The sequence below is a fragment of the Exiguobacterium sp. SH3S3 genome (genome assembly GCF_004337115.1).
Lineage (GTDB): Bacteria > Bacillota > Bacilli > Exiguobacteriales > Exiguobacteriaceae > Exiguobacterium > Exiguobacterium aurantiacum_A.
Genome location: NZ_SJUU01000015.1, coordinates 1 through 43,617, shown reverse-complemented (window position 1 = coordinate 43,617; position 43,617 = coordinate 1). Strand labels below are relative to the sequence as shown.

The window sequence follows — 43,617 nt, the reverse complement described above, 5'->3', positions numbered from 1 at the left end:
ACCCTCTCAAAAGAAAAAACAGGATAAGGGCAAGGAAAAAGAGCGATTGTCCCGACTTGAGTCGGTCCAATCGCCCTTTTTTCTGTTCACGCTCGGATAGAGCGGAGGTTTTTCAGTGCCCTCCGTTTAAGTGGGAGGGGATTTTTTTGTTCCTCAATTTTGAACTGGACGATTGAACCCGCTTCTGTCATTAAAACGTAGGTCGAAAGAATCAGGTTTTTCGCGTTCAAATAGTGGAACGAAAGAACGGGTTGTCCGATAATATAGGTGGGAACTATCAAAAAGGAGATAAATGGATGAAAGTTTACGTTGCGCGTCAACCGATCTTTGACCAGAAACTACGTGTCTGCGGCTACGAACTGTTGTATCGCCGCAGCGAGAAAAATATGTTCGAACACGTCGACGATGCGCTTGCGACCGCCGACGTGATCCATAACGCCTACCTCGTCTTTAATTTTCGGGAATTGACCGAAGGGACGCGGGCGTTCATCAACTTTCCACAGAACTTGATCGAAGGAGAAGTGCCTTCATTATTGCCGCGGCAATCACTCGTCATCGAAGTGCTTGAACACGTCGAACCGACCGAGAAAGTACTTGCCGCCCTGCGATCACTTCGTCGGAAAGGTTATACAATCGCATTAGATGATTTTGTCTTCGAAGAGAAATACCGCCCGTTGATCGGGCTTGCGGATATTATTAAAATCGATTATCAGGCGACACCGGTCGATCAACAGAAACGCTTGATCGATGCGCTCGGGCACCGGATTGAATTTCTTGCGGAAAAGATAGAGACGAAGCTTGAATATGATATTGCCAAAGATCTTGGCTATAAAATGTTCCAAGGTTATTTCTTCAGTCGCCCGACAGTCATTCACGGGGCGGAAGTCCATCCGCTCCGTAATACGCTCGTCGAGGTGCTGAAGGAGCTCGATAAACCAGAACCGAACTTCCGCCGCATCGCCGGGCAAATCGAACGAAGTGTCGATCTGTCCTACAAGATGCTCCGGTCGGTGAATACGGTCTATCAAAAGGGCCGCACGACGATTCAATCGATCGAACAAGCCGTTGCTCGCATCGGACTTAATGAGATGCGGCGTTGGTCGTATTTGATGTTGCTTCGGGAGATGCAGACGTCTGAATCGAAAGAGTTGATCAAGCAAAGCGTCATCCGTGGGAAGATGATGGAGTTGATTGCCGATGAGACAATTCCGGGAGTAGCTCCGTTTGATGCGTTCATCACCGGTATTTTCTCGTCACTCGACGTCATTTTGGACGAGACGATGCATTCATTGATCGCCGAGCTCCCCGTCGAACCGGTTGTCAAAGAGGCACTTCTCGGTAAGCCGAACAAGTTGCATGAACTGCTCGAATCGGTAAAAGCGTATGAGCAGTTAACTGTGCCAGTCGACGAGACGGCTCTAGATTGGTCTCGTTACTATATCGAAGCGATCCGCTGGGCGCTCGCACAGGACGGAAACAAGGAATAATGTTTGAAAATTTGGTGGGACGTTAATTACTGTAGTAAAGGCTATGCGCCGATGACGTCCTTTTTGTATGCGATTCATTTAAAGAGAGTGAGCTGATAGGATGAGACGATTCGATTGATCATCATCATGCTAAGTCTTTTTTTCTCTGTCGCAACGTGCTATGATTAAAAATGGTACAAAATTTCGAAAAAAGGGGAATTGAAGATGTTAAACACCGTTTTATCGCTCGTCATCTATGTCGTAGCGATTTACGTCGCTTGGTGGGCACTCATGCCAGTTAAATGGGAGAGTGTGCTCAACCAAGTGAGAAGTCCGCAAGCCGCTGTCTTGCGTGTCCTCGTGGCCGTCGTCTTCGGTTCTCTAATTGCCCAGTTCTTCTTGGAGTATATCCGATTAGCTCAGGCGCTCGTACCGTTACAGTCGATTTTCCAAATCATTAACAAACTGTAATCCTGTTGTAACGACTCCTATATGTATATCATGTAGGATAAACTCGTCTGACATGACGACCAATCATCAGGACAGATTATGATTTTATTTTTATTTTTTTCTGATGAGGCGTCACGTTAAAAAAAACATCGTAGTAATCGACATAACCACATCCGGAAACGGATATCGACGCATAAAATAAAAAAACAACGAAGCTGGAGGACAAAGAGAGATATGAAGGATTTGATTGTAGTCCGTGGAGGACGTAAATTGTCAGGTATTGTGCGTGTTGAAGGAGCTAAAAACGCCGTACTGAAAACATTGGTTGCCACTCTTTTAGCAGGCGAAGGAAAATCGGTACTTCAAAACGTGCCACGTCTTGCTGATGTTTACACGATTAATAAAGTACTTCGCCATCTCGGTGCAGAGGTCGCGTTCGATGAAGCAAACAACGAAGTCACTGTCGATGCCTCGGGCACAATCAAAGACGAGGCGCCGCTTGAGTACGTTCGCAAAATGCGTGCCTCAATCCTTGTCATGGGTCCTCTCCTTGCTCGTCTTGGGCATGCGCGTGTCGCAATGCCAGGTGGATGTTCGATTGGATCACGTCCGATCGACCTCCACTTAAAAGGGTTTGAAGCAATGGGCGCGAAGACAGTGATCGGCAACGGTTTCGTCGAAGCATCGGTTGAAGGTCGCTTGAAAGGTGCGAAGATTTATCTTGACTTCCCATCGGTCGGTGCGACAGAAAACATCATGATGGCGGCGGTTCTCGCTGAAGGAACGACTGTTATCGAGAACGTTGCGAAAGAACCGGAAATCGTCGACCTCGCGAACTTCTTGAACGGTATGGGCGCTCACGTCCGCGGTGCTGGAACGGAAACGATCCGCATCGAAGGCGTAGACAAGTTGCATGGTGCTGAGCATTCGATCATCCCGGACCGTATCGAAGCCGGCACGTTCCTCGTCGCTGCTGCGATCACAGCCAGCGACATTGAAGTCATCGGAGCTGAGCGCGAACACCTACGTCCACTCATCTCGAAGATGGAAGAGATGGGCGTCAAGTTCGAAGAGACGACGGAAGGTATGCGTGTCATTGGACCAGAAGTGTTGAAGCCAATCGACTTGAAGACGATGCCACACCCTGGTTTCCCGACAGATATGCAAGCGCAAATGATGGCCCTCGTCTTAAAAGCGGGCGGCACGTCAGTCATTACGGAGACTGTGTTTGAAAACCGCTTCATGCATGTCGAAGAATTCCGCCGCATGAACGCAGATATTAAGATTGAAGGTCGTTCAGCAATCATTAAAGGTGGCGTCCGCCTCCAAGGTGCCGAAGTCGTTTCGACAGACCTTCGTGCCGGGGCAGCGCTCGTCCTCGCAGGACTCATCGCCGACGAGGAGACTCGTGTCGGTGACTTATACCATATCGATCGCGGATACGTCGATTTCCACAAGAAACTTCAAGCACTCGGTGCCGACATCGAGCGAATCGAAGGAACTGTCGAAGTCGCTGAAGAAATGGTCAACAACTAATTAATAGACTCATAGGAGCGAGGAGATTCTTCTCGCTCTTTTCAATGAAGTAACGAACGGAGGAACCTACACACCATGTTTTCAAAAGATATCGGGATTGATTTAGGAACAGCAAACGTCGTCATCCACGTGAAAGGCCGAGGTATCGTTCTCGACGAGCCTTCAGTCGTGGCCATCAAGCGTTCGACAGGGAAAGTACTCGCCGTTGGTTCGGAAGCGTATCAGATGGTCGGGCGTACGCCTGGCGACATCGTTGCCATCCGTCCACTCCGTGACGGGGTCATCGCCGACTTCGCAACGACAGAAGCGATGCTTCGCCACTTTGTCGAGAAGATTCAAGTCCGTGGCTTCTTCGGTGGGATCCGGATGCTGATCTGTACACCGGCCAACGTGACACCGGTTGAGGCGAAAGCCATTCGTGAGGCCGCTGAGAAAGCTGGCGCCAAAGAAGTCTTCCTCGCCGTGGAACCGAAAGCGGCGGCTGTCGGCTCGGGCATGGACATCTGGAAACCGGTTGGACATATGATCGTCGATATCGGGGGCGGGACGACCGACGTCGCCATCCTCTCGATGGGCGACATCGTCTGCGGTGAAACGATCAAGATTGCCGGAGACCGGTTCGATACGGATATTCTCCGTGCCATCAAAGACAAGCACAAGCTCATCATCGGTGAGCGTACGGCCGAGCAGATCAAAAAAGAGATCGCGACCGTATTCCCGGGTGGACGCAACGAGACGATGGATATCCGAGGCCGAGACATGGTGCGTGGACTTCCGCGTACAGTAACGATCACGTCAGAAGAACTCCGTGAAGCGATGGCCGAGTCGGCGAACGAGATCGTCGAAGCGACGAAGCGCGTCCTCGAACAGACGCCGCCAGAACTCGCAGCTGACATCATCGACCGCGGCATCATCATGACAGGTGGCGGATCGCTCCTTCACGGCATCGACCAGCTCGTTGCTGAACGAGTCGGTTTGCCAGTCATGATCGCCGACGAGCCGACGCTTAGCGTCGCGCACGGTACGGGCATCATGCTTGAGAACTTAGATCGATTGAAATAAGAGGGAAACTCGGTACACGGTGTCTACACTTCCTAGAGAAGACGGGACGCTTGGGCCGAGTTTTTTGGTTCGTCCTTTTATTGACTAGCCTTACCTAGTTTTTTGCTCCACTAAACATCGGACGATAAAAAAACTTCTTCCCCAACCGGGAAGAAGTTTTTTTAGTGCCACTTGTAATCTTTGTCGACGAACAGGCGAGTGTTTGCTTCCGTCTGACCAGTGTTCAACCAGTCGTGGTAGTCACATGAACAAACGTCGTCTAAATGAAGCGAGTAGCCATTGTTGATCGTTTGGACCGTGATGTTCAAGTCGAAATCAGCGAGTGTCTTCTTTAAGCGATAGATGAGGTTATAGACGTTATGGAGTGCCCGTTGCGGATCATCGATATCGGGATAGAGCATCTCGGCGATGAGCCATTTATTGACGACCTTGTCGCGATGGTAAATCAAGTAGGCGAACAGTTCTTCGGTCTTTTGGGTCGGCCATTTGACGAGGTCGCCTTCGTGCGTCTTGACGGAGAAATTGTTGAAACATTGGATCGTACACGTCCGATGATGCTTGGGCTGAAGCGTCTCTGTATACCGTTTCGAGACGCGCGGGACGAGGTCGTGAATCATTTCTTCGGTGATCGGTTTGAGGAGATAGTGGGTCGCCTGTAACCCGAACGCCTCGACCGCGTATTGGCTATGTGCCGTCGTGAAAACGACTTGTGTCGTCTCAGGCAGGCGCTTGGCGAGGTCGATTCCGTTCATCTTTGGCATTTCGACGTCGAGAAAGACGAGATCGACTTCTTGCGTCGTTAAAAATTCGAGTGCTTGGACGGGGTCGTGGAACGAGCCTAGCCATTTCAAATTCGGTTCTGCTTGGATGAATCGTTCCATCATCCTCAAAATATGGGGCTCGTCTTCAATCAGGATCGTCCTCATGTGTTACTGTCATCCTCTCTCGTTTCGGAAGCCGAATGTGCACGTTCGTGCCGACCCCGTGTTCAGAATTCAATTTAAACGTGGCATCAGGAAGATAACCGATTCGGCTCTTGACGTTCGGGATACCGATACCGCTCACTTCGTGAAGCACCGTCTTCGGGTTAAAGCCGACTCCGTTATCCGCGATACGGATATCGATCATATCGCCGGCGTCTTGGACGGATAGCATGAGACGTTTGACGCCGTCTTGTTTCATCAACCCATGCTGAACCGCGTTCTCAACGAGCGGTTGGATCAAGAGTGGGGGAATGAGGGCGTCGAGAACGGTCTCGTCAATATCTTTGATGATGGTGAAGGCGCCGTCGAACCGCGTTTGCTCGATCATCAAATAAGAATCGATTACCGCGAGTTCTTGCCGGAGTGAAATATCTGTCTCTGTGCGTCCGTTCTCGAAAATGAAGCGGACGTACGTGCTCAAGTGACCAAGGAGGCGTGCGGCTTCATTCGGTGCCGTGTAGCAGAGTGCGATCACGTTCCCGAACGTGTTATACAAAAAGTGCGGTTTGATTTGAGAGTTGAAGAATGAGATCTCGCTTTGTGTGGCGAACGTCTGCACTTCCCGCTTCTGTTTTTTGTCGGTCGATAAATGAACCGGTAGCAACATGAACATGAGTAAAAAGTAGATGAGCGACAGGACGTTCGAATACAACACTTGGTTCGGATGCGTGATGAACACGTTGATGAGTTGGCCGATATAGCCGATGACCAACGCGAGCGTAAAAATTAGAAATTCAAACGGATACCCATCGTCTTTTCGTTCGAACAGCCAATGGATATTGAGTCCTGTCCAAAACAAGGCGATTACGAGTACATAAACCCAGGCAACATAATCAAACGTCGCGTGTACACTGTACGGAATGATGAGTGCGATCAAGCTGAACGCGTAAAGTGGGTAAGATGCGATGGAGAGGAAACGGCTGAACGGGACTTGCTCGAGCCGGAGTGCGAATCCGATCAGCATGGTCAGGCTAAGGAGTCCTGTGATCAAGCTGAACTTATGGGCAACGACGTAGGTCATGGCCGGGATGAATTCGAATATGATCATTTGATCACGTGTCAACAACGACAAGCCGATCAAGAAGAAGAAGGCGGCACCGTATAGATAGAGTGATTCTTTCTGGTGGAACATAAAGACGATCGCATAGAATGAAAAAATTAAAAACGAAATCAAAATAATGATAAAATCGTAGCTAAAAAATTTATTTTGGAGGGTTATGATACTGCTCGTCGGACCGATGAGCAGACTGTCTTGGATACCGGTTGTGCGTTCATCCGAACTGGTCACTTGCATCGTCAAGCGAAAATCGGGCGTGTGTGTATCGAGTAAGACGAGATAGGCATGCCGTGAATCGGGTGTCGACGAGTAGACCGGAGATACCGCTTCACCATCGATTGCGAGACGGATATGCGGGTGGTTTCTCGGGACGCGTAACGCGTACTGGCCAGGCGGGAGAGAGACGTCGACTTCGTACGTCGCCACTTGATGTGGGGTCACGTACGGGACGTTGCGATACGTCTGACGGTCGACTTGGTCGAGCAGGCTCGATTGAAAACGCCAAGTCCCGTCAAGACGTACGATTGTGTCAGTCACTTCGGAAGCGCTCAAGTCGGCAGTTCCTTGGGTGACGGTAGCTGTACTGTCAATCGACTGCCCGCGTGTGAACGTGAGCCCACCTGTCAATGCCAGGAGGAGAATCAACAGCGTCAGCCCGATATATTTAGGGGTCATTAGCATATTCCCTTCGCTATTTGTGAGTTTCTTGTGAGAAGTCATCTCTATACTGTTACTAAGTCAGGAAAAAAGCTACATTTTTTAGAAAAATAATGACTAACACTTAATTATAGTACACGTATCTGCTTTGTTTGAATAGCGAACATAATTAAATGAAATATAACTGATACGGAAAGAAGGCCATGTATGAAACACTGGATCGAACAACGGATTAGCCGGCAAGTCCTAACGGTGTTCTACGCTCTCATCGTTTTAATTTCCGTTCCCTCGCTCGGGACTTATTTTTATACGCAACAGGCGATCGATGAGACGATGGTTGAACTCGAGCGAATCAGTGAACAACGCGCGCGCGCGACCGACTTGTTCGAGACGTGGCAATCGATGCAGTATGAGATGCGCGGGCATGTCCTGCTCGGTGAGGCGTCACTGCTAGATGAAGTACGAACGGCACAAGGCCGGATCGACGAACAGACGACGTGGTTCGAACAAAGCGCCGCGAGCGCAGAAGAAGTGACGTTCGCGACTGAAGCCCGTCTCCTCTTTACAGTCTATACGTCCCGGGTCATGCCCGGGCTCGAGCGTTACGTGATTGCCAAGGCGAACGGAGAAGTCGATGAGCCGTTCCTGCAGATGGCGACCGTCGGACAGCTTCTGACGCAAAATGCGAATTCGAACCAGACACGATTCAACTTCAAGTCGACTAGCGCGGCCGATATGAGCGCGAGCATCGTCGACATGGAATCGATATTCACCGATTATCGGTCCGAACTTGACTTCCGAGAGATCGGACTGCGTGCATCGTTATCTGAACAGCTCGCCAAAGCCCAATGGAGTTGTCTCATCATCTTGCTCGGCGCCCTGTTTACGCTCTTTATCAGTCTGCAACCGTATATCGTCCGGTTGACGAACCAGCTCCAGGCACTCATCACGAACAGCGAACGGTTGGCAGTCGACCCGCACGCATTGCTCGTCCCGGTCGATCCGCTTCAAAATGAGGTGGGGCAGCTTTCGAGATCGTTCAACGCGATGTCGAGTTCGCTCATCAAGCAGCATGATGAATTGGAGCGGGAACGAGAGAAGACGGCACGAATTGTTCATACGATGCGAGACGCGATCGTATTTGTTAAGACGGACACAGGGCAAAGGTATGCCAATGCGGCGTTGTTTGATCTGTACGAACAACCAATCCCATTTAATGATCGCCAAAGTCTCTATCCGATTGAAGCGTTTTACCGACTGTTCATGGATCAAATCGACGATCAGGAAGGTCTCAACCGGTTCACAAATCGAGCGAAGCATGAAGGAATATTTGATGAGACGTTTACGTACTCGATGCAAGGGGGAAGACGTATCATACGGATGTATGCCGAACCGATCGAACTGCAGGACGAACGTGTTGGTGTTATCTTTGTGTTGCGCGACGTCACGAAAGAGATTGAGGTCGATCGGTTGAAAACTGAATTGGTCGCAACCGTATCTCACGAACTGCGGACGCCTTTGACATCCATCCTCGGCTTCACGGAGCTCCTCGAGCACCGTCACGTCGATGAACTGAAACGAAAGCGTTACCTAGGGATGATCAACAGCGAGACGAGACGGCTTGAACGGCTCGTCAGTGATCTGCTCGACGTTCAAAAGATGGAAGCGGGAAAAGTCGAGCAAGACTTTAAAGTCGAGAGTCTGTTCGAGCTCCTCTCGGACGTCCTTGAGGTTCATGCGGGGTCGACCGAGCTGCATGCGTTCCATTTCGAGTGTGACGAGGAGATTCGCGTCTCAGGGGACCTGGCCCAACTGCGCCAAGTGTTCTCGAACATCTTGAACAACGCCATCAAATATTCACCTGACGGCGGGAATATCGCCGTCAACGTATCGCGTGAAGAGGACGTCTTCCGCGTCGCCATCGAAGACGAGGGTATCGGGGTGACAGCAGAAGATGCCAAACGGTTATTTGAAAAGTTTTACCGTGTACAGAATGAACAGAGCCGTAATATTGGAGGCACCGGCCTTGGGCTCGCCATCTGTAAAGAGATCATCGAATCACACGGCGGGACGATTTCAGTCCGCTCTAAATCAGAACATGGGACGACGATCATCGTCGAACTGCCGATTGTTGAATGATTGCATAGACAAAGCCCACTTCAGTCAAACTGAAGTGGGCTTTGTCTCGTATTGACGACTAAGGAGTTTTTTATGCATTTTTTCGAAAAAGGGTGAATGATTCCTTCCTTTGGTACGATATAAAGAGTAGAAACTTTAAGGATGAAGGGAAGACGAATATGTTACGTGGACTTTATACGGCGGCGGGTGCGATGAACGCGCTTCAGCGGCAACAAGAGATATTGAGCAACAACCTTGGAAACGTTCGGACTCCGGGCTTCAAGGCATCAAATGGTGTCGTCCGGTCGTTCCCTGAACTATTGCTCGCCGAGGTGAGCCATCCTGGTAACGACCGTTCGCGTGTCCAAGGCGAGGTCGGCACGCTCTCGACCGGCGTGTATTTACAGGAAACGATGCCACGCTTCTCTGCTGGCAGCGTCACGGCGACGGATAGCCCGACCGACGTATATTTGAAAGTTCCGGCTGACTTTACAGGCGCCGCCATGTTCGCGGTCGAACAGAACGGGGAGGCGCTCTATACGACGAACGGCCGCTTCTCGGTCGACGATGAGCGGTTCCTCCGCTCGGCGGATGGTGGGTACATCTTGTCGGATACGGGTGAACGCATCCAGTTGCCGTCTAGTGACTTCGAATTGTCAGGCGACGGTCAAATCACGTCGCTCGGTCAGGACGTAGCGACGCTCGGGGCGGTTCAAATCGATGATTTGGCCACGCTCGAACAAGTCGGGAACGACTATCGCGTCAACGGGGGAGCAAATCCCGCTGTGAACGTCCAGTTCCAACAAGGCTATATCGAAGAAGCAAACGTTGACCTCGACCGGACGATGGCTGACCTCATGGTGACGTACCGTCAGTTCGAGGCAAACCAAAAAGTCGTCCAGGCGTATGACAAGAGTGCCGAGCGGGCCATCGAAATCGCTCGGATTCGATAAGGAGGAAACCCATGCAGTCCATTTATAACTCGGTCTCGTCACTAGCCCAGCTTCAACGCCAGCTCGATGTGACCGGCCACAACATCGCGAACGTCGACACGGTCGGCTTTAAACGCCAGCAAGGTCACTTCGCCTCGCTCCTTTCGCAAGCGTATGACAATCAACCTCGGGCCGAACTTGAAGTCGGCCGCGATACACCGAACGGGATCCGCATCGGTGTCGGCGGTCACGTCGGGGACATCTCCCAACAGTTCAACATCGGCCAAATCAAGAAGACGGACCGAGGTCTTGACGTCTTCTTGCAGGCGAGCCGCCAGTTTTTCGTCGTCGAGACGGAAGACGGGATCGGTGTGACCCGGAGCGGCAACATGCAGCTCTCGGTCGGCAATGACGGGACGACACTTTCTGACGTGAACGGCAACGCACTTCTCGGTGCAGATGGCAACCGTATCGTCACGCCGAACGAAGCGACGAATCATCGCGTCCGCCAAGACGGTGTCGTCGTCGCCAGCGTGAACGGTGTCGAAGAAGAGTTCGGACGCCTCGACATCGTCGAGGTGCGCAACACGTCAGAACTTCGTCCGCTTGGGAACAACATCTATTCGGCTGACCTCGATATCGAAGTCGACCGTCCAGTCGGGAATCTCTTATTAGAAGGGACGCTCGAATCATCGAACGTCGACTTGATGAAAGAGATGACCGATATGACGATCACCCAGCGTGCCTACCAGATGAACTCCCGGGCGCTGTCGATGAGCGACCAGATGATGGGGCTCGTGACGTCACTTCGCCCATAACATTGACCGCTTCTCTTCGGAGGAGCGGTTTTTATTTTATAATGAGGTGAAGGAGGGAACGGTATGAGAATTGTTGTGGCGATGGATTCATTCAAAGGCTCGCTGACGAGTCAGGAAGCAAATCGGGCGGTACGACGGGCGCTTGCGGGACATGACGTCGTAGAGATTCCTGTGTCGGACGGGGGCGAAGGGTTTCTCGACGCCTGGCTGGCGACACATCCGGAAGCGAATGCGGTCGAACAGGAAGTGACCGCGCTCGACGGACAAGTCCGTCAGGCGCGCTACGGATGGCATGAAGCAACACGAGAAGCGGTCGTCGAAGTGGCGGAAGCGTCCGGACTGACGCTCGTTGACCAGCTTGATCCGTGGCGGTACAGTTCTTACGGTACGGGGATGCAACTCAGACAAGCGATCGAACGCGGAGCGAGACGCATCACGATCGGTCTCGGCGGCAGTGCGACCGTCGATGGTGGCAAGGGCGTGCTCGAAGCGCTAGGCGTCCGTTTCCTCGATGCGTCCGGACGAGTGCTCGGACCGTTCCCGCACGGACTCGAGCGCGTGAAGCGCGTCGACTGGTCCGGTCTGATGCCGGAGGCGAAGCACGTCACGTGGCGAATCGCCTCGGACGTGACGAACCCGCTCCTCGGACATGCGGGCGCGGCGGCCGTGTTCGGTCCACAAAAAGGTCTGGCACCAAGTGACGTCGCCCGCTATGACGACTTGATGAGCGCTTACGCTGCTTGTTTCGATCGCGCCGATACGGCGGTCGCCGGGGCGGGAGCTGCTGGTGGCATCGGTTTTGCAATGTACCAACTCGGGGCGACGTACGTGAATGGCATCGAGGAAGTGATGCGTTGGTCATCGTTTGACGAGCAGCTGCATGGGGCCGATTGGCTAATCACGGGGGAAGGCAAGTTCGATGAACAGACACTGCACGGGAAAGCGCCATACGGTCTGGCCCGCCTCGCACGAACACATCACGTACCGACGCTCATCTTCACCGGCCAGACCGACATGACGGCACTCCCGGAAGTCGGGATTGAAGCCATTTTCCCGATCATTTCCCGGGTCATGCCGCTTGAGACGGCGATGATGGAAGCGGCAACGCTCTTGACGAATGCGGTCAGCCGGGCGTTTCGACTAATTGAAAAAACGTCTAAACCGTGACGGTTTAGACGAATGACTCATAGCGGACGGTTTTTAAGCAGATCGCGAATCTCGGAGAGCAACTGTTCTTCGCGCGACAACTCTGGCTCTGGCGTCTCTTCGACCGCTTTCTCGCGCTTCAGGCGATTGATCACTTTGACCATCATGAACAAGGCGAAAGCGATGAGGAAGAACTTGACGATCTCTTGCAGAAAGTTGCCGTATGTGACGCTGACGCCGAGCACGGTGACTGCGAGCGTCGAGAAATCGATGCCGCCGATCAAGATGCCGAGGAACGGCATGAAGATATCGTTGACGAGCGACGTAACGATCGCCGTGAAGGCGGCCCCGAGGATGAAGGCGACAGCGAGGTCGATCACATTACCTTTGATCGCAAAGTCTTTGAACTCTTTCCACATGAAATGAATCCTCCTTTTACAATGAATACCCTCACGTTAGCATATTCTTTGAGGCAAGCCGTATCTTTTTTCGCACAGATGCTCGACTGCCAGAGGACGGGGCGCTTGTTCGACATTTCTAGATACGTTACACTTATAAAGAACTTATGAAACAATTTTAATACCTGGTACTAATATGTTATAATCAGATCAGCTGAAAGGATGAATGGACGTGACGAACGAAGAACAGAAGGGCTCGGAAGAAAAAGAGCCTAAAGAGCGGACGGAGCGAAAGCGCTTGTCGAACAACCGCCGTTTCCCGATCTTGTTACGCATCATCGTTGTCTTGATCTTGGCCGCCGCGATGCTCGCGATCGGTGCCATTATCGGGTACAGCGTGATTGGCGGAGGCGAGTGGAGAGACGTGTTCAACATCGACACGTGGCGCCATATCACCGATTTCTGGCTAACATCATAAGGGTGGTGGAACCATGTACACGATTGAACAGATTAAAGAAGTGATCCCGCATCGGTACCCGTTCTTGCTCATCGACCGGATTCTCGAGGTCGAAGAAGGCGAACGGGCCGTCGGTTTAAAAAATGTGACGGCGAACGAAGAATTCTTCAACGGACATTTCCCAGACTATAACGTCATGCCGGGCGTTTTGATCATCGAAGCACTCGCCCAAGTCGGTGCGTTCGCGATGCTCAAACAAGAGTCGAACCGAGGTAAGCTCGCGTTCTTCGCCGGCATCGACAACTGTCGCTTCAAACGTCAAGTCGTCCCGGGCGACCAGTTGCGCCTCGAGGTCGAGATCTTGAAGGTGCGTGGTCCGATCGGTAAAGGACGTGCCGTAGCGACGGTCGACGGAGAAGTGGCGTGTGTTGCAGAACTGACTTTCGCCCTGAAGTGAGGGGAAACGAGATGCGTGTATTAGTGATTGCCTTGATGCTTGGATTAGCGACGATCGTCGGATGCCAACAGATGCAGACAGAAGAAGCGACAGAAGAGAACGTCGTCTTCGAACAGACGGCGGGCGATGCGATGATCGACAAGCGGGCCGGACAGTCTGAGTCGATCGCCGTGTCGCTCGAGCGGACGAACAGCTCGACGATGCTGTTCACGATCCGGGTGCTCGAAGACCGTCGGCTCGACCCGACGACGGTGATCAGCTACGAAGTCGATGGCACGCGCGTACCGATCCCATTCGGTGAACTCGTCGCCGAGCGGGAAGGTGACGTGCGGACGTACGTCTATCAAGCCGACATGAACCCAGAATTGTTCGTGCCGACGACACTCCCATTGTTCCACATCGGAGAAGAAGGTGAGGCGGAAGTCTCGATGCCGCTCGAAGCCGTTAATTCGACAAATGAATAAAAAAACGGATGATTTTGTCGAAAATCATCCGTTTTTTGTTTACTCTTTTTAGATTTCCTCCGATATAGAACATAAGGAACTAGGAGGGGAATTTATGAAACGAAATAAACCACAGTCACTGCAAAACCGTATCCTTGCGGCGATGCTCGCATTCGTCGCACTGCTCATCGTTACGTTCGGGGTCATCCAGTACGTCAGCACGAAACATACGGTGCTCAGCTCGATGCAGGCCGTCTTGCTAGAAGACGCTGCCCGAATCAGCGAGGCGATGGACGCGGACGCGTATGCGGCGTTTTTACAAAATCCGGAGAAGAATGAGCGATTCGAGCAGTTTCGGGAACAGCTCGATACGTATCGTACACAAATCGGGGCGATGTACGTCTACACGCTCGCATTAGACGGTGAGGAGCTACAAATCATTGTAGATGGAATGAGTGCTACGGACGCGGTCGAGATTGGGACACCGGTGACTGCAACTTCATTCGAAGACGCGCAACCGGCGTTTGAAGGCGGAACCGGCACGACGCCGATCGTCGAAGACCCGGAGTTTGGGACCTATATGACGGTGCTCGTCCCGATCAAGCAAGGGGATGAAGTCATCGGTGTCATGGGCATCGACAAAAGCGCAGACGATGTCAAAGCGGTGACGACTGGCGTATTACGCGAAAGTCTGCTTCCGGTACTCATCGGCCTCGTCATCTTGCTCGGTCTCGCCTCGGTCATCATTTGGCGTTACCTCGGTTGGAAATTGCGGCCGCTCCGTGACCTTGAACGCGTCGCAACGCATATCGCCGGTGGCGACTTGGCGACGGCGTCGGTTGAGATGGACAAGATTCAACTGCGCGCGAATGATGAGATCAAGCGTCTGACTGCGTCGATGGACCAAATGACGAAGATGTTGAAAGGGTTGATCTCAAACCTACAGACGTCAGCACAGACGGTCCGTGACGAGAGCGGTAACGTCGCGAGCATCTCGGAAGAAGTGAACGACGCGTCGCGACAGATTGCGTTCACAATGGAAGAAATCGCCGGCGGGGTCGAGAATCAGAGCGTGCTCACGATGAAGCTGTATGGACACATGAACGAGTTCTCGGGACTCGTCGAACAGACGGCGACGGACGGGCACGGCGTGAGCACTCAAGCGGAAGTCGTCAGTCGGGCGACAGCAGAAGGGCTGCAGCTCATGGAAGACGCGGTCGGGAAGATGACGAACATCCACGCGCAAGTGAATGAGTCGCAAGGCCAAGTGAAAGACTTTGAGCAACAGGCGGACGAAGTGACCGCGCTCGTCACGATCATCCGACAGATCTCGCAACAGACGAATTTGCTCGCCTTGAACGCGGCCATCGAGGCGGCCCGTGCCGGGGAACACGGGAAAGGGTTCGCCGTCGTCGCCTCCGAGATTCGGGGTCTGTCGAACAGCGTCGCCCAGTCGGTCAGTGAGATCTCAGAGATCGTCGGCAGCGTCAAACGAAACTCGATTGCGCTCGGCGAGACGTTCACCGACAGTATGCACGCCGCCGAAGACGGCAGACGGACGCTCGAAGCGACGAAGCAGGCGTTCAACGAGATCGAGGCGAGTGTCCGTGAGATGCAACGGTTGACCGGGTCGATGCAAGGACAGCTCGGTCGCGTCAAGACGAACCAAGAAGACATCAAGCGCGGTCTTTCAGACATTGCGTCGATCTCCGAAGAGAGCACGGCCGGTAACGAGGAAGTGGCCGCCTCGACCGAACAGATGTCGGCGACGAGCGAGACGATGAACCGTCTCGTCAAAGACTTGTCGCTCACTGCGGAAGACATGCAACAGATGAGCCGTCAGTTCAAGCTATGAACAGCTTCAAGTCAGACATCCCTCCTGTGCGTCCGCTATAATGGGCGCAAGGGAGGTTTTTTCATGCAACGTGTCTCAAGCGAACTTACACAATTCCGCGGCAGTCATTATGACTTTGGCCGCTTTCAAGGTGAATATATCAAGCGCAGCAAGCTGCTCGAGAACCGGACCGATCAGTGGAAGCTGCGCGTCCCCCGGTTTGAGATCGACGAGCGCGAGGCGAAACAAGCGTTCGCCCGGTTCGCCCCGAGGATTTGGGAAGAACTACTCGGCCTGCAGGACGAGCTCGAACTGACGCTCGGCGATACGCTCCTTCACTTCGGTCATTTCCGGGTCAATAACCCGATCAGCGGCTGCTCGATTTTGACAGGGGACAACTTCCTCGTCCGCAACTACGACTATCATCCGATGACGTATGACGGGCGCTACAACGTGTTCCAACCGGACGAGGGCTACGCCGTCATCGGACCCGTCTCGCGCGTCACCGGGCGGATGGACGGAATGAACGAGCGCGGACTCGCCATGGGCTATAACTTCATCAACCGCCGCCGCCCCGGCGACGGCTTCGTCTGCCAGATGATCGGACGGATGATTCTCGAGACGTGCGCGACGGTCGAAGAAGCGGTCGATCTGTTGAAAGACATCCCGCACCGCGGCTCGTTCACGTATGTCGTCCATGACAAGTCGTCAAATACACGTGTCATCGAAGCGACCCCGCGCGACATCCGTGTCCGCGAATCGAACATTTGCACGAACCACTTCGAGCTGTTGCAGCACGAGAACCGTTACCATCTCGACGACTCGACGCGGCGGATGATGGAGATCAAGATGTATCAACATATCGTCCAAGACGCCGAGAGCGCGTTCCGGCTCATGAACGACTCGGATAAAGGTGTCTTTTCGGAGCTGTATAAAAGTTGGGCCGGGACGATCCATACGGCCGCCTATTTCCCGGAGACGCTCGAGACGTGGTTCGCCCTCGGCGGCGACCGCGACCCGGTCATCTTTGATTTTCAGACGTGGCTCGACGGGGAGGATTTCGACTTGCACGCCCTCGACGGTGAGATCGCGACCGATATCGAGTTCGCCAACACGGTCCAACTTTGGCGCTGACTTCGGTCAGTGCTTTTTTTATGGAAACGGGGAATAGGAATACGAGGAGGGATTTATATGAAACGAATCGGTTTATTGGCCATCATGCTCGGGATGGTTGTCGTCCTCGGCGGCTGCGTGCCGGGTGACGGCTCCTATACGACGGACCCGGCCGGCTTCTTTTGGGGTGTCTGGCACGGCTGGATCGCACCGGTGTCACTGATTTTAGGGTTGTTCAATGATACGTATCGCGTCTATGAAGTGAACAACACCGGTTGGTTTTATGATTTAGGATTCTATATCGCGATCATCAGCGGTTTCGGTGGGGTCGCTGTGACGCGGAAGAACCGGGGCTAGACACAATTGTCTGGCTCTTTTTTATTGACCTATTTCCTGAAAATGTCGACTAGTTTATTGAAAATCGTGCTATATTTTTTATTGTTTAATCAGATATTACCAAAAGGAGATAGGGAAGATGGTTGCACATATAAAGAAGAGTTTCATATTATTCATGTTAATGATGTTGGTCGGGACGATGGTTACGCCACATCAAACATCAGCAGCGACATTAACAAAAACCGATACGAGTCAGAACGTGGTGACAGGAACCACAGATCAACCAAACCAGGAGGTCACAATTATAGCGAATGAACAGGTCTTCCGTACAAAGAGTGACGCCTCTAAAAATTATACATACACGTTCGATAAGGCACTGACTGGACAAATTGCGGTGTATCAACGTGACACGTATGGATTTGATCAATTGATTGACGTGACGGAGCGCCAGGCGCCCCAGACGTCGGCGGTTCCAGTGAAGCCACAAGACGCGACATTCATCGGGATGATGAACGACGAGTTCGTCTTCTTCACTCATCCGAACCATACGATTCACGCGACGTATGAAGGCCGAGTGAGAGAAGGAATTAGCGAGTTGCGCATCCAAAAAAATAAGGCGGATACCGTGAGCGTGTACGTCAGTAGTCCGGAGAAGGCGTCGACGCCAATCCGCACGTACACGGCGACGACCGTGACGGCGGATATCATTCAATTGGATGCATCACCGCACGAGACGTTGCGCGTCTCCGGGAAGACGTTGCCTTACGTCTCTGTGAACGTGAAAGTCGGACATGAGGTAAAGATGGGGCAAGCCGATGCGACTGGTACATTTGATTTTCCGTTCACGGGCTGGGAACCGCGCGCTTATCAGAATCAGACGTATACTGTGCAGGCTGCTCATTTGAATCAGACGAATGAAGGAATTCAGAAGTTCACAATGCCTGCCTTCAAAGCGACGCTCGACAACCCGTTGCTCGTGATTGAGGAGTCACTCACACAGTTTCGTGGGGTGACGATTCCGGACGCCGTCGTCTCACTCGATGGGGAAGCGTGTGCGGTCAGTGACGAGAGCGGTTATTTCGGCTGTTACTATGCACAGAACGATCAATCGAAGCGTACGTTCACGATTCAAAAAGAGAAAGAAACGATTTTTACAAAACAAGTGACTGTAAAACGAGACGTTCGGACCATCATGTTCGAAACGAAAGCGTTTGATCTTGAAGAGGGCCGATTGATTGGGAAGGCGACCCCGAATCAAACGTTTATCGTAACGTATGAAGATCGTCGAGCCGGTTACAGACAACTTCGTTTCCGGGCGAATAGTGACGCCAATGGTGACATCATTTTCCCGTTGCCGAAACTGTATGGTGTGAACTTTACCGTCTCTTATTTAGATGAGTACAATTACAGAAACCAGTTCTGGTCGGCCCGAGCCGAGGACAATCGTTTGGCACCGACACCGATCCTGAAGATGCAGAGCGACCGGGTTGCTATCAGCATCCCGCCGTTCTATTATCCGAACCAATCGATTTCGTTTGAGGCGAAAGTCGAGAAAGCGGATGGCCGATCTGTGTTGGAGAAGGCCGACATGAACAATCCGCATATTTCTCTCGAGGTGAACGACACGTTCATGATTCGGACTGTCCTACAAGATGGTCGTGTGTCGGAGTGGGTAAAAGGCACGTTCGATGCGATTCAAAAGCCACTCATCCCTGACTTGACGAACGACACGACGTTATTGAAAGGGACGACAGAACCGAACGCGACACTCAAGTTCACGAGCGGTCTCGTCAAAGAAGTAAAGGCAGATGCCCAAGGAAAATTTGAATTCGCCGTCGACTTGAAAAAAGTGAACGCTTTTACTTTGGCAGTCAGTGTCCAAGGAAAAGCCAATCAAACGTTCAAATACGAAGTGAAGGATACGATTCGTCCGACGCTGCGAATTCATGAACTAATACCTCAAGAAACAGAGACACTCATATTTGATGCGAATGAGTATGTCGGTAATTTTGAAATTGAATACTACAAAAGTAATTCGTTAATCCGAAAAGAAAAAGTCACACCAATCAGACCGTATAAACCTCACAGTTCTGGTTTTTTAATCTCAGGAGAACTGCTGGTTTCACGCTTGAAAACAGATGGTATCACCCATCTAATGATTCGTTCCGAGGACTTAGCAGGTAATCCTTCTGAGGGAAATAAGATTACAGTGAAAGACATGGTTGCTCCGCGAGTCATTCTACAAAAATTTGTGTTAAACGGAGAGCATTTGATTTACGGGAAGACCGAACCGGGATCGACCGTGACGTTCACGTATCGAAGCGATAAAGACAAACGTGTCGCTGTCTCGAGCACCGGGATGTACACGATCAAGACGACAGATCCAATTGTCGCGCAAAAATATGGACAAGTTAAAATCACGGCGACGGATAAAGCGGGAAACAAAGGGTATGGCTATATCTCTCCAAACGGAGAGAAGATTCAAGACATCCGTCTAGATGGCGGTCAGAAAGTTTGGTTCTATATGCAAAATGAGTATATGAACCAAAACCATTATGAGTTCACCATCAACGGACAAACCCAAAAGTATACTCAATTTGGATCCGTGATTACGTGGTCGAATGACATCTCGTTACCAGCGACTGTGACAGTTAAGCTCATCAACCCTGACAAAACTGTCAAGTACGAGATGACGAAAGTGATCACAAAACCGTATGTGAATAAGAACATCTCGAACGTGAAATTCCAGCAAGGCGTCCGTCGAATCACAGGAAACGGTGATCCATACGCAATCCTTGAAGTGTGGAGTGGCACGACACGCCTAGGATACACATCGATGGATGGTTTAGGAAAGTTCGATTTCAATCTAGTCCGGGCCTATAAAGAAGGCGAACAACTTCGTTTTGTTACGACTCCCCGTATCGGGAAGCAAGTGACGACAACGATGAAAGCAAAAGACAACACGGCTCCGACGAAGCCGACCGTCAACGAAGTTTCGGCAGTGGCGACAAAAATCACGGGGAAAGCCGAAAAAGGAGCGACAGTTCTCATTACGTATAACGGGCGCACCTATTCGACTAAGGCAAACAACTCAGGTGTATATGCTTATGCCATTAAGAAATGGACGCCAGGAAAAACGGTCTCCGTCCGAGCGAAAGATGCATCAGGGAATTTGTCAGCAACTTCTACACAAATCATTAAATACGTGTTCAAACAGTTCAGTGTGAACACTGTTCGGACGAGTCACATCTACGTGACCGGCAAAGGGCATCCTGGCGCGACGGTACAGGTGTTTAATGGTGCGGCAAAAGTAGGGAAGGCTGTTAAAGTCGATTCAAAAGGCAACTTCAAAGCGTATGTAAACAAGCAACGTCAAAGTAATATGTTGACTGTTGAAATGACACGATCAAGTTATGTGACGAAGCGTGTCAATGTCATCGTCTCTAAATAAAAAATCTCTCAGGATGTCATGTCCTGGGAGATTTTTTTGCAGAACGGGTAAAAAAGAAGTGATTCATGGGTTCACCTTTTTGTAGCCAATCAAGGCAATGGTATGATAATCGCGGGAATCAGGTCCGCGCTGATCTGAGACGTCTGTCATACCGAGCGGCTGGGCAGCAGGGAAGAACTGTTCGCGGACGAGCGTCGTGATCCCGTCCCAGGTCACGTCGCCTTTCCCGTCACAGTAAGTGATGACGAACGACCCGCCTGGCGTTAAGACGCGTTCAATCTCGGCAAGTACCGTGGACATGTCGTCCCAGAAGTAGAGCGTATGGATGCTGAAGACGTGATTGAAACTCCCTTCCGGAAACGGGAGTGTCTCGAGGTCGCCTTCGACGACCTCGGCTCGCCCTGCTTGCAAGGCCGCTCGATTTCGTTTTGAGGCCGAGCGGACGATGGTCGGGGAACGGTCGAGCCCGGTCACGTGCACCTCATCAAAGCTACGAAGCATTTGCGCGATCGCATCACCGGCTCCACAACCGAGGTCGAGGATGCGGTCGCCCGGCTGAACCGCCAACTGTTCAATCGTCCAGTCGACTTCTACCCGGTGTTGACGGACCATCTTCTCGCCGATATACGTCCCGACGATGCCGCGCGGGTTCTCGTATTGGCTGTCGATCCATGTTTGCAGACGCTTCGGGCGCATCGAACCATTCCTTTCTAAATGAAGCAGATGTAAATTTAGTGTAGCACAATCAAAAAATCAGAGAGGGGATGAATCCGTGCGCTCATTTTGGATTTTCGGCAATCAGTTATCACACGACCTCGAGATGCTCGACCACGTCCAAGCCGATGACGTCATCGTCATGATCGAGGCGACGTCACGGGCGATGTGGCGGAAGTATCATAAACAAAAACTCGTCCTCATCTTCTCGGCGATGCGACATTTCGCCGAGGAGTTACGCGAGCGCGGCTTCACCGTCGACTACCACGAGGCCGACTCGTTCCAAGACGCGTGGGACGATCACTTCAGCCGCTTCAATCCCGATGCGATTCACTACACGGCCGTCACCGATGAGCCGATGGAGCGGAAGCTGAAGCAGTTCGGAGACCAGCACGAGCTCATCGAACATACGGACGTGCCGCTCTTCTATTTAACGAAGCAAGAGGCCGTCGACACGCTCGGCAGCGAACCGTGGCGGATGGACCGGTTCTACCGTCATATGCGCAAGCGGTTTGACGTGTTGCTCGAAGACGGGAAGGCAAAAGGCGGCAAGTGGTCGTTCGACGCGGACAATCGCCAGCCGCCAAAGTCCGGGCTCACGTTCCCACCGGCCATCCACTTCCGACCTGACGCCATCACGACAGACGTCATCCGAAAAGTCGAGACGACGTTTTCCGACCACCCTGGACAAATCGAACCGTTCGCTTGGCCGGTAACGCGGGACGAGGCAAGGCGAGCACTCAAGCGTTTCGTCGACGAGCGGCTCGAGACGTTCGGTCCGTATCAGGACGCGATGTTGACCGAAAACCCGGAGATGTCACACAGTCTGTTGTCGGCGGCAATCAATGTCGGACTGCTGACCCCGCATGAGGTCGTCAAAGCGGCATGCGCGACCGACGCGCCCCTTGCTTCAGTCGAAGGGTTCGTCCGCCAAATCCTCGGTTGGCGGGAATACATGCGCGCCGTCTATGTGGCGTTGATGCCCGACTATCGAGACGTGAACACGTTCAACCACGAGCGCGACTTACCTGGCTTGTTTTGGGACGCGGAGACGGACCTGAACTGTATGCACGAGAGTCTGAAGCCGGTCGTCGAGCGGGCGCACAACCATCACATCCAGCGGCTGATGGTGCTCGGTAACTATGCGACGCTGTTCGAGATCTCACCACAACAGACGAGCGACTGGTTCAACGAGATGTATATCGATGCCTACGACTGGGTCGTGTTGCCGAACGTGCTCGGGATGGCACTCCATGCCGACGGGGGACGTCTTGCGACGAAGCCGTACATCGCCTCGGGCAAATACATCGACCGGATGAGCGACTACTGTAAAGGCTGCAAATATAACCCGAAACACACGACCGAGGCTGACGCCTGTCCGTTCAACGCCCTCTATTGGAACTTCATCGACAAGCACGAGGAGCGGTTCTCGAACAACCAGCGCATGAAGATGATGGTCCGCAACTGGCAAGGGCGTGACGACGACGTCAAAGCCGACATCTTGGCGAAAGCGCGACAAACATTGACCGATTCCCCGTGAATCGGTTTTTTTACGTCGTCTTTATAAAATTTTGCACGGGCTTCACGGATGCTTTACATTCATCCGTTACGATAGGACTTGTGAGACCCCTCAACCCAAAGTGAATAGCATTCGGTAGAACATTCGAGAGACCAGCAGAAGCCCACACGTCCGTGACGTCATGTTTCTGGTGGTCCTTTTTTAGAAAGGAATGATTCAGATGAATAGCAATACGCACGCAGTAGAACTTGAAACAAAACAAGGTGATCCTTGTTCGAGTCAACCTAACTCTCAAACGTGGGATGCTATCCCTTCCATCTCTCTTCCGATCGTGACATACAACGTGGTGTCCCGACCTATCACCGTCTACCATGGACAGTTTGATGCGTCTGCCGTTCGATTGGACGTGACACTTCAGACGAGCAGCAATCAGAGTTCAGTATGAAATCGCTCCAGCTACAACATGTTAGAAAAAAGTATGGGGACCGTGAAGTCATAAACGAGCTTGATATGATGGTCGAGGCGGGCGAATGTTTTGCGATTGTCGGCCCGTCAGGCTGCGGAAAAAGTTTGCTCCTTCGCATGATTGCCGGCATGGAGTCGCCGACGAGCGGGACGATCCGCATTGACGGGGTCGCGACGAATCGGTTGAAACCGAAGGAACGAGAGGTGGCGTATTTGTCTCAGCAGGACACGCTCTATCGCTTCTTGACCGTTGAGCAAAACATGGAGTGGTCCTTGCGCGGAAGAGGCTTGACACGTTCAGCGCGACAAGACCGATGCCGTCAGATGGTCAATCTGTTTGAACTGTCCGACCTCATGAAACGAAAACCATACGAACTCTCAGGGGGGGGACGACAACGGATTGCTTTGGCTCAAGCGCTCAGCACGGAATCGCAAATCTACTTGCTCGATGAACCGTTCTCGAACCTTGATGTCAAACTTCGAACGGAACTTCGCGCGAAGCTTCGGCAATGGCAACAACATTTTGGTCTGACGTTTCTGTACGTGACCCAAGACCAGAGCGAGGCGATGTTGATGGCGGACCGGATGATGATCATGAATAACGGTCGCGCTCAGCAAATCGGTAAACCGCTCGACTTGTACAATAAACCGGCGAATACGTTCGTCGCGTCGTTCCTTGGTACACACCCGATGAACTTGACGCCTGTGACGCGAAGTGACAAGGGATGGTCTGTCAACGACGGTCGTCTGTTCCGTCCCTTATTGGTCACGGGAATAGAGCAGGCGATACTTGGAGTCCGACCCGAGCACATCCTGCCGGCGGGAGCAGATGTGACCTTTTATGCCGAGTTGAAAAGGATTAAAGTACTCGGTGCGGAAACCATGCTCACGTTTCATTTAGGGAATGCCGAGTGGATTGCCAAATGGGAAGGTCAATGGCCGCTCGCGATCGGCGAAAAAGTGGCATGTTACATTGCGCCGCGGCATATGACGTTGTTCGACGAGAACGGAGGGCTCCTTGAGACTCGTCCACCGAAGCTGTTTGAGACACTCGAAATCAGACGATGAACGAGAAGCAAGAAGCGGGGACAGCACTGTAGATTCATAGGAAAGAGGCCACCGGGAGCAATTGATGCGCTCCTGACGGCCTCTTGTCATTGTTTCAATATTATCAACAGTTGATTCGACTTCGGAAACATAATCCTGCGCTCATATACGGGGAGTTCACTCAACGTATAAAAAAATGGAACCTTCACTCGAAGGCTCCATTTTTTAAGGTGAATCATTAGTTGGTTACGAGTGAAAGTTCACTGACATTCGTTAGAATCACTTGGTTTCGTCCCGAGCGTTTCGCTTGATATAATGCGTTGTCCGCTGCTTCGGTCATCTTCTGAACCGGCTCCGATTTACCGTGGGCAATCCCGATTGAAGCGGTGATATGAATCGGAGGAAAGTCCTTCAATACGAAAACTTCATCCTCAATCCGCTTACGAATACGTTCAGCGACTTTTTCCACCTTTTCAGGAGTAAGATCATACATTAAAATGACGAACTCTTCACCACCGACACGTGCGACCACATCATGCAATCTCGTTTCAGCCAAAAGCAGTTCAGCAAAGCGTTGTAAAACGAGGTCCCCGTTTGCATGACCATATGTATCGTTGACGCGTTTGAAATGGTCGATGTCTAACGCCAGTACGTTAGACGGCCGATTTTCATTCTCTAGTTCAGACGTATAACGATCCCAGACACGACGGTTGAATAAACCGGTCAAAGGGTCACGCTCGGCGGATTGTTTATAATCTTTCGCTCGTCGTTTCGCCTGCTCAAGGTCAATCGTCAGTACGCTCGAGAGCAACCCGACCAATAGTCCAACCGTCCAAATCGTGGCGATAAGTGTGATATAAGACATGCTCCAGCCGAGATTGATTAATACGGCGATTGATATAACAAATAGCGCCCAGACGTTTAATAGCATACTTTGAAAGAACAGTCGTTCAGACAGACGGCGATGAATCCATATCATACCGAGGCTAACGAACCACGTCGCGATAAAGGCGACGACGGCTTGATCAGTGAATCCAAACAAGAACCGAGTGCTTGCGATAAAGCCGGTCGCGATGAACAATGGCAAACGTGCACCATAAAAAGCGAGCAATACGAGCGGCAAGTGGCGCAAGTCGACACGGACATCCTCGTTCACCTCGACACCGTTAAACATAAGGAACAAGCCGAGCATCCCCGCGAGCATACCGATTAGGACGCCACGACTTCTTGATGAGAAGAATAGTTGTGAGTGAAACACTTTGGAAATCAAATAAAAGCCGGTAAAAGCGACACAAGCATTAACGAATAGAGAGATAATTGGCATAAAATCACGACCTTAGTCACAGAGTATACTTTAACCGTAACAGACTGCAAAAACTTGTCAAATCCGAAAATATTTTTTGAAGAAAACTGTAAAAATAAGATGGTTCAATGTATTCAAACTACTGATTTACTAGTGGTTCACATGACTGAAAGCATTAAAAATAAGAGGAACACCCAAATCAATGGTTGATCCTCTCACTTCAATGCAGCATAGTATTTCCCTATTAAAATTTCGGCGAATTAGAATACATAGTTCAACATCACGCCTTTTTCTTCGTTCCTTTAAAAGCGAAGAACATCGCGATGCCGATCCCAATCCCGAGCCACCAGTTGTCGAACAACAGTCCGAAGATGAGAATAAAGGCGACGGCGACCGGGAGTGCTAAATATCCACGTTGTCGTTTCATTTGATTCATCCTTTCCCTACGTCTCTCTTTGACTGTTCCCGGAAGCGGAATGATTCATTCGAAAAGAAACCGTTTTCATAAAAATGGCTCAACATCAACGTTTGTCTAAAAGATGAACATTGTTATTTTCATGTGAAATAGTGAGCAATTACATCTATCCATCCGTAGAAAAGCCTGTTATATTTTAATTGTGATAAACTTCACAATAAGAAATCATACATGGGTCATATTATAGGAGGAAGAGAAGATGATTACATTTTTTATTGCACTAGGATTATTATTGGTCGGGTACCTCGTCTACGGCCGTTACGTCGAGAAGACGTTCGGCATCAAGGAGGAACGGACGACGCCCGCCTATGCGTCTCAAGACGGTGTCGACTATGTACCGATGGGGAAAAAACGTAACTCGATGATCCAACTGTTGAACATCGCCGGTGTCGGTCCGATCTTCGGTCCGATCATGGGAGCACTCTACGGTCCGGTCGCATTCCTTTGGATCGTGGTCGGGTCAATCTTTGCCGGGGCGGTGCACGACTACTTGACCGGGATGATCTCGCTCCGTAACAACGGCGCACACTTGCCGCAGCTCGCTGAGAAGTTCCTCGGTCGCTCGCTCCGTCACGTCGTCAACGGGTTCGCGCTCTTGTTGCTACTGCTTGTCGGGACGGTGTTCGTCACGTCACCGGCCAATATGATCAACAACTTGTTCGACGGTAATGCGTCAACGCTCGCCTGGGTGCTCCTCGCCATCTTCGGCTACTACATTTTGGCGACGCTCTTACCTGTCGATAAGATCATCGGGCGCATCTACCCGTTCTTCGGGGCACTCTTGTTGATCAGCGCCGTCGGCATCGCCGTCAGCCTGTTCGCCCAAGGCTATCAGGTCCCTGAGATGACGTTCACGAACATGCACCCGGACGGCTTGCCGATCTGGCCGCTCTTGTTCTTCACGATCTCGTGCGGCGCGCTCTCAGGATTCCACGCGACGCAGTCGCCGATCATCTCGCGGACGACGATGAAAGAGAGTAATGGCCGCAGCATCTTCTACGGCATGATGATCGTCGAGGCTGTCATCGCCATGATCTGGGCAGCGGCCGCGATGGCGATCTTCGAACCGGGTCAACTGCTCGCGATGATCAACGCCGGCACACCGGCGCTCGTCGTCCAAGAAGTGGCGACGCTCATGCTCGGCAGCATCGGCGGCACGCTCGCCATCCTCGGCGTCATCGTCTTGCCGATCACGTCAGGTGACACGGCGTTCCGTAGCGCCCGGATGATCATCGCCGACTACATGAAGATCGCGCAGAAGAAGTTCGCATCGCGCCTTTGGATCGCACTCCCGTTGTTCGCCATCTCGTTCATCTTGACGAAAGTCGACTTCCGTCTCCTCTGGCAATATTTCAACTGGGCCAACCAGACGACGGCGGTCATCGCCTTGTTCGTCGGGGCGACGTACTTGTACATTAAAGGACGCAACTACTGGATTGCGCTCGTCCCGGGGACGTTCATGTTGTATGCGGTCTGGTTCTATATCTTGACGGCACCGATCGGCTTCAAGATGGACGGAATCATTCCGTACGTCATCGCGACGGTCGGGACGGTGACATTGTTCGGCTTGTTCTTCAAGCACGCCAAAGCGATGCGCGCCCAAGATCTCGAGTGCGACGCACCGGTTCGAAAAGCCGCATAACAAACAGGGGCCTGGCATACATTGCCGGGCCCCTTTGTTGATCAGTCATATAAGTAAATCGAGAACGTCGTCCCTTCTCCGTACACGGAGTCGGCGTGGATGCCCCAGCCGTGCGCCTCGGCGATCCGTTTGCAGATGCGCAGGCCGAGCCCGGTCCCTTTGATCGGACGGTGGGAGTCGGAGTCGACCCGGTAGTACTCGTCAAAGATGTACGGGATGGACTCAGGAGGGATACCGATGCCTGGGTCACGGACGGATAAGACGAGCGTCGTATCGTCCATCGAGCCCGTGATTCGGATCGTCCCGCCTTTCGGTGAATACTTGATGGCGTTGCCGATCAAGTTGTGAAGCAGTTGCAACAACTTCTCCTGGTCGGCCTCGATCGTCGCGTCGCAAGTGGACAAGACGACCTGGTGATTGGGGGATGTCGTCTCATAATGGGCGACAATGCCTTCAAGAACCGGTTTGAGTGCGAACGTCGACAGCGTCAGCAAGTCCGCGGAGTAGTTGACGCGTTGATAGTCGAGGAAGTTATCGACGAGCCGTTCGAGTCGCTCCGCTTCTCGCTTCACGAGCGTCAGCATGCCGTGCGTCTTTTCGTTATCGGTATGTTGGTACATGAGCAGTTCGGTGTAGCCGCTGATGGCGGTGAGCGGTGAGCGGAACTCGTGCGACAGCTCGGCTAAAAATGAGTCTTTCTGCTCCTCGAACCGGCGCGCTTCGGTCTCGTCGCGCCAGAGGATGAACACGCCGCGCGGGGTATAGGTGAAGTTCAAGATGAGTTGCAGCGTCCGGTCGCCGAGCTGGAAATAGTGGGGTTTCATACTCGGACAGCAGCCGAAGCGATTGTCGAGCAATTCTTCCCAAAAAGACGTCACGGCAACCGGGTCGGCCCCGTTCCGTTCGAACACATCATGGAAGAAGCGGCTCAAGGTCTTGAAATCGCTGAAGCGCCGTGTCGTCAGCGACGGACAGAAGGCACGGAGCGGTTGGTTCGTATACAGGTGGTTGCGGGTAAAATCGATATAACAGACGGCATCCTGCACTTCCTCGATGAGTGAAGCGATGGGAGAGTGCGGCAAGCGTCGTGTTGAATAGTTCGGGATGGCTCGTTTTGGACGTGTTCGGCCGTGCCTTGCGGATGAACGATAAAATCGGTTTCGGTCCATGCGTCGGCCTCCTCTCTACGATGTCGATTGATCTGTCTCTATTATACGACATTGTGCAGTATTTCCCTATATAGTCCATGGACCTACCTAAAAATGAGAGGAAATCGGGACGGTCGGCACAAATTGTTCAAACACAAACAGACGAAGCTGTACGACAATGAGAAGAGGAGGCGATATGATGAAGCAAGCGATTTTAGTGACCGGTGCGACCGGGAACGTCGGACAATACGTTGTGAAGTATTTAGAGAATCGAGGGGAAGCCGTCGTCGCGGCCGGGAGCAGGGTGGACGAGCTGCAGCGGCGCTTCCCGATGGCGGCACGACACGTCGAACTCGATTTTGAAAATCCGGACACATACGAAGCGGCGCTCGACGGGGTCGATCGCGTCTTTTTGATGCGTCCGCCACAGATCGGGGACGCGGACGTGTTCGTTCCGTTCATTGAGGCGATGGCCGAACGTTCGATTCGACTCGTCGCCTTTCTTTCACTCATGGGCGTCGAGACGAATCCGTTCCCGCCACACTATAAGATCGAGAAGTACATCGAGCAATCAGGTGTTCCATCCGTTCATATTCGGCCAGGTTTCTTCATGCAGAACGTGACCGGCGTCCACGCCGAGGAGATCCGTCAAGACGACGAGATCTTCATCCCGGCCGGTAACAGTCAAGTCAGCTTCATCGACGCCGAGGATATCGGCAAGGCGATCGCGCACGTCTTCGCCGACCCGGAGTCACATCGCAACACGGCCTATACGCTCACCGGACCCGAGGCGCTCGATTATGTCGACATCGCCAACCAATTGACGATTCTGACCGGGCGGCGCATCACGTACGCCAAGCCGAGCATGCTGCGCTATCGCTCACACTATATTCAGGAACGTGGTCTGGATCCAGCGTATGTGAATGTGACGATGGCGCTCTACCTCATGACACGGCTCGGGACGGCGAAGGCGGTGACGGACGACTTTGAACGGTTGACCGGGGAGAAGCCACGTTCGTTTGCTGAGTTCGCACGTGATCACGTAGATACGTTCCGGCGCTAAAAAATACACCTTCATCCTTTAGCGGATGAAGGTGTATTTTTTAGAATAACGTATACGGGTTGACGCTGTTGGCGGCTGTCGAGCCGCTATAGACGTACTTGTTTTTATGGATCTCGAAGTGGAGGTGGCTCCCGAACGAGTTGCCGGTATTCCCGATCGTCCCGATGTTCGCGCCTTTCGAGATCGATTGGCCTTTGACGACGTTCAACCGATCCATGTGGGCATAGACGCTCGTGTACGCTTGGCCGTTGATCGTATGCGAGATCATGACGTGGTTCCCGTAGGCGCCATAGTTTCGGGCGACGATGACTTGACCGGAAGCGGCCGCTTGGACCGGTGTCCCTTTGACGGCCGCGATGTCGATGCCGTTATGGAACGTGTAACCGTACTTTCCGCTCGCCGGGCCATACCCTTGCGACAATCGGCCTTTCGCCGGCATGATGAATTTAGCCGCCGTGGCCGCCTTCAATGCCGTACCGCTATATTTTTTGACATATGTACTCGCTACATATTTCGTGCTGCCGTTGTAATTGATTTTCGTCCATGAGCCGGTCGCCCCTAGATACGTGAACGATTGACCGAGCTTGGCGCTGCCGACTTTTTTGTAGGCGGTCGATGGACCGGTCCGCACGTTCAAGCTGTTCGTTGTGATTTTAACTTTATAAGAAGTGGCTGCCTCTACCGGTGTTGACGTTTGAAGCGTCAAACCGGAAACGAGAAGTGCGCCGAGAGTAATTGTCATTAATTGTTTTTTCATTTTTTGGTAAATCCTTTCGGTCAGTTAACAGGGCGACGGAACGATGCTTTTCTTAACCTTCTTTAGGAATTTTACCATCAAAAAATATAATTAAATATGTCATTTATATTTCAAAAAAATATATTGAAATTTATTCTTAAAGTTCGCAATTCTTTCACAAGCATCAAGTAACATAGTCGCCTTGTCTGACTATGTGCAAACAAAACGGCCACATCCTTTTTAAAAGGGTGTGGCCGTTTCGCGTGTGTCTTTTAGTATTCAGATAGTTCTTCCTCTGTGACCCACTTATGATTGGTCACTTTCTCGCCAGACTCTAAAGTGAAGTCAATCATATAGACGGTCGTCTCTTCGACGGAATCGATAGTAGCGGTCGTACCGTCCATGCCTTCCATATGTTCGGCCTCGACGTCGACCTCATCACCGATCTTGTATGGGGAAGCTATCGCATCTTCAATTTCTTCATGGATGATCCACTTATGATCCTCGACGCGTTCACCACCATGCATCGGTTCATACGAGATACTGTAGACGAACGTGTCGTAAGCACCGACGATGGTGGCCTCGGCACCTTCCATTCCCGGCATATGTGCTTCTGTGATGATGGCTGTGTCACCGACAGCATACTCAGGGTCCTCGGCCGCTGTTAAATCACCTGGCACGTCACCAGAGCCTGACATGTCCATTCCCGAGTGGTCGGTCCCGTCCATCGTCTCTTCCATCTGTTCACCCATGTCAGTCTCGTTCGACGTCGCTTCCTCATCGCCGCCGCATGCCGCGAGCAACCCGCTGAGCGAGAGTGCGATCGTCATCATTGCTAGTTTTTTATGCAAATTCATGATTTTCCCTCCGTACATGTTATTTGTTGACGCGCAATTGCCCCATCATTCCGTTCTCTTCATGCTCGAGAATATGACAGTGATACATGAACGTCCCTGTTTCTTTAAACGTCATCTCGATTTTTACTTTTTCACCTGGGGCGACGGCGACCGTGTCTTTCCAGCCTCGTTCATTGTCAGGGGGCGGGTTACCGTCCCGTTCGAGAATCCGGAACTGGACGCCGTGGACGTGGAACGGATGGGTCATGCCGCCCATCATGTCTTTTCGGTTGTAAATCTCCCACACCTCGGTCGTCCCTTGCTGCACGTCGATGTCGATCCGGCCCGGGTCGAACTGTTTGCCGTCAATCGTCACCATGTTGCCCATGCCGAACAATGTGAGGCGTCGATCGGCAACGCTTGAGTCGTTAGAGACAGAAGCTCCTTCAAAGGCATCGATCCATTCGCCGTCTTGGTCGATTCGATCACGCACCGTGAAAGTCGTGAACGGGATCCCATCCGCTTGAAGGGCGATGTCGTCCCCAAGTGACAGGTCTGAAAAGTCGATTAAGATCTCGGCTCGTTCGCTAGGTGTGAGCGTCAACGTTTTGAGTGATACTGGTTTGTCGAGCAACCCGCCGTCGGTCGCGATTTGTGTGAACGGTTCTCCGTTCGATAGTGAGAAGTCGAGATTCCGTGCGTTGGAGCCGTTGACGAGACGGACGCGTAACGTGTTCGTCGTCACGTCGAACGTCGCATTAATCGCCCCGTTCGCGAGGAGCGTATCGCCGACCGTGCCATCGATGTTCATCTGGCGGTCGTAGTCGAGGCGGCCGTCGTCTGTGAACAGACGGTCCTGTACGATGAGCGGGATGTCATCGACGCCGTACTCGTTCGGGATGTCGGTTTCGGCACTTTCATCCGTCACGTACAAGAGTCCGGCCAACCCTCGATACACTTGCTCGGCTGTATCTCCCATCGGATGGGGATGAAACCAGAGAGTACCTGGTTCTTGGTCGATGTCGAGACGAACTTGGTGTTGTTCGCCCGGATTGATCAATTGGTGGGGCCCACCGTCTTGTTTTCCTGGAATGACGAGACCGTGCCAATGGAACGAGGTCGGATCATTCAACTGATTGATCGTGTTGATATACACGGTCTTTCCTTTTGGCAATTCGATCATCGGGCCGAGCAAATCCCCATTATAGCCGAGCGTCTCGGTTTGAGCGCCCGCGCTCAAAAACTGACTGTCACCTATTTGCGCCCGAACGGTGTAATAGAGCTCGTCTTCCGTGACGCGATCTGGTCGCAGCCGTTCGGGGATCGGGAGCGGTTTGGCCGGCTCAATCGAGGAGACGAGATCGATGGAGTTGCCACGTCCCATCCCGCCGTTGCCGTGCATCATGCCAACATCGTCCCGGTCTCCCATGAAGAATCCGTTTCCCATCATCCAGCGTCCGGGAGCGAACGTGAACAACAAGAGGAGCAGTCCAGTGACGATACTTAAGATACCCATCCCGATAACCCATTTCATTACGCGGTTCATAAGGCATCATCCTTTCCATTTAAAGCGAGTGCCCATTTAGTTATACCAACGAATTATGAAATATTTGTTAAATGATAAAAGTTGTTTCTACATACCCAATGGGGGTATGTAGTGTGTATAGGAGGTGGTCGATGTGGAACATGCACATCATGGACACGTGGAAGCACACGACTCGCATGCAACTGGACATGAAGGGATGATTGAAGCGTATAAGCGTCGATTTTTTGTCTCGCTAGGTTTGACGGTCCCGATCCTACTTCTCTCAGACATGATTCAACAATGGGCCGGTTTTGAACTCGCGTTTCCTTATGACAAGGAGATGCTTTTCGTGTTGGCGACCATCGTCTATATCTACGGGGGATGGCCGTTCTTGAAAGGCAGTGTGGACGAATTGCGTCAAAAGAACCCGGGGATGATGATGCTCATCGGGCTGGCGATCAGTGTCGCTTACTTCTATAGTGTCGCCATCGTGTTCGGATATGGACACGGGCATGACTTCTTTTGGGAACTGGCGACGTTGATCGTCATCATGCTGCTCGGCCATTGGATTGAGATGCGCTCGATCATGGGAGCATCTAACGCGTTGCAACAACTCGTTCGCCTGCTACCGAGCGTCGCACATCGGCGGAACGGGGACGCGATCGAAGAGGTCCCGGTGTCTGCCTTGAGCGTCGGGGACGTGATTCTCGTCAAACCAGGTGAGCAGATCCCGGTCGATGGTGAGTTGCTCACAGGACGGACGACGATTGACGAATCGATGCTGACCGGCGAGTCGATGCCTGTCGAGAAAGAGACGGGAGACACCGTGATCGCCGGGTCGATCAATCAAGAAGGCAGTATGACAATTTCGACGACGAGCACGGGAGAGAGCACGTACTTGTCCAAAGTCATCGAATTGGTCAAGGAGGCCCAACAATCCAAATCGAAAACGCAAAACCTCGCCAACCGGGCTGCCAAACTCTTGTTCTATGTCGCGGTCGGCGCGGGTGTGTTGACGTTCATCATTTGGCTTTCGCTCGGTTACCCGGTCAGTATGGCCGTCGAACGGATGGTCACGGTCATGGTCATCTCTTGTCCGCATGCGCTCGGACTTGCGTCGCCGCTCGTCGTGGCCGTCTCGACATCTCTTTCGGCCAAACGTGGGCTGTTGATCCGCAATCGGACACAGTTTGAAGAAGCGCGTCATCTCGATGCTGTCATTTTTGATAAGACGGGCACGTTGACGCAAGGTAATTTTGGCGTGACTGATATCGAAGCGACATCTTCGTATACGGAAGACGAGGTGTTGCGTTTGGCGGCTGCGGTCGAGACGGCGTCCCAACATCCGCTGGCCCAAGGGATTCTTCGGGAAGCGGACGACCGGGGCTTAGCGTTACCCGACGTCGTCGATTTTGCCTCGATCACCGGTATCGGATTGGAGGGACGTGTCGACGGGGCAAAAGTCCAAGTCGTTAGTCCACGTTATATTCGTGAACAAGGTCTCTCGATCGACGAAGCGTCGTTCGAGGAACTGTCAGCCGCTGGAAAGACCGTCGTCTTCACGCTTCGAAACAGCGAGCTGGTCGGGATGATCGCCCTCGCCGATATGGTTCGGGACGAGGCGAAAGAGACCGTCCGCGCGTTGAAAGAGCGTGGTGTCCGTTCAATCATGTTGACCGGTGATAATCGGAAAGTGGCCAACTGGGTCGCGTCCCAACTGCAAATCGAGGAAGTCTACGCCGAGGTGTTGCCGGATGACAAATCACGACAGGTCCAATCCGTGCAAGCGGACGGAAGCAAAGTGGCGATGGTCGGCGACGGCATCAATGACGCACCGGCCTTGGCGCAAGCAGATGTCGGCATCGCCATCGGAAGCGGGACCGACGTCGCCGTCGAGACGGCCGACATCGTCCTCGTCCGCAGCAACCCGAAAGACGTGTTGTCGATTCTTGATCTATCTCGCAACACGTACAACAAGATGATCCAAAACCTGTGGTGGGCCGCCGGGTACAACGTGATTGCCATCCCGCTCGCGGCCGGTGTCTTGGCCCCGATCGGGATCCTCTTATCACCGGCGGTCGGGGCGGTCTTGATGAGCCTCAGTACCGTCATCGTCGCGCTTAACGCCCGGACGCTCAAGCTTTAACATAATTAAGCGAGAATTCTCCCACCTCTAAGCGTCTGGGGCGAAGCCCAGCGTAGGTGGGAGATGAATCGCCCGTACATAAACCTCTTGGCCACCCCTGTGACAGATATGACGAACATAAGTTCGTGATTCCGTCAGATTTCCCTTCCCCCGTCGCGGGTATCGGATGAGGAAGGCGCGTATCACGATCATCGGCCGAGAGGAGGCGGAGACATGCTGAAGGGCTACAAATACAGGCTCCACCCGACGGCGGAACAGGCCGATTTCCTGGTCAGGACGATCGGCTGTGCCCGGTTCATCTACAACAAGCTGCTCGAGGACCGCATCGCCCTCCACGAGGAGGCGAAGGCTGGGACCGGCCCGAAGCGCAAACTGCCGACACCCGCCTCGTACAAGCCCCTGTTCCCGTTCCTCGCCGAGGCGGACAGCCTCGCGCTCGCCAACGCGAAGCTGCACCTCGACACGGCGTTCGCGAAGTTCTTCGCCGGGACGGCCGGCTTCCCGGTGTTCAAGTCGAGACGGAAGGCGCGCGCCTCCTACACGACGAACAACCAGCACGGCACGATCCGCATCGAGGGGGACCGGGTCCGGCTCCCGAAGGTCGGGTTCATCCGCTTCACACAGCACCGAATCTTCGACGGCGAGATCCGGTCGGCGACCGTGGCGATGACGAAGACGGGCAAGTTCTTCGTGTCGCTCCTCGTCGAGCAGCCCGACGAGCCGTGGGTCCCGGCCGAGCACAAGATCGGGATCGACCTCGGCCTCGGGCACTTCGCCGTCATGACGAACGACGCGCTCGTCACGGAGAAGGTCCCGAACCCGCGCAACCTGCGCGAGGCCGAGGAACGGCTGAGACGAGCGCAGCGCGCGCTTTCCCGCAAGAAGCCCGGCAGCAGGAACCGCGAGAAGGCACGGCTCGTCCTCGCGAAGAAACACGAGCGGGTCAAGAACCGACGGCACGACTTCCTCCACAAGCTGTCGCGACGCATCGTCGACGAGAACCAAGTCGTCGTCGTCGAGACGCTGAAGCCGAGGGAGATGATGCAGGACCGCCGCCTGGCGAAGTCGATCGGGGATGCCGGGTGGGGCGAGTTCGTCCGCCAGCTGGAATATAAGGCGAGGTTCTATGGACGGACGCTCATCAAGGCCGACCCGTGGTTCGCCTCGACCCAGGTCTGTTCGTCCTGCGGCGAGAACGGCGGGAAGAAGGGTTTGGACGTCCGCGAGTGGACATGCGACGCATGCGGGGCGCACCATGACCGCGACGTCAACGCGAGCCTCAACCTGTTGGGTCTCGCGGACTGAAACACTCCAGGGCAGGGACTGCCCGACGAGCTTGTCCACAACCGTGGCTGGTCAAAGCACGGTCTTCCCAAGAAGCTCCCACTTCAAGTTGCGAAGCAAATAAGTGGTGAGTAGTTCACCAAATTTTTCATCTTTGGTCCCTATACTAAGAGGGATGCTAAAGATGGAGGGATTCAGAATGAAACGTAAACGACTCATGCCCATGTTATTGACGACGATGCTCCTTGCCTCGTGCGGGACAGGAACGCCGGTAAATGAAGCAACGCCGCCTGTCGCCGAGAAAACGGAGCAGGAGACCGAACAAAAGGTGGACCGGTGGAAACCGGCCGCGTCGGGGCTGGCGGTATCGCATATCCACGGTGCCGGATTTTGGCAAGACGGGCGCCCCGTCATCGCGACGCATGCGGGATTGATGGAATATCGACAGGATGGATGGTACGAGCTGACGTCGAATCGACATGACTATATGGGCTTCGAGCTCGTTGCCGACGGTTTTTACGCGAGCGGGCACCCGGAAGAAGATTCACCGTATGACAATCCGCTCGGCGTCGTCCGTGGGACCGACAAAGGCGAGACGCTCGAGATCCGTTCGTTGGAAGGTGAGGCCGATTTTCACTATATGAGCGTAGGCTATGCATCAGAAAGCATTTACGTGTATCTAGAACAAGCGACGACCGAGCTGACTCCAGGATTTTATCGCTCGTCCGATGGTGGAGTGTCATTTGAACCGATGGAGATGACTGGGATCGACGGTGCGGGCATCGCCGGCATCACGGCGGACGCGACCGAACCGAAGCGTGTCTTCGTGTATGGGCCGGACGGCGTGCTCATGTCAACTGACGGGGGCGACACGTTCGCGTCGTTCATCGATGGGGCCGATGTCGTGACGATGGCATCGACAGACGAAAAGGTGGCTTATATCAAAAAAGGAGACGCCTCGTTTGAATTGATTGTCTATGATATGAACCAAGAAACGGAGACGCCTCTTGAGTTGCCTGCGTTGGCAGATGGGGATGTGCCGATCGAACTGGTCTTCGAACAAGGTCGCTTCTTACTTGCGACGTCTAGTAACAGTGTGTACGTATTTGAAAACGAGAAATGGACCGAGCTGTTGACAGCCGGAAAAGTGAACTGAAAAATAGCCATTGCCTCCCCGGGCAATGGCTATTTTAGTGGCGTGGTAACGTGACGAAAAACACCGTCCCGGCACTGTCCGATTCGACGGTCAACGTGCCGTCATGAAGTCTGATGATCTGATGGGCGATGGCGAGTCCGAGCCCGCTCCCGCCTGTACGCCGGGACCGCGATTTCTCAACGCGATAGAGGCGGTCAAAGATGTGCGGCAAGTCTTGATCGGGAATGCCTTTGCCGTCATCGCGAATCGTGAAGCAGAGTGATTCGGCAGTGAGCGTCACATCGAAAAAGACGTGCCGGGCCTCGCTATGCTCGATCGCGTTGTGGCCGATGGCGCGGAACACCTGTAAAATCCGGTTGCGGTCCAGGTGTAAGCCGACGCCTTCCATCGCACAGGCGGTGCGGCTCTCAAAGGTGATCGGCGTCACACGAAACATCGTGCTGAGCACTCGGCGTAAATCTTCGCATAGCGCGCCGGCAGCGACTTCTTCCCGATGCAACGTGAACGTGTTCTCGTCCAACTGGGCGAGTTGGAACGCATTCTCGACGAGTTCGGTGAGCGCCTGGCTCTCTTCGAGGATCGTTTGGATCGACTGTTCTTTTAGCGATGCCGGGGTTTGCGGTTTTGACGCAATCTCGGCATAGCCTTGCAAATAGGTGAGCGGCGTCTTGATCTCATGGGCGAGGTCTGACAAAAATTGATTGCGCTCTTTGCGGAGACGGGATAGTTCGAGCGACATCGCTTCGATGGAACGGGCCAACTCACCGATCTCGTCTTCTCGAGACGTCGGAAGCGTCAATTCATCCGGATTGGTCAAGACGTTTTCGGTCGCCCGCCGCAACAGCTGGATCGGGTTCGAGATCAACCGGCTGAGTAAGAGGAACGTCAAGATCGTGATGACGACGGCGACCCCGGTGATATAAAGGAAGCGAATCTGGAGCCGGTGACTGATGCCGTGGATGATCTCGGTCGGGAGAAACATGTACACGTAGCCGTCGCGCGTTTGCTCCATCGACTCAACCGGCGCCCGGACGGCGAGGTACGGCTCGTTCTCCCAATCGTCTTCGAGAACGGTCGTCGCATCCGCATTGCCTTCGTTTGCCTCGGTTCGTACGAGCGTCGCCAAAGCGGACGGGAACCGATTGGACGTCTGTAAAATCGAGTGATCGGGTGCCGTGATCGCGACTTTCGTGTCGGTCTCACTCTCCATCGTGGCCACGTGACCGATCGTCTCGTCGTCGAAACTCATCGCCAAGACGTTTGCATGGCTTTCGGCCCTCGATTCGAGTCGGTCAATCTCTTCGACGACGCGTTCCCCGAGCAGCGTGTGGTAAAGCAGTAAGAACAACACACCTTCGATCAACAGCGTCGTCAACAAAAAGATCAAGCTGATCCGGAACGGGAGACTGTTACGACGAAACTTCATGTCCCTGGACGCTCCTCGGTCCAGCGGTAACCGCGTCCCCATACGGTCTTCAAATAGTCGTCGATCGGGAATCCGGCCTCCCCGATCTTGTCGCGAATCATCCGGATATGGGCGTCGACCGTTCGCGGGTCGGACTCGGATGAATAAGGCCAGACCAGGTCGTACAGGTCCATCCGATTGTACAGTCGGTTCGGATGTTGCAAAAACAGTTTTAAAATGGCCGTCGCTTTCGGCGTCAATACGATCTCTTGCTCTTGATAGAGGATGCGACCGCTCGCTTCCTCATAGCGCAATTGACCGTAGCTGACGTTCGTCATCCGGCTGCGCCGCAATACGGCACGGATGCGAGCCAGTAAGACGTTTCCTTCGAACGGCTTCGTCACATAATCGTCCGCACCCGCATCCAAACCGCGAATCGTCGTCTCGCTGTCCGATCGAGCCGTCAACAAGACGACGGGCAGTTCAGCGTCGAGCGCTTTGATTTGGCGACACAACGTGATGCCGTCGGTGCCGGGCATCATGATGTCTAACATGACGAGGTCCGGACGCTCCGAAATGAGCTCCATCGCTTCTTGTCCGTCCGCCGCCTCGATGCACGTGTAGCCGTCATCTTCAAGGAATAGACGAAGGAGGCGTCTCATCTTCACCTCGTCATCGACAATCAAGATTTTCATCGTTCATCCTCCTTCTCCATGCGCGTATCTCGTTGTGTAACGGTTTCGGGATACGTGTCGCGTTTTCCTTTATCAATCGCTGTCATGAAAAAACTGACGGACGAGAGTGGGCTCGTCAAACGAGACGAACGTACCTTTGACGCGTTCGACGCGGTCGTGTCCTTTTCCGAAAATCACACCGCAATCGTAGTCGTTCATCCGTTCACAAAAGAAGCGGATCGCGTCTTCGCGATTATCAAAACTTGCTAGCTGATCGTGTCGTTTGCCGGCCAAGTCGTCAAGAATCTGTTGCGGGTCTTCATGACGCGGGTCATGGACCGTCAAGAGAAAGTCGGCCCCGGAAGCGGCGACGATGTCGGTCATAATCCCGCGTTTCGTCCGGTCCCGTTCACCGGCAGCACTGAGCAGGACAAGCACTCGTTCGTGACGCCTCGTCAATGCGGCGACGACTTTTGCGATCGCGTCCGGGGTATGGCCGTAATCGATATAGACGGGAGTCGTGATACCCGTCACGCGCTCGAGCCGGCCGCTCGGCAAGCGCAGAGACGTCAGATGGGGAAGCACCGCGTTGAGCGGTACACCAGTTTGTCGGACGATGCTGAGCGCACATAGGGCGTTGTCGAGGTTGTAGTCTTCTTGAAACGGAAGTGCCGACGAACTCGTCTGCCCGTCCGTCGTAAGGACGAAACGGTCACCCTCGGCGTGGCCGTGCAGATCGGCGACAAGCGTATGTCGACTGAATGTGACATGCCTCACCGGTGCCGAGGCGACCGACTGCATGAGCACATGATTCGGGTCGTCACGATTGACGATGGCGCTCCCATCGTCCGTGATTTGGGCGAGGAGCTGGGCTTTCGTATACGCATACGTCTCCATCGTCCCGTGATAGTCCAAGTGATCGTGTGACAAATTGAGGAATGAGGCCGTATTGAACGACAAGCCCGCAATCCGTGTCTCCGCGATGGCTTGGGACGACACTTCAATGAGACAGTCCGTCACGCCCGAGGCGACCATTTGGGCGAGATACCGATTGATCGTCAAGGCGTCAGGCGTCGTATTCGACGTTTCGAGCGTCCGTCCGGCATACGTGACGCCGAGCGTTCCGATCAAACCGGCCGACATGCCGAGGTGGTCGAACAATTGATGGGCGAGAGATGTCGTGGTCGTCTTACCGTTCGTCCCGGTGACGCCGTGGAGACGTAGTTTTGTGGATGGGTGATCATAAAACGTGCCGGCAAGTTCGGCCAAAGCGGCTTTCGTGTCCCGACAGTAGATGACGGGGACCTGAGCGTCGATCGGCCGTTCGGCGATCACCGCGACCGCCCCGTTATGAATCGCTTCGTTCACGAAATCATGGCCATCATGACGATATCCCGAGATACAGACGAATAAAAAATTTTGTTTAATTTCTTTTGAAGAGAAGGAAATCCCTTCGATCACGGTCTCGTCAGGACGGTCTAAATATGTCCATGACATGATCTGTTTCAAGCCAGTCAACAAGTCTTGCAATGTTTTTGCCACGTCTTTGTTTCTCCTTTGTCGCGAAAGTCCATTTTGACAGTATAGCCCCTGTTTGTGAAAAAGAAGTGAAATGGAAGAAGTGTGGGCTCAGAGGGGTGAATAATGGTGTTTCAAAAAAAAAAGAACAGGAAAAGAAATACGTAGAAGCAAATTATAGAAAGGCGGGAGAGAACGATGAAAGCTTACATGAAATTTGGATTAATGATTTTAGTGTCGACGTTCCTTATGTACTGGCTCATGTTTTTGAATGTGTACCAGCTCGACCACATCTTCTTCAGTCAGACGCGGCTCTATATGGCACTCATCATGGGATCGGTCATGGCGTTCGTCATGCTGCTCTTTATGTGGGGGATGTACAAAAACAAGAAACTGAATGCCATCATCTTAGGGGCAAGTGCGCTCGTGTTCGCGCTGTCGCTTTGGCTCGTCCGCAGCCAGACGACGGTCGATGACGTCAGTTGGATGAGAGCGATGATCCCGCACCACTCGATCGCCATCTTGACGAGCGAGCGGGCGGAGATTGAAGACCCGCGCGTGAAGCAATTGTCAGAAGAAATCATCGAGGCACAAGAGCGCGAGATCGCCGAGATGAAGCGGTTGATCGAAGAGTTGGAGCAAAAAGAAGAGGAAGCGAAAGCAGACGTGGCCGAATAAAGCGGCCACGTCTGTCAGTTTCCAATCAGCGGATAGTCATGAACATATTGCCGTGCCTCGATTTCATCGAGCATAAAGTGGGCGACATCGGCCCGGTCAATCATCGGTTTGTCGAAAGCGAAATAACCGGTCCGATACTGCTCTGTCTTCGGACCTTCTGACAGACGAGGACAACGGACGACCGTCCAATCGAGCCCGCTCGCTTCAAGGATCCCTTTTTGCGTATAACTATCGCGAAGCAGATCGCTCGCGAGCGTCTTCATGAGCGTCTCGGCAAAACGGCTCATAAACTTCTGTTTGACGTCTTTTGGTACTTTGACGGTCGCGCCGGTCAAGTTGATGACCCGTTTCACACCGTACTCATGCATCGCGGCGACGACGTGTGACGTCGCTTTTTCGAGGATATCTTTGTTCGACGTCTTCGTGTGGCCGAGTGCCATCACGACAGCGTCCGTTCCTTCGACGGTCCGGAAGACGTCCGCCCGATTTTCGGCATTTCCGCGGATAACTGTGAGCCGGGCGTGGGTGATGCCGAGTTTTTCTGGCGTCCGGACGAGCGCTTTCACGTCATGGCCTTGTTCGAGTGCTTGGGCGATCAACTCACGACCCGTTCGCCCGCTCCCTCCAAATAGTGCGATGTTCATTTCGCTCACTCCTTCATTGTTAGTAGATATGTTTAGCGTACCCGTTCACGTATATAATTAGAAGTACGCACAATTCTGTCATATACTATCTTTAAAGATACTAAAGGAGTGAATCCTATGCAGGAGTGTCCAGTTGAAACAATCGTGCAAAAGATTTCCGGGAAATATAAGATGTTGATTCTTCATCGGCTCGGCACGCTCGGGACGAAGCGCTTCAACGAGCTGTGCCGCTTGTTCCCACAGGCGACGCCACGGACGATGACACGGCAGTTGCGGGAGCTCGAACACGACGGACTGATCATTCGGACCGTATATTCGGAAATTCCCCCTCGCGTCGAGTACAAGTTGTCAGAAGAAGGTCGATCGCTCTTTCCGATTTTAGAGCAGCTCGGACGCTGGGAGTATGAGCGCCAAGGACTACCTCATGTTGAACTACATTCGTGAGACAACAGGAGGGCTCCGTACTAGAGATCAGCCAGCGTCTTCTGTCTCATCATAGCTTGAGAAACGTGAGAAGAACGAGGGCCATCTAGACTCGACGGTTAGCGGATCCGTAAATTTTCTTCGATGAGCGCGGCGGCCAACGTGAGCGCTTTGATTCGCCGTTTGGCTAGCGTCAGTTGTGATTTGTAGCGTTCGGGTTGCGCTTTCGCCTCGAGGGTTGCCACTGTCTCGTCCAATTTGTGAATAATCGAGTCGATTTGTCGTTTTGCTTCAAGTAGGGTCTGTCGATGTGTAGTCCATGAGGCCTCCTAAAGTTTTTTTATCTAGTATACACATGAAAAACCGTGGCGAGCGTGAACTGAGCCCTGTTTTTCGGACAGTTTAATAAAAAGTGCGTCGTCTTTTATGCGGCGATCAGATGGCTCCGGTATTGCTCCGGAGTCATTTTTTTTAGGTTCCATTGCTTGCGTTCACTATTGTA

The 43,617-nt window shown here is 52.9% G+C and carries 39 protein-coding genes; 24 read left to right on the top strand and 15 right to left on the bottom strand.

What is annotated here, in order from left to right; all coding sequences use genetic code 11:
* The first annotated feature begins 296 nt into the window (after positions 1 to 296).
* The 4 genes from EVJ28_RS12710 (at position 297) to mreB (ending at position 4,514) form a co-directional block, all read left to right on the top strand.
* Complete coding sequence (locus EVJ28_RS12710) at positions 297 to 1,487, top strand: EAL and HDOD domain-containing protein (protein ID WP_236634161.1); 1,191 nt, start codon at positions 297 to 299, stop codon at positions 1,485 to 1,487.
* A 204-nt stretch (positions 1,488 to 1,691) separates the two neighbouring features.
* The gene (locus EVJ28_RS12705) at positions 1,692 to 1,937 is read left to right on the top strand and encodes a DUF1146 family protein (RefSeq protein WP_131459001.1); all 246 of its coding nucleotides are present in this window, start codon (positions 1,692 to 1,694) and stop codon (positions 1,935 to 1,937) included.
* A 213-nt stretch (positions 1,938 to 2,150) separates the two neighbouring features.
* On the top strand, positions 2,151 to 3,452 hold the full coding sequence (gene murA / locus EVJ28_RS12700; protein ID WP_131459002.1) for a UDP-N-acetylglucosamine 1-carboxyvinyltransferase: 1,302 nt from the start codon (positions 2,151 to 2,153) through the stop codon (positions 3,450 to 3,452).
* Between the two features lie 75 nt (positions 3,453 to 3,527).
* Positions 3,528 to 4,514: a rod shape-determining protein gene (gene mreB, locus EVJ28_RS12695; protein WP_131459003.1), complete on the top strand. Its 987-nt coding sequence runs from the start codon at positions 3,528 to 3,530 to the stop codon at positions 4,512 to 4,514.
* 161 nt (positions 4,515 to 4,675) lie between these two features.
* On the opposite strand, the gene EVJ28_RS12690 is transcribed toward mreB, so the two are convergent.
* Both EVJ28_RS12690 and EVJ28_RS12685 read right to left on the bottom strand, forming a co-directional pair.
* Entirely contained in the window at positions 4,676 to 5,440 is a 765-nt protein-coding gene (locus tag EVJ28_RS12690) for a response regulator (RefSeq protein WP_131468932.1), read from the bottom strand.
* Positions 5,421 to 7,229: a sensor histidine kinase gene (locus EVJ28_RS12685; protein WP_131489176.1), complete on the bottom strand. Its 1,809-nt coding sequence runs from the start codon at positions 7,227 to 7,229 to the stop codon at positions 5,421 to 5,423. The genes EVJ28_RS12690 and EVJ28_RS12685 overlap by 20 nt, the downstream gene beginning before the upstream one ends.
* Before the next feature lie 189 nt (positions 7,230 to 7,418).
* On the opposite strand from EVJ28_RS12685, the gene EVJ28_RS12680 reads away from it, so the two are divergent.
* From EVJ28_RS12680 to EVJ28_RS12665, 4 genes are all read left to right on the top strand, one after another.
* Complete coding sequence (locus EVJ28_RS12680; RefSeq protein WP_131459006.1) at positions 7,419 to 9,350, top strand: sensor histidine kinase; 1,932 nt, start codon at positions 7,419 to 7,421, stop codon at positions 9,348 to 9,350.
* 158 nt (positions 9,351 to 9,508) lie between these two features.
* Positions 9,509 to 10,282 (top strand): flagellar hook-basal body protein, encoded by a 774-nt coding sequence (locus EVJ28_RS12675; protein ID WP_236634160.1) that lies wholly within the window; start codon positions 9,509 to 9,511, stop codon positions 10,280 to 10,282.
* An 11-nt stretch (positions 10,283 to 10,293) separates the two neighbouring features.
* Positions 10,294 to 11,079, top strand: a complete 786-nt coding sequence (locus EVJ28_RS12670) for a flagellar hook-basal body protein (protein WP_131459008.1) — start codon at positions 10,294 to 10,296, stop codon at positions 11,077 to 11,079.
* 63 nt (positions 11,080 to 11,142) lie between these two features.
* A complete protein-coding gene (locus EVJ28_RS12665) occupies positions 11,143 to 12,246 on the top strand; it encodes a glycerate kinase family protein (protein ID WP_236634159.1) in 1,104 nt (367 codons plus the stop codon).
* Between the two features lie 17 nt (positions 12,247 to 12,263).
* On the opposite strand, the gene mscL is transcribed toward EVJ28_RS12665, so the two are convergent.
* Positions 12,264 to 12,644: a large-conductance mechanosensitive channel protein MscL gene (gene mscL / locus EVJ28_RS12660; RefSeq protein WP_131468938.1), complete on the bottom strand. Its 381-nt coding sequence runs from the start codon at positions 12,642 to 12,644 to the stop codon at positions 12,264 to 12,266.
* A gap of 205 nt (positions 12,645 to 12,849) precedes the next feature.
* On the opposite strand from mscL, the gene EVJ28_RS12655 reads away from it, so the two are divergent.
* From EVJ28_RS12655 to EVJ28_RS12625, 7 genes are all read left to right on the top strand, one after another.
* On the top strand, positions 12,850 to 13,101 hold the full coding sequence (locus tag EVJ28_RS12655; protein WP_070328163.1) for a DNA-directed RNA polymerase subunit beta: 252 nt from the start codon (positions 12,850 to 12,852) through the stop codon (positions 13,099 to 13,101).
* 13 nt (positions 13,102 to 13,114) lie between these two features.
* The gene (gene fabZ / locus EVJ28_RS12650) at positions 13,115 to 13,537 is read left to right on the top strand and encodes a 3-hydroxyacyl-ACP dehydratase FabZ (protein ID WP_131459009.1); all 423 of its coding nucleotides are present in this window, start codon (positions 13,115 to 13,117) and stop codon (positions 13,535 to 13,537) included.
* 11 nt (positions 13,538 to 13,548) lie between these two features.
* Positions 13,549 to 14,001: a hypothetical protein gene (locus tag EVJ28_RS12645; protein WP_131468940.1), complete on the top strand. Its 453-nt coding sequence runs from the start codon at positions 13,549 to 13,551 to the stop codon at positions 13,999 to 14,001.
* Between the two features lie 94 nt (positions 14,002 to 14,095).
* Positions 14,096 to 15,835 carry a methyl-accepting chemotaxis protein gene (locus EVJ28_RS12640; RefSeq protein WP_131489174.1) on the top strand — a complete coding sequence of 580 codons (1,740 nt, stop codon included), beginning with the start codon at positions 14,096 to 14,098 and terminating at the stop codon, positions 15,833 to 15,835.
* A 63-nt stretch (positions 15,836 to 15,898) separates the two neighbouring features.
* A complete protein-coding gene (locus EVJ28_RS12635; RefSeq protein ID WP_131459012.1) occupies positions 15,899 to 16,948 on the top strand; it encodes a C45 family autoproteolytic acyltransferase/hydrolase in 1,050 nt (349 codons plus the stop codon).
* A gap of 57 nt (positions 16,949 to 17,005) precedes the next feature.
* Positions 17,006 to 17,284, top strand: coding sequence for a hypothetical protein (locus tag EVJ28_RS12630; RefSeq protein WP_131489172.1), 279 nt, complete (start codon positions 17,006 to 17,008; stop codon positions 17,282 to 17,284).
* Between the two features lie 154 nt (positions 17,285 to 17,438).
* A complete protein-coding gene (locus EVJ28_RS12625; RefSeq protein ID WP_161566987.1) occupies positions 17,439 to 20,714 on the top strand; it encodes an Ig-like domain-containing protein in 3,276 nt (1,091 codons plus the stop codon).
* 63 nt (positions 20,715 to 20,777) lie between these two features.
* Here EVJ28_RS12625 and EVJ28_RS12620 read toward each other — a convergent pair whose 3' ends face one another.
* Entirely contained in the window at positions 20,778 to 21,410 is a 633-nt protein-coding gene (locus EVJ28_RS12620) for a class I SAM-dependent methyltransferase (protein WP_131489168.1), read from the bottom strand.
* Positions 21,411 to 21,486: 76 nt separating this feature from the next.
* Between EVJ28_RS12620 and EVJ28_RS12615 the strand changes: the two genes are divergently transcribed.
* Together EVJ28_RS12615 and EVJ28_RS12610 are read left to right on the top strand one after the other, a co-directional pair.
* Complete coding sequence (locus EVJ28_RS12615) at positions 21,487 to 22,968, top strand: cryptochrome/photolyase family protein (RefSeq protein ID WP_131468946.1); 1,482 nt, start codon at positions 21,487 to 21,489, stop codon at positions 22,966 to 22,968.
* 420 nt (positions 22,969 to 23,388) lie between these two features.
* Complete coding sequence (locus tag EVJ28_RS12610; RefSeq protein ID WP_131489166.1) at positions 23,389 to 24,480, top strand: ABC transporter ATP-binding protein; 1,092 nt, start codon at positions 23,389 to 23,391, stop codon at positions 24,478 to 24,480.
* A 217-nt stretch (positions 24,481 to 24,697) separates the two neighbouring features.
* Here the strand turns inward: EVJ28_RS12610 and EVJ28_RS12605 are convergent, their stop codons facing one another.
* Together EVJ28_RS12605 and EVJ28_RS14240 are read right to left on the bottom strand one after the other, a co-directional pair.
* Positions 24,698 to 25,783 carry a GGDEF domain-containing protein gene (locus EVJ28_RS12605; protein WP_131459016.1) on the bottom strand — a complete coding sequence of 362 codons (1,086 nt, stop codon included), beginning with the start codon at positions 25,781 to 25,783 and terminating at the stop codon, positions 24,698 to 24,700.
* A gap of 259 nt (positions 25,784 to 26,042) precedes the next feature.
* Complete coding sequence (locus tag EVJ28_RS14240) at positions 26,043 to 26,189, bottom strand: hypothetical protein (protein WP_201738424.1); 147 nt, start codon at positions 26,187 to 26,189, stop codon at positions 26,043 to 26,045.
* 247 nt (positions 26,190 to 26,436) lie between these two features.
* Between EVJ28_RS14240 and EVJ28_RS12600 the strand changes: the two genes are divergently transcribed.
* A complete protein-coding gene (locus EVJ28_RS12600; protein ID WP_131470406.1) occupies positions 26,437 to 27,879 on the top strand; it encodes a carbon starvation CstA family protein in 1,443 nt (480 codons plus the stop codon).
* A gap of 41 nt (positions 27,880 to 27,920) precedes the next feature.
* Here EVJ28_RS12600 and EVJ28_RS12595 read toward each other — a convergent pair whose 3' ends face one another.
* Positions 27,921 to 29,048 (bottom strand): sensor histidine kinase, encoded by a 1,128-nt coding sequence (locus EVJ28_RS12595; RefSeq protein WP_236634158.1) that lies wholly within the window; start codon positions 29,046 to 29,048, stop codon positions 27,921 to 27,923.
* A gap of 178 nt (positions 29,049 to 29,226) precedes the next feature.
* On the opposite strand from EVJ28_RS12595, the gene EVJ28_RS12590 reads away from it, so the two are divergent.
* Positions 29,227 to 30,090, top strand: coding sequence for an SDR family oxidoreductase (locus EVJ28_RS12590; protein WP_236634157.1), 864 nt, complete (start codon positions 29,227 to 29,229; stop codon positions 30,088 to 30,090).
* Between the two features lie 40 nt (positions 30,091 to 30,130).
* Here EVJ28_RS12590 and EVJ28_RS12585 read toward each other — a convergent pair whose 3' ends face one another.
* The 3 genes from EVJ28_RS12585 to EVJ28_RS12575 all read right to left on the bottom strand — a co-directional run bounded on the left by EVJ28_RS12585 (position 30,131) and on the right by EVJ28_RS12575 (position 33,208).
* A complete protein-coding gene (locus EVJ28_RS12585; RefSeq protein WP_131489162.1) occupies positions 30,131 to 30,847 on the bottom strand; it encodes a peptidoglycan DD-metalloendopeptidase family protein in 717 nt (238 codons plus the stop codon).
* 251 nt (positions 30,848 to 31,098) lie between these two features.
* Entirely contained in the window at positions 31,099 to 31,683 is a 585-nt protein-coding gene (locus tag EVJ28_RS12580) for a YdhK family protein (protein ID WP_131489160.1), read from the bottom strand.
* A gap of 19 nt (positions 31,684 to 31,702) precedes the next feature.
* A complete protein-coding gene (locus EVJ28_RS12575) occupies positions 31,703 to 33,208 on the bottom strand; it encodes a multicopper oxidase family protein (RefSeq protein ID WP_131489157.1) in 1,506 nt (501 codons plus the stop codon).
* Between the two features lie 196 nt (positions 33,209 to 33,404).
* Here EVJ28_RS12575 and EVJ28_RS12570 point away from each other — a divergent pair, with 196 nt between their 5' ends.
* The 3 genes from EVJ28_RS12570 to EVJ28_RS12560 all read left to right on the top strand — a co-directional run bounded on the left by EVJ28_RS12570 (position 33,405) and on the right by EVJ28_RS12560 (position 37,773).
* Entirely contained in the window at positions 33,405 to 35,333 is a 1,929-nt protein-coding gene (locus EVJ28_RS12570) for a heavy metal translocating P-type ATPase (RefSeq protein ID WP_131489178.1), read from the top strand.
* 213 nt (positions 35,334 to 35,546) lie between these two features.
* Positions 35,547 to 36,638 (top strand): RNA-guided endonuclease TnpB family protein, encoded by a 1,092-nt coding sequence (locus EVJ28_RS12565; RefSeq protein WP_131489155.1) that lies wholly within the window; start codon positions 35,547 to 35,549, stop codon positions 36,636 to 36,638.
* Between the two features lie 178 nt (positions 36,639 to 36,816).
* A complete protein-coding gene (locus EVJ28_RS12560) occupies positions 36,817 to 37,773 on the top strand; it encodes a F510_1955 family glycosylhydrolase (protein WP_131489153.1) in 957 nt (318 codons plus the stop codon).
* A gap of 34 nt (positions 37,774 to 37,807) precedes the next feature.
* Here the strand turns inward: EVJ28_RS12560 and EVJ28_RS12555 are convergent, their stop codons facing one another.
* From EVJ28_RS12555 to EVJ28_RS12545, 3 genes are all read right to left on the bottom strand, one after another.
* Positions 37,808 to 39,199 carry a sensor histidine kinase gene (locus EVJ28_RS12555; protein WP_161566986.1) on the bottom strand — a complete coding sequence of 464 codons (1,392 nt, stop codon included), beginning with the start codon at positions 39,197 to 39,199 and terminating at the stop codon, positions 37,808 to 37,810.
* Positions 39,196 to 39,873, bottom strand: a complete 678-nt coding sequence (locus EVJ28_RS12550; RefSeq protein WP_131489149.1) for a response regulator transcription factor — start codon at positions 39,871 to 39,873, stop codon at positions 39,196 to 39,198. The genes EVJ28_RS12555 and EVJ28_RS12550 overlap by 4 nt, the downstream gene beginning before the upstream one ends.
* 72 nt (positions 39,874 to 39,945) lie before the next feature.
* Positions 39,946 to 41,394, bottom strand: a complete 1,449-nt coding sequence (locus EVJ28_RS12545) for a UDP-N-acetylmuramoyl-L-alanyl-D-glutamate--2,6-diaminopimelate ligase (RefSeq protein ID WP_131489147.1) — start codon at positions 41,392 to 41,394, stop codon at positions 39,946 to 39,948.
* A gap of 174 nt (positions 41,395 to 41,568) precedes the next feature.
* Here EVJ28_RS12545 and EVJ28_RS12540 point away from each other — a divergent pair, with 174 nt between their 5' ends.
* Positions 41,569 to 42,048 carry a DUF305 domain-containing protein gene (locus EVJ28_RS12540; protein WP_131459056.1) on the top strand — a complete coding sequence of 160 codons (480 nt, stop codon included), beginning with the start codon at positions 41,569 to 41,571 and terminating at the stop codon, positions 42,046 to 42,048.
* 14 nt (positions 42,049 to 42,062) lie between these two features.
* On the opposite strand, the gene EVJ28_RS12535 is transcribed toward EVJ28_RS12540, so the two are convergent.
* On the bottom strand, positions 42,063 to 42,692 hold the full coding sequence (locus EVJ28_RS12535) for an NAD(P)-dependent oxidoreductase (RefSeq protein WP_131459055.1): 630 nt from the start codon (positions 42,690 to 42,692) through the stop codon (positions 42,063 to 42,065).
* A gap of 117 nt (positions 42,693 to 42,809) precedes the next feature.
* On the opposite strand from EVJ28_RS12535, the gene EVJ28_RS12530 reads away from it, so the two are divergent.
* On the top strand, positions 42,810 to 43,136 hold the full coding sequence (locus EVJ28_RS12530; protein WP_131459054.1) for a winged helix-turn-helix transcriptional regulator: 327 nt from the start codon (positions 42,810 to 42,812) through the stop codon (positions 43,134 to 43,136).
* A 98-nt stretch (positions 43,137 to 43,234) separates the two neighbouring features.
* Here EVJ28_RS12530 and EVJ28_RS14135 read toward each other — a convergent pair whose 3' ends face one another.
* The gene (locus EVJ28_RS14135) at positions 43,235 to 43,372 is read right to left on the bottom strand and encodes a hypothetical protein (RefSeq protein ID WP_161566985.1); all 138 of its coding nucleotides are present in this window, start codon (positions 43,370 to 43,372) and stop codon (positions 43,235 to 43,237) included.
* Positions 43,373 to 43,617 lie beyond the last annotated feature (245 nt).

What these genes read in the sequence shown, in the direction of transcription:
- EVJ28_RS12710 (WP_236634161.1), top strand. Translation starts at nt 297, where the DNA reads ATGAAAGTTTACGTTGCGCGTCAACCGATCTTTGACCAGAAACTACGT.
- EVJ28_RS12705 (WP_131459001.1), top strand. Translation starts at nt 1,692, where the DNA reads ATGTTAAACACCGTTTTATCGCTCGTCATCTATGTCGTAGCGATTTAC.
- murA (WP_131459002.1), top strand. Translation starts at nt 2,151, where the DNA reads ATGAAGGATTTGATTGTAGTCCGTGGAGGACGTAAATTGTCAGGTATT.
- mreB (WP_131459003.1), top strand. Translation starts at nt 3,528, where the DNA reads ATGTTTTCAAAAGATATCGGGATTGATTTAGGAACAGCAAACGTCGTC.
- EVJ28_RS12690 (WP_131468932.1), bottom strand. Translation starts at nt 5,440, where the DNA reads ATGAGGACGATCCTGATTGAAGACGAGCCCCATATTTTGAGGATGATG.
- EVJ28_RS12685 (WP_131489176.1), bottom strand. Translation starts at nt 7,229, where the DNA reads ATGACCCCTAAATATATCGGGCTGACGCTGTTGATTCTCCTCCTGGCA.
- EVJ28_RS12680 (WP_131459006.1), top strand. Translation starts at nt 7,419, where the DNA reads ATGAAACACTGGATCGAACAACGGATTAGCCGGCAAGTCCTAACGGTG.
- EVJ28_RS12675 (WP_236634160.1), top strand. Translation starts at nt 9,509, where the DNA reads ATGTTACGTGGACTTTATACGGCGGCGGGTGCGATGAACGCGCTTCAG.
- EVJ28_RS12670 (WP_131459008.1), top strand. Translation starts at nt 10,294, where the DNA reads ATGCAGTCCATTTATAACTCGGTCTCGTCACTAGCCCAGCTTCAACGC.
- EVJ28_RS12665 (WP_236634159.1), top strand. Translation starts at nt 11,143, where the DNA reads ATGAGAATTGTTGTGGCGATGGATTCATTCAAAGGCTCGCTGACGAGT.
- mscL (WP_131468938.1), bottom strand. Translation starts at nt 12,644, where the DNA reads ATGTGGAAAGAGTTCAAAGACTTTGCGATCAAAGGTAATGTGATCGAC.
- EVJ28_RS12655 (WP_070328163.1), top strand. Translation starts at nt 12,850, where the DNA reads ATGGACGTGACGAACGAAGAACAGAAGGGCTCGGAAGAAAAAGAGCCT.
- fabZ (WP_131459009.1), top strand. Translation starts at nt 13,115, where the DNA reads ATGTACACGATTGAACAGATTAAAGAAGTGATCCCGCATCGGTACCCG.
- EVJ28_RS12645 (WP_131468940.1), top strand. Translation starts at nt 13,549, where the DNA reads ATGCGTGTATTAGTGATTGCCTTGATGCTTGGATTAGCGACGATCGTC.
- EVJ28_RS12640 (WP_131489174.1), top strand. Translation starts at nt 14,096, where the DNA reads ATGAAACGAAATAAACCACAGTCACTGCAAAACCGTATCCTTGCGGCG.
- EVJ28_RS12635 (WP_131459012.1), top strand. Translation starts at nt 15,899, where the DNA reads ATGCAACGTGTCTCAAGCGAACTTACACAATTCCGCGGCAGTCATTAT.
- EVJ28_RS12630 (WP_131489172.1), top strand. Translation starts at nt 17,006, where the DNA reads ATGAAACGAATCGGTTTATTGGCCATCATGCTCGGGATGGTTGTCGTC.
- EVJ28_RS12625 (WP_161566987.1), top strand. Translation starts at nt 17,439, where the DNA reads ATGTTAATGATGTTGGTCGGGACGATGGTTACGCCACATCAAACATCA.
- EVJ28_RS12620 (WP_131489168.1), bottom strand. Translation starts at nt 21,410, where the DNA reads ATGCGCCCGAAGCGTCTGCAAACATGGATCGACAGCCAATACGAGAAC.
- EVJ28_RS12610 (WP_131489166.1), top strand. Translation starts at nt 23,389, where the DNA reads ATGAAATCGCTCCAGCTACAACATGTTAGAAAAAAGTATGGGGACCGT.
- EVJ28_RS12605 (WP_131459016.1), bottom strand. Translation starts at nt 25,783, where the DNA reads ATGCCAATTATCTCTCTATTCGTTAATGCTTGTGTCGCTTTTACCGGC.
- EVJ28_RS14240 (WP_201738424.1), bottom strand. Translation starts at nt 26,189, where the DNA reads ATGAAACGACAACGTGGATATTTAGCACTCCCGGTCGCCGTCGCCTTT.
- EVJ28_RS12600 (WP_131470406.1), top strand. Translation starts at nt 26,437, where the DNA reads ATGATTACATTTTTTATTGCACTAGGATTATTATTGGTCGGGTACCTC.
- EVJ28_RS12595 (WP_236634158.1), bottom strand. Translation starts at nt 29,048, where the DNA reads ATGGACCGAAACCGATTTTATCGTTCATCCGCAAGGCACGGCCGAACA.
- EVJ28_RS12590 (WP_236634157.1), top strand. Translation starts at nt 29,227, where the DNA reads ATGAAGCAAGCGATTTTAGTGACCGGTGCGACCGGGAACGTCGGACAA.
- EVJ28_RS12585 (WP_131489162.1), bottom strand. Translation starts at nt 30,847, where the DNA reads ATGAAAAAACAATTAATGACAATTACTCTCGGCGCACTTCTCGTTTCC.
- EVJ28_RS12580 (WP_131489160.1), bottom strand. Translation starts at nt 31,683, where the DNA reads ATGAATTTGCATAAAAAACTAGCAATGATGACGATCGCACTCTCGCTC.
- EVJ28_RS12575 (WP_131489157.1), bottom strand. Translation starts at nt 33,208, where the DNA reads ATGAACCGCGTAATGAAATGGGTTATCGGGATGGGTATCTTAAGTATC.
- EVJ28_RS12570 (WP_131489178.1), top strand. Translation starts at nt 33,405, where the DNA reads ATGATTGAAGCGTATAAGCGTCGATTTTTTGTCTCGCTAGGTTTGACG.
- EVJ28_RS12565 (WP_131489155.1), top strand. Translation starts at nt 35,547, where the DNA reads ATGCTGAAGGGCTACAAATACAGGCTCCACCCGACGGCGGAACAGGCC.
- EVJ28_RS12560 (WP_131489153.1), top strand. Translation starts at nt 36,817, where the DNA reads ATGAAACGTAAACGACTCATGCCCATGTTATTGACGACGATGCTCCTT.
- EVJ28_RS12555 (WP_161566986.1), bottom strand. Translation starts at nt 39,199, where the DNA reads ATGAAGTTTCGTCGTAACAGTCTCCCGTTCCGGATCAGCTTGATCTTT.
- EVJ28_RS12550 (WP_131489149.1), bottom strand. Translation starts at nt 39,873, where the DNA reads ATGAAAATCTTGATTGTCGATGACGAGGTGAAGATGAGACGCCTCCTT.
- EVJ28_RS12540 (WP_131459056.1), top strand. Translation starts at nt 41,569, where the DNA reads ATGAAAGCTTACATGAAATTTGGATTAATGATTTTAGTGTCGACGTTC.
- EVJ28_RS12535 (WP_131459055.1), bottom strand. Translation starts at nt 42,692, where the DNA reads ATGAACATCGCACTATTTGGAGGGAGCGGGCGAACGGGTCGTGAGTTG.
- EVJ28_RS12530 (WP_131459054.1), top strand. Translation starts at nt 42,810, where the DNA reads ATGCAGGAGTGTCCAGTTGAAACAATCGTGCAAAAGATTTCCGGGAAA.